54 protein-coding genes and 4 tRNA genes (2 of these 58 cut by a window edge) are annotated in these 55,918 nt (G+C 64.1%); 14 read left to right on the plus strand and 44 right to left on the minus strand.

Going from position 1 to position 55,918, the window contains the following annotated elements; all coding sequences use genetic code 11:
* Positions 1 to 396: the 5' portion of a sodium:solute symporter family protein gene (locus ACX12D_RS12810; protein WP_459371401.1), read on the minus strand. The gene continues 1,656 nt to the left of window position 1, outside the view; the window shows 396 of its 2,052 coding nt (coding positions 1–396); the start codon lies at positions 394 to 396; its stop codon lies beyond the left edge, outside the window.
* A gap of 125 nt (positions 397 to 521) precedes the next feature.
* Positions 522 to 2,504: an acetate--CoA ligase gene (gene acs, locus ACX12D_RS12815; protein WP_441640379.1), complete on the minus strand. Its 1,983-nt coding sequence runs from the start codon at positions 2,502 to 2,504 to the stop codon at positions 522 to 524.
* Between the two features lie 397 nt (positions 2,505 to 2,901).
* Between acs and ACX12D_RS12820 the strand changes: the two genes are divergently transcribed.
* Positions 2,902 to 3,837 (plus strand): DMT family transporter, encoded by a 936-nt coding sequence (locus tag ACX12D_RS12820; RefSeq protein ID WP_459371402.1) that lies wholly within the window; start codon positions 2,902 to 2,904, stop codon positions 3,835 to 3,837.
* 81 nt (positions 3,838 to 3,918) lie between these two features.
* Here the strand turns inward: ACX12D_RS12820 and ACX12D_RS12825 are convergent, their stop codons facing one another.
* From ACX12D_RS12825 to ACX12D_RS12835, 3 genes are all read right to left on the minus strand, one after another.
* A complete protein-coding gene (locus tag ACX12D_RS12825; protein ID WP_459371403.1) occupies positions 3,919 to 5,184 on the minus strand; it encodes a sensor histidine kinase in 1,266 nt (421 codons plus the stop codon).
* The gene (locus ACX12D_RS12830) at positions 5,181 to 5,933 is read right to left on the minus strand and encodes a response regulator (protein ID WP_459371404.1); all 753 of its coding nucleotides are present in this window, start codon (positions 5,931 to 5,933) and stop codon (positions 5,181 to 5,183) included. Before ACX12D_RS12830 ends, ACX12D_RS12825 begins: the two co-directional genes overlap by 4 nt.
* Positions 5,934 to 6,015: 82 nt before the next feature.
* The gene (locus tag ACX12D_RS12835; protein WP_459371405.1) at positions 6,016 to 6,828 is read right to left on the minus strand and encodes a hypothetical protein; all 813 of its coding nucleotides are present in this window, start codon (positions 6,826 to 6,828) and stop codon (positions 6,016 to 6,018) included.
* A gap of 286 nt (positions 6,829 to 7,114) precedes the next feature.
* On the opposite strand from ACX12D_RS12835, the gene ACX12D_RS12840 reads away from it, so the two are divergent.
* Together ACX12D_RS12840 and murI are read left to right on the plus strand one after the other, a co-directional pair.
* A complete protein-coding gene (locus tag ACX12D_RS12840) occupies positions 7,115 to 8,638 on the plus strand; it encodes a fumarate hydratase (RefSeq protein ID WP_183035092.1) in 1,524 nt (507 codons plus the stop codon).
* Positions 8,639 to 8,734: 96 nt separating this feature from the next.
* Positions 8,735 to 9,547 carry a glutamate racemase gene (gene murI / locus ACX12D_RS12845; RefSeq protein ID WP_459371406.1) on the plus strand — a complete coding sequence of 271 codons (813 nt, stop codon included), beginning with the start codon at positions 8,735 to 8,737 and terminating at the stop codon, positions 9,545 to 9,547.
* A 21-nt stretch (positions 9,548 to 9,568) separates the two neighbouring features.
* Here murI and ACX12D_RS12850 read toward each other — a convergent pair whose 3' ends face one another.
* Positions 9,569 to 11,869 carry an AAA family ATPase gene (locus ACX12D_RS12850; protein WP_441640376.1) on the minus strand — a complete coding sequence of 767 codons (2,301 nt, stop codon included), beginning with the start codon at positions 11,867 to 11,869 and terminating at the stop codon, positions 9,569 to 9,571.
* Positions 11,870 to 12,326: 457 nt separating this feature from the next.
* On the opposite strand from ACX12D_RS12850, the gene ACX12D_RS12855 reads away from it, so the two are divergent.
* The 4 genes from ACX12D_RS12855 to ACX12D_RS12870 all read left to right on the plus strand — a co-directional run bounded on the left by ACX12D_RS12855 (position 12,327) and on the right by ACX12D_RS12870 (position 14,742).
* A complete protein-coding gene (locus tag ACX12D_RS12855) occupies positions 12,327 to 12,983 on the plus strand; it encodes an energy transducer TonB (protein WP_441640375.1) in 657 nt (218 codons plus the stop codon).
* A 29-nt stretch (positions 12,984 to 13,012) separates the two neighbouring features.
* Positions 13,013 to 13,750 carry a MotA/TolQ/ExbB proton channel family protein gene (locus tag ACX12D_RS12860; RefSeq protein ID WP_150983190.1) on the plus strand — a complete coding sequence of 246 codons (738 nt, stop codon included), beginning with the start codon at positions 13,013 to 13,015 and terminating at the stop codon, positions 13,748 to 13,750.
* A gap of 29 nt (positions 13,751 to 13,779) precedes the next feature.
* Positions 13,780 to 14,193, plus strand: coding sequence for an ExbD/TolR family protein (locus tag ACX12D_RS12865; RefSeq protein WP_459371407.1), 414 nt, complete (start codon positions 13,780 to 13,782; stop codon positions 14,191 to 14,193).
* A 216-nt stretch (positions 14,194 to 14,409) separates the two neighbouring features.
* Positions 14,410 to 14,742, plus strand: coding sequence for a hemin uptake protein HemP (locus tag ACX12D_RS12870; RefSeq protein ID WP_459371408.1), 333 nt, complete (start codon positions 14,410 to 14,412; stop codon positions 14,740 to 14,742).
* 246 nt (positions 14,743 to 14,988) lie between these two features.
* Here the strand turns inward: ACX12D_RS12870 and ACX12D_RS12875 are convergent, their stop codons facing one another.
* The 3 genes from ACX12D_RS12875 to ACX12D_RS12885 all read right to left on the minus strand — a co-directional run bounded on the left by ACX12D_RS12875 (position 14,989) and on the right by ACX12D_RS12885 (position 16,459).
* A complete protein-coding gene (locus ACX12D_RS12875; protein WP_006158644.1) occupies positions 14,989 to 15,396 on the minus strand; it encodes a heme-binding protein in 408 nt (135 codons plus the stop codon).
* Between the two features lie 196 nt (positions 15,397 to 15,592).
* On the minus strand, positions 15,593 to 15,850 hold the full coding sequence (locus ACX12D_RS12880; RefSeq protein ID WP_459371409.1) for a hypothetical protein: 258 nt from the start codon (positions 15,848 to 15,850) through the stop codon (positions 15,593 to 15,595).
* A 282-nt stretch (positions 15,851 to 16,132) separates the two neighbouring features.
* On the minus strand, positions 16,133 to 16,459 hold the full coding sequence (locus ACX12D_RS12885; protein ID WP_459371410.1) for a hypothetical protein: 327 nt from the start codon (positions 16,457 to 16,459) through the stop codon (positions 16,133 to 16,135).
* A gap of 208 nt (positions 16,460 to 16,667) precedes the next feature.
* On the opposite strand from ACX12D_RS12885, the gene ACX12D_RS12890 reads away from it, so the two are divergent.
* Positions 16,668 to 16,754 (plus strand) — tRNA-Leu (locus ACX12D_RS12890).
* 51 nt (positions 16,755 to 16,805) lie between these two features.
* On the opposite strand, the gene ACX12D_RS12895 is transcribed toward ACX12D_RS12890, so the two are convergent.
* Positions 16,806 to 17,909: a YeiH family protein gene (locus tag ACX12D_RS12895; protein WP_441640370.1), complete on the minus strand. Its 1,104-nt coding sequence runs from the start codon at positions 17,907 to 17,909 to the stop codon at positions 16,806 to 16,808.
* A gap of 124 nt (positions 17,910 to 18,033) precedes the next feature.
* On the opposite strand from ACX12D_RS12895, the gene ACX12D_RS12900 reads away from it, so the two are divergent.
* Positions 18,034 to 18,939, plus strand: coding sequence for a LysR family transcriptional regulator (locus ACX12D_RS12900; protein WP_459371411.1), 906 nt, complete (start codon positions 18,034 to 18,036; stop codon positions 18,937 to 18,939).
* Positions 18,940 to 18,962: 23 nt separating this feature from the next.
* On the opposite strand, the gene ACX12D_RS12905 is transcribed toward ACX12D_RS12900, so the two are convergent.
* The 7 genes from ACX12D_RS12905 to uvrC all read right to left on the minus strand — a co-directional run bounded on the left by ACX12D_RS12905 (position 18,963) and on the right by uvrC (position 25,978).
* Positions 18,963 to 20,201 carry a cation:proton antiporter domain-containing protein gene (locus ACX12D_RS12905; protein WP_459371412.1) on the minus strand — a complete coding sequence of 413 codons (1,239 nt, stop codon included), beginning with the start codon at positions 20,199 to 20,201 and terminating at the stop codon, positions 18,963 to 18,965.
* Between the two features lie 385 nt (positions 20,202 to 20,586).
* Positions 20,587 to 22,131, minus strand: coding sequence for a methyl-accepting chemotaxis protein (locus tag ACX12D_RS12910; RefSeq protein WP_459371413.1), 1,545 nt, complete (start codon positions 22,129 to 22,131; stop codon positions 20,587 to 20,589).
* Positions 22,132 to 22,556: 425 nt separating this feature from the next.
* A tRNA-Cys gene (locus ACX12D_RS12915) sits at positions 22,557 to 22,630 on the minus strand.
* 104 nt (positions 22,631 to 22,734) lie between these two features.
* A tRNA-Gly gene (locus ACX12D_RS12920) sits at positions 22,735 to 22,810 on the minus strand.
* 77 nt (positions 22,811 to 22,887) lie between these two features.
* Positions 22,888 to 22,963, minus strand: a tRNA-Gly gene (locus ACX12D_RS12925).
* A gap of 167 nt (positions 22,964 to 23,130) precedes the next feature.
* Positions 23,131 to 23,733 (minus strand): CDP-diacylglycerol--glycerol-3-phosphate 3-phosphatidyltransferase, encoded by a 603-nt coding sequence (gene pgsA, locus ACX12D_RS12930; protein WP_150983177.1) that lies wholly within the window; start codon positions 23,731 to 23,733, stop codon positions 23,131 to 23,133.
* A gap of 103 nt (positions 23,734 to 23,836) precedes the next feature.
* On the minus strand, positions 23,837 to 25,978 hold the full coding sequence (gene uvrC, locus ACX12D_RS12935; protein ID WP_459374014.1) for an excinuclease ABC subunit UvrC: 2,142 nt from the start codon (positions 25,976 to 25,978) through the stop codon (positions 23,837 to 23,839).
* Between the two features lie 112 nt (positions 25,979 to 26,090).
* Here uvrC and earP point away from each other — a divergent pair, with 112 nt between their 5' ends.
* Positions 26,091 to 27,293: an elongation factor P maturation arginine rhamnosyltransferase EarP gene (gene earP, locus ACX12D_RS12940; protein ID WP_459371414.1), complete on the plus strand. Its 1,203-nt coding sequence runs from the start codon at positions 26,091 to 26,093 to the stop codon at positions 27,291 to 27,293.
* 126 nt (positions 27,294 to 27,419) lie between these two features.
* Positions 27,420 to 27,980: an elongation factor P gene (gene efp, locus ACX12D_RS12945; protein WP_043347839.1), complete on the plus strand. Its 561-nt coding sequence runs from the start codon at positions 27,420 to 27,422 to the stop codon at positions 27,978 to 27,980.
* A gap of 110 nt (positions 27,981 to 28,090) precedes the next feature.
* On the opposite strand, the gene nagZ is transcribed toward efp, so the two are convergent.
* The 23 genes from nagZ to ACX12D_RS13060 form a co-directional block, all read right to left on the minus strand.
* The gene (nagZ, locus tag ACX12D_RS12950) at positions 28,091 to 29,140 is read right to left on the minus strand and encodes a beta-N-acetylhexosaminidase (protein ID WP_043347842.1); all 1,050 of its coding nucleotides are present in this window, start codon (positions 29,138 to 29,140) and stop codon (positions 28,091 to 28,093) included.
* On the minus strand, positions 29,137 to 29,580 hold the full coding sequence (gene acpS, locus ACX12D_RS12955; RefSeq protein ID WP_150983172.1) for a holo-ACP synthase: 444 nt from the start codon (positions 29,578 to 29,580) through the stop codon (positions 29,137 to 29,139). Before acpS ends, nagZ begins: the two co-directional genes overlap by 4 nt.
* On the minus strand, positions 29,577 to 30,359 hold the full coding sequence (pdxJ, locus tag ACX12D_RS12960; protein WP_459371415.1) for a pyridoxine 5'-phosphate synthase: 783 nt from the start codon (positions 30,357 to 30,359) through the stop codon (positions 29,577 to 29,579). The genes acpS and pdxJ overlap by 4 nt, the downstream gene beginning before the upstream one ends.
* Before the next feature lie 30 nt (positions 30,360 to 30,389).
* Complete coding sequence (gene recO, locus ACX12D_RS12965; RefSeq protein WP_459371416.1) at positions 30,390 to 31,268, minus strand: DNA repair protein RecO; 879 nt, start codon at positions 31,266 to 31,268, stop codon at positions 30,390 to 30,392.
* Positions 31,261 to 32,196, minus strand: coding sequence for a GTPase Era (era, locus tag ACX12D_RS12970; protein WP_459371417.1), 936 nt, complete (start codon positions 32,194 to 32,196; stop codon positions 31,261 to 31,263). Before era ends, recO begins: the two co-directional genes overlap by 8 nt.
* The gene (rnc, locus tag ACX12D_RS12975; protein ID WP_020205117.1) at positions 32,193 to 32,963 is read right to left on the minus strand and encodes a ribonuclease III; all 771 of its coding nucleotides are present in this window, start codon (positions 32,961 to 32,963) and stop codon (positions 32,193 to 32,195) included. The genes era and rnc overlap by 4 nt, the downstream gene beginning before the upstream one ends.
* A gap of 1 nt (position 32,964) precedes the next feature.
* Positions 32,965 to 33,279 carry a DUF4845 domain-containing protein gene (locus tag ACX12D_RS12980; protein WP_459374015.1) on the minus strand — a complete coding sequence of 105 codons (315 nt, stop codon included), beginning with the start codon at positions 33,277 to 33,279 and terminating at the stop codon, positions 32,965 to 32,967.
* A gap of 222 nt (positions 33,280 to 33,501) precedes the next feature.
* Positions 33,502 to 34,401, minus strand: coding sequence for a signal peptidase I (gene lepB, locus ACX12D_RS12985; protein ID WP_174425133.1), 900 nt, complete (start codon positions 34,399 to 34,401; stop codon positions 33,502 to 33,504).
* Between the two features lie 87 nt (positions 34,402 to 34,488).
* Positions 34,489 to 36,282, minus strand: a complete 1,794-nt coding sequence (gene lepA / locus ACX12D_RS12990; protein WP_150983163.1) for a translation elongation factor 4 — start codon at positions 36,280 to 36,282, stop codon at positions 34,489 to 34,491.
* Between the two features lie 240 nt (positions 36,283 to 36,522).
* Positions 36,523 to 36,828 carry a glutaredoxin family protein gene (locus ACX12D_RS12995; protein ID WP_459371418.1) on the minus strand — a complete coding sequence of 102 codons (306 nt, stop codon included), beginning with the start codon at positions 36,826 to 36,828 and terminating at the stop codon, positions 36,523 to 36,525.
* A gap of 14 nt (positions 36,829 to 36,842) precedes the next feature.
* Positions 36,843 to 38,333 (minus strand): DegQ family serine endoprotease, encoded by a 1,491-nt coding sequence (locus tag ACX12D_RS13000; protein ID WP_459374016.1) that lies wholly within the window; start codon positions 38,331 to 38,333, stop codon positions 36,843 to 36,845.
* A gap of 112 nt (positions 38,334 to 38,445) precedes the next feature.
* Positions 38,446 to 39,519: a MucB/RseB C-terminal domain-containing protein gene (locus ACX12D_RS13005; RefSeq protein WP_441641064.1), complete on the minus strand. Its 1,074-nt coding sequence runs from the start codon at positions 39,517 to 39,519 to the stop codon at positions 38,446 to 38,448.
* A gap of 8 nt (positions 39,520 to 39,527) precedes the next feature.
* Entirely contained in the window at positions 39,528 to 40,157 is a 630-nt protein-coding gene (locus ACX12D_RS13010; RefSeq protein ID WP_150983159.1) for a sigma-E factor negative regulatory protein, read from the minus strand.
* Between the two features lie 134 nt (positions 40,158 to 40,291).
* Entirely contained in the window at positions 40,292 to 40,891 is a 600-nt protein-coding gene (rpoE, locus tag ACX12D_RS13015; protein WP_006158605.1) for an RNA polymerase sigma factor RpoE, read from the minus strand.
* A gap of 129 nt (positions 40,892 to 41,020) precedes the next feature.
* Positions 41,021 to 41,488, minus strand: a complete 468-nt coding sequence (locus ACX12D_RS13020; protein ID WP_459371419.1) for a hypothetical protein — start codon at positions 41,486 to 41,488, stop codon at positions 41,021 to 41,023.
* A gap of 49 nt (positions 41,489 to 41,537) precedes the next feature.
* Positions 41,538 to 42,770 (minus strand): beta-ketoacyl-ACP synthase II, encoded by a 1,233-nt coding sequence (fabF, locus tag ACX12D_RS13025; RefSeq protein WP_441641067.1) that lies wholly within the window; start codon positions 42,768 to 42,770, stop codon positions 41,538 to 41,540.
* Between the two features lie 199 nt (positions 42,771 to 42,969).
* On the minus strand, positions 42,970 to 43,209 hold the full coding sequence (acpP, locus tag ACX12D_RS13030; RefSeq protein WP_009522116.1) for an acyl carrier protein: 240 nt from the start codon (positions 43,207 to 43,209) through the stop codon (positions 42,970 to 42,972).
* A gap of 170 nt (positions 43,210 to 43,379) precedes the next feature.
* Complete coding sequence (gene fabG, locus ACX12D_RS13035; protein ID WP_459371420.1) at positions 43,380 to 44,129, minus strand: 3-oxoacyl-ACP reductase FabG; 750 nt, start codon at positions 44,127 to 44,129, stop codon at positions 43,380 to 43,382.
* 15 nt (positions 44,130 to 44,144) lie between these two features.
* Entirely contained in the window at positions 44,145 to 45,080 is a 936-nt protein-coding gene (gene fabD / locus ACX12D_RS13040; protein ID WP_459371421.1) for an ACP S-malonyltransferase, read from the minus strand.
* A gap of 72 nt (positions 45,081 to 45,152) precedes the next feature.
* Positions 45,153 to 46,133, minus strand: a complete 981-nt coding sequence (locus ACX12D_RS13045; RefSeq protein ID WP_150983156.1) for a beta-ketoacyl-ACP synthase III — start codon at positions 46,131 to 46,133, stop codon at positions 45,153 to 45,155.
* A gap of 59 nt (positions 46,134 to 46,192) precedes the next feature.
* Positions 46,193 to 47,269: a phosphate acyltransferase PlsX gene (gene plsX / locus ACX12D_RS13050; protein ID WP_459371422.1), complete on the minus strand. Its 1,077-nt coding sequence runs from the start codon at positions 47,267 to 47,269 to the stop codon at positions 46,193 to 46,195.
* Between the two features lie 323 nt (positions 47,270 to 47,592).
* Positions 47,593 to 47,772 carry a 50S ribosomal protein L32 gene (gene rpmF, locus ACX12D_RS13055; RefSeq protein ID WP_006158597.1) on the minus strand — a complete coding sequence of 60 codons (180 nt, stop codon included), beginning with the start codon at positions 47,770 to 47,772 and terminating at the stop codon, positions 47,593 to 47,595.
* A gap of 119 nt (positions 47,773 to 47,891) precedes the next feature.
* A complete protein-coding gene (locus ACX12D_RS13060; protein WP_459371424.1) occupies positions 47,892 to 48,488 on the minus strand; it encodes a YceD family protein in 597 nt (198 codons plus the stop codon).
* Positions 48,489 to 48,736: 248 nt separating this feature from the next.
* Between ACX12D_RS13060 and ACX12D_RS13065 the strand changes: the two genes are divergently transcribed.
* On the plus strand, positions 48,737 to 49,336 hold the full coding sequence (locus tag ACX12D_RS13065; RefSeq protein ID WP_441641073.1) for a Maf-like protein: 600 nt from the start codon (positions 48,737 to 48,739) through the stop codon (positions 49,334 to 49,336).
* 51 nt (positions 49,337 to 49,387) lie between these two features.
* Positions 49,388 to 50,119, plus strand: coding sequence for an SAM-dependent methyltransferase (locus tag ACX12D_RS13070; protein ID WP_174425087.1), 732 nt, complete (start codon positions 49,388 to 49,390; stop codon positions 50,117 to 50,119).
* An 82-nt stretch (positions 50,120 to 50,201) separates the two neighbouring features.
* On the opposite strand, the gene ACX12D_RS13075 is transcribed toward ACX12D_RS13070, so the two are convergent.
* The 4 genes from ACX12D_RS13075 to ACX12D_RS13090 all read right to left on the minus strand — a co-directional run bounded on the left by ACX12D_RS13075 (position 50,202) and on the right by ACX12D_RS13090 (position 53,499).
* Positions 50,202 to 51,371, minus strand: a complete 1,170-nt coding sequence (locus ACX12D_RS13075; RefSeq protein WP_459371426.1) for a S49 family peptidase — start codon at positions 51,369 to 51,371, stop codon at positions 50,202 to 50,204.
* Positions 51,372 to 51,433: 62 nt separating this feature from the next.
* Entirely contained in the window at positions 51,434 to 51,826 is a 393-nt protein-coding gene (locus ACX12D_RS13080) for a Rieske (2Fe-2S) protein (protein WP_174425085.1), read from the minus strand.
* Complete coding sequence (locus tag ACX12D_RS13085) at positions 51,819 to 52,478, minus strand: HAD-IA family hydrolase (protein ID WP_459371427.1); 660 nt, start codon at positions 52,476 to 52,478, stop codon at positions 51,819 to 51,821. The genes ACX12D_RS13080 and ACX12D_RS13085 overlap by 8 nt, the downstream gene beginning before the upstream one ends.
* Positions 52,479 to 52,497: 19 nt before the next feature.
* Positions 52,498 to 53,499: an RluA family pseudouridine synthase gene (locus tag ACX12D_RS13090; RefSeq protein ID WP_459371428.1), complete on the minus strand. Its 1,002-nt coding sequence runs from the start codon at positions 53,497 to 53,499 to the stop codon at positions 52,498 to 52,500.
* Between the two features lie 768 nt (positions 53,500 to 54,267).
* Here ACX12D_RS13090 and ACX12D_RS13095 point away from each other — a divergent pair.
* Positions 54,268 to 55,918 carry the 5' portion of an Rne/Rng family ribonuclease gene (locus ACX12D_RS13095; RefSeq protein WP_459371429.1) on the plus strand. Its footprint extends 1,496 nt past the window's final position, so only the first 1,651 of its 3,147 coding nucleotides appear in the window; it begins with the start codon at positions 54,268 to 54,270; its stop codon lies off the right edge, out of view.

The following is a 55,918-nucleotide window of genomic DNA, read 5'->3' on the forward strand; positions in this document are numbered from 1 at the left end:
CAGGTAGGGCGCGAGCAGGAACGCGACCAGGCAATAGCCGCCGGTCCAGCCCATCACGTAGGCCAGGCCTTCGTAGCCCGACGCGAACAGGATGCCGGCCAGGCCGATGAAGGATGCCGCGCTCATCCAGTCGGCCGCGATCGCCATGCCGTTGAACAGCGCGGGCACGCGCCGGCCAGCTACGTAATATTCGTTGAGGTCGGAGGTGCGGCAGATCAGCCCGATGCACGCATAGATGGCGATGGTGACGAACAGGAAGACGTAACCGAGCCAGAGGGCGTCGCCGCTGGAATGCTCCAGCAGGCCCATCATGCCGATAAAGACAAACAGGCCTATCGTGAACAAGCCGTAGTACAGCAGCAGCCGTCGGCGAAAGCGCGACTGTTCATCAGGCATGGGAGCAGTGGTTGGGCAGCCGGGTTGGGCGAGCAAGCTACCTGCCGGCACGCGCAAGGCGTGCCGGCAGGGGCGGATGACCGCGCTATCGCGCTATCGCGTTATCGCGTTATCGCGTTATCGCGTCATTGTGCCTGCTTCAACTGCTCCAGGATGGCGGGGTTTTCCAGGGTGGATGTGTCCTGCGTGATCTCTTCGTTCTTGGCCAGCGAGCGCAACAGGCGCCGCATGATCTTGCCGGAACGCGTCTTGGGCAGGTTGTCGCCGAAGCGAATGTCCTTGGGCTTGGCGATCGGGCCGATCTCCTTGCCCACCCAGTTGCGCAACTCGGCGGCGATCTGCTTGGCCTCTTCCTCGTTCGGGCGGGAGCGCTTGAGCACCACGAAGGCACAGATGGCCTCGCCGGTCATGTCGTCAGGGCGGCCCACCACGGCCGCTTCCGCCACCATTGGGTTGGAGACCAGCGCGGACTCGATTTCCATCGTGCCCATGCGGTGGCCCGAGACGTTGAGCACGTCATCGATACGGCCCATGATGGTGAAGTAGCCGGTCTCCTTGTCACGGATCGAACCGTCGCCGGCAAGGTACAGCTTGCCGCCGAGCTCTTCCGGGAAGTAGCTCTTCTTGAAGCGCTCCGGGTCGCCCCAGATGGTGCGGATCATCGAAGGCCAGGGCCGCTTGACCACCAGGATGCCACCGCTGCCATTCGGCACGTCCTGCCCTGTCTCATCGACGATGGCCGCGATGATGCCCGGCAGCGGCAAGGTGCACGAGCCCGGCACCAGCGGCGTGGCGCCCGGCAGCGGCGTGATCATGTGGCCGCCGGTCTCGGTCTGCCAGAAGGTGTCGACCACCGGGCAGCGCTCGCCGCCGATATTGCGGTGGTACCACATCCACGCTTCGGGGTTGATGGGCTCGCCCACCGTGCCCAGCAGGCGCAGGCTGGACAGGTCGTATTGCTTGGGATGGATCTTCTCGTCGGCCTCGGCCGCCTTGATCAGCGAGCGGATCGCGGTCGGCGCGGTGTAGAAGATGCTGACCTTGTGGCGCGCGATCATGTCCCAGAAGCGGCCGGCGTTGGGATAGGTGGGCACCCCTTCGAACACCACCTGCGTGGCGCCGGCGGCCAGCGGGCCGTAGGCGATATAGGTGTGCCCGGTGACCCAGCCGATATCGGCGGTACACCAGAACATGTCGTCGGGCTTGATGTCGAAGCTCCACTTCATCGTCATCAGCGCCCACAGCAGGTAGCCGCCGGTGCTGTGCTGCACGCCCTTGGGCTTGCCGGTTGAGCCCGAGGTGTAGAGCACGAACAGCGGATGCTCGGCGCTGACGGGCTCGGCTTCGCAGGTCAGCGGCTGGCCGGCGGCGACATCGTCCATCCAGCGGTCGCGGCCTTCGGCCCAGTTGACCTTGCCGCCCGTGCGGCGGTACACGATCACGCTCTTCACGGCTTCGCAGCCGCCCAGCGCCAGCGCTTCATCGGCGATGGCCTTGAGTGGCAGCGCCTTGCCGCCGCGCATCTGCTCGTCGGCGGTGATCAGCGCCACCGCGCCCACGTCGACCAGCCGCTCTTGCAGCGACTTGGCGGAGAAGCCGCCGAACACCACCGAGTGCGTGGCGCCAAGGCGCGCGCAGGCTTGCATGGCTACGACGCCCTCGACGGACATGGGCATGTAGATGACGACGCGGTCGCCCTTCCTGATGCCCAACGCCTTGAGGCCGTTGGCGAACTGGCACACCTGGGCATGCAGCTGGCGATAGGTGACCTTGGTAACAGTGCCGTCGTCGGCCTCGAAGACAATGGCCACCTTCTCGGCATTGCCGTTGTCCAGGTTGCGGTCCAGGCAGTTAAAGGAGGCATTGAGCTCGCCGTCCTCGAACCACTTGTAAAACGGCGCATTGCTCTCGTCCAGCACCTTGGTGAAGGGCTTGGTCCAATGCAGTTGCTCGCGGGCGTGGCGCGCCCAAAAACCCTCGTAGTCGCGCTCGGCCTCGTCGCACAAAGCCTGGTAAGCCTCCATGCTGGGGATCGCAGCTTGCTTGGCGAACGACTCCGGGGGATTGAAAATGCGATGCTCCTGCATCACGGACTCGATGGCGGACATTTGTTTGTCTCCTGATATAGCGTGGCTGCCTGGCTGCGAACTTACGCTCGACGGCTTACTTAAACCTGACGCTGCCAAACCCAACCCGCGCGCATGCCGGCACCGTGCGCCGGCTGCTGCAGTGCACCATGGATAACGGCCTGGCACGGGGATGGATGTGCAGACTTCTCCATTAGGCTAGCACAGCTATAATGCCGCGAGCCCTATCCCGAACGCGGCGCTGCGGCATTGCGGTCCTTCGCTGGCAGAAGTGCTCAGCGCAATGCGCCACCGCGAGCCACCGGCCATCACTCGCCAGGTCGTCGCCAAATCGTCGCCAAACCGCGGCCAGTACCGTGCCAAAACCACGCCAGAAGCCGGCCGGATCCCGACCAAACAGCGCCGCCACCCAGACCCCGTGCCCATCCACGCCCTCTTCCTGATTGCCTCAATGGCCCTCGTCGGCAGCAATGTCGGGCTGGGCAAGGCCATCGTCGCCTACGTACCCATCCTGCTGTTCGCGCTGCTGCGCTTCGCCATCGCCATTGTGTGCCTGGCGCCCTGGTACCGGCCCGCGCGCATGCGCGCCGTCTCGCGCGGCGAATGGTTCAACCTCTTCCTGCAAGCCTTTTTCGGCACGTTCCTGTTCACGCTGCTGATGCTGGGCGGCGTGCGGCTGACCAGCGCCATGGCCGCGGGCGTGATCACCAGCACCATCCCGGCGACCGTGGCCCTGCTCTCGTGGCTGATCCTGCGCGAACGGCTATCGCGGCGCACGGTATTCTCGGTCTTGCTGGCGGTGGCGGGCATCGCGGTGCTGAACGTGGCACGTGGCACGGACCATGGCGGCGGCAGCGCTGCCAGCATCGGCGGCGAGCATGCGCTGCTCGGCAACCTGATGATCATGGGCGCGGTGATCTGCGAATCAATCTACGTGATCCTCTCGCGGCGCCTGGCGCAAACCCTGGCGGCCATCGAGATCTGCGCCTATACGCACTTGATCGGCGGGCTGCTGATGCTGCCACTGGGCCTGATGCCGCTGCTGCAATTCGACATGGCATCGGTTCCGGCGAGCATATGGTGGATGGTGCTCTGGTATGCGCTGTCGGCCAGCATCTTCTCGTTCTGGCTGTGGATGAAAGGCGTGCGCCATGTGCCGGCACAGATGGCGGGCGTGTTCACTGCGGTGCTGCCGATCGCGGCCGCCACCTACGGCATTGTGTTCCTGGGGGAGACGCCGGGCTGGCCGCACGGCGTGGCACTCGCCTGCGTGCTGGCCGGCATCGCGCTGGCGAGCTGGCCCGGGCCGCTGGCCCGCCGCGCGTGGCGCGCCAGCAGGACAGGCAAGGGCTAGCCCATTGAGGGGCTTCGGCCCAATGCCGGCATCACGAAACCGCGGCCAAGGCTGCGGTTTTTTTCGCCGGAAGCCGGCGCTTCATGCCACCGGATGCGCTGGTGGTTGCGGCGCGGGCAGCACGAGGCAGACCTGGAAACCGCCCCCGGGCGCATTGCGAGCGAGGCATTTGCCCCCCATGCGTTCCACCAGGCGGCTGACGATCGCCAGCCCAAGGCCACAATGGCCGTCGCCGCCGCGCGAGGTGTCTAGCCGCACGAATGGACGCATCGCCACCTCGACCTGCGCATCCGGCATGCCCTCGCCATGGTCGCGTATCACGATATGCCAGTGCGCGCCGTCCAGCCGGGTCTCGATCTGGATCGGCGGCATGCCATACTCCAGCGCGTTGTCCACCAGGTTGGTGACCATCCGGTCCACCAGCGTGCGCGGCAACACGAACCGCGGCCCGGCGTCCAGGCGCAACTGAAACAACGCGCCGGAAAACTGCTGGCGCAGGAAAGCATCGACTTCGATGGCCGGGCCGGGATCGGGAGTCTCGTTCGCGTACTCCAGGAACTGGTTGACGATATGCGTGATCGAGTCGATGTCCTGCACAAAGCCACCGCGCTCTGCGGTGTCCGCGAGCACGTCGGCGCGCAGGCGCAGCCGGGTCAGCGGCGACTTCAGGTCGTGCGCCACGCCGGCGAGCATGACCGCCTGGTTCTCGCGGCTCTCCGCCTGCCTGCGCATCATGTCGTTGAAGGACTCGGCCAGATAGCGCAACTCGGACGGGCCCGTGACCGGAATCAGCGCCGCGCTCCCGCCATTGCCAAGCTCGCGAGCGGCACCGGCCACGCGGGCGATCGGGCGCTGCATCTGCCATGCCACGAACAGGGACAGCAGGATCGCCGCGACCAGCATGCCAGTGGTTTCAAAGACGAACGGCGGCAATGGCGGCGGCCGCATGTCCAATGCCATGACCGCCCAGCGGGACTGCCCGGGAAGGCGCGCCCAGAGATGCGGCGGCCACGCCTGGTCCACACGCAGCTCCGACCCCGCTGGAAGTCCTTGCCGAAGGTCACGCAGCAGATGGCGCAAGGGTCCATGCTCTGGCAACGGGCCGGCAGCGGGCTCGGTGCCAAGGGCGGCAAGCCGGATGGCGGCGGCCGGCTTGCGCTCCGCGCCCGCGCCCGGCCTCCCGTCGAGCGTGCCCAGCGCCAGCACGATGCCCCGTGCCATGCCGTCCGCCTGGCCATGCGGGCGCAGGTGAAACATCAGCGCGGTCCAGCCCAGATGGACAATGACGAGCACGGAGACGGATAGCACCGCCATGCGCCCAAACAGCGTATTGAACGGATTCCTCATGCGTCCGGCGCTTCGTCAAGGTCGTCGGCTTCGTCGGCGCAGAACGCGTCGAGCCCGGGGACAAAGACGTAGCCGCGGCCCCGCACGGTCTGGATGTAGCGGGGCTCGGATGGATCCTCCTCGATCACGCGGCGCAAGCGCCAGACCGGCACATCCAGGCTGCGGTCGCGGAAATGCATGTCAGAGCCATAGAGACGGTCGTGCAGCCGCGCGCGCGAAAGCACCTTCATCGGGTGGCCGGTGAAGACCTTGAGCATGGCGAATTCGGTATCGCGCAACGGCAGGCGCTCGCCGTCGCGCGTCAGGATGCGGGCGGAAAAATCGACGTCGAACGGGCCAAAGCTGTAAGAGAGGCGGTGCTCCGGCGCGCTCCCCGGGGCCTGCGGGCGGCGGCGCAGCACCGCGTGGATCCGCGCCAGCAATTCGCGCGAGCAAAATGGCTTGGGCAGGTAATCGTCGGCGCCAAGCTCCAGGCCCGCGGCGCGGTCGGCGGCCTCGCCGCGCGCCGACAGGAAAATCATGGGCACATCGTCACCGGCAGCGCGCACTTCCTGCAACGCGCTCAGCCCATCCTTGCGCGGCATCATGATGTCGAGCAACACCACCGATGGCCTCTCTTGCGTGAGGCGGCGCGACAAATCGTAGCCGTCATGCAGCACCGACACCGTCATGCCGCTGGATAGCAGGATGCGTGACAGCAGGTCACAGGCGACGGGGTCGTCGTCGACGAGAAGCACGTGAGGAGTCATGAATGTGAAGGCGCACGCACGCTGCCGGGGCAGCGTGCGCAGGGCGTGCCGGGAATAGCAGCACGCCTTTGCGGGTGGTTCTTTATGCCTGCGTGGTGACGAAGTTACCAACGGTGCTCATCGTACCCTTGCCGCTGCTCAGGTTAGCCGAGAGCGTCTGCAGGAACGACTGCAAGGATACCGTCGATCCCGAGCTACCGGATTGTTGAAGTGCGGAAAAATCCGTCTCAAGGGTCGCGAGCGTTGCTGAGGCCGGGTTGCTGGCGCTGTCCGAGCTGGTGCCGCTCGATGAAGTGCTGCTGGCGCCAGCTTCCTGCGCCAGGCTGGACAGATCCGCGCTGACGCTTTGGTAGTGATGGTGATGGTGGTGATGGCCGGTTGCGGCAGCCGGCGATTGGGTCGCCTGCGTCGCGTCGGTGCCGGTCGCGCTCGCTACGGTGCTATCGGTCGCGCCGGCGGCGGTGGTAGCGGAGGTAGCAGCGCTCGTGCCCTGGCTCGCGGTGGTGCCGGCAGCCTGGGCGGCAAGTGCCTGGAACAGCGCGCCGACGAACGCCTGCACCGCGTTGCCCGATGCATCCGCGCTGTCCGTTGCGCTGGACGCGGTGGTGGTGTTGCTGGCGGCGGCGTCCGCAGCGGTGCTGGCGGAAGTGGCGGATGTGGCAGAAGAGGCGGACGCCGCGGTCGTCGAGCTGTCCGTGCTGGACGACGAGGTCGTGATGCCCAACTGCGCCAGCGTTTGCTGAAGTGCCTGCATCAGCGCATCGGCCGGGTTGCTGACCGAATTGCTGGTGTCGCTGCCACTGGACGCATCCTGGCTACCGCAGCTTTTGCTGGCGGACTGCGTCTGGAAAAGGCTGGACAGCGCCGTGTTGCTGCCAATTGCGCTCAAGGTCATGGTCACATCTCCGTTATTGAGGAGATGCCAAGATAACCGCCGGCCCACCGGGAACATTCTCCAAGGAGAAAACGGAATCGGGGCCATTTCGCCTGCCCGTAAGGCCCTGTAAGGCAAGCGTGGCAGGCCGGGGAAGAACTCCGCGGCAGGCGGCGCGCATCGGCCAGCCGTGCGCAGCGAAGCGCACCTGCGCTCCTGTCGACAGCCGCATGCAGTCCGGCACCTCCCCCCTCGCTAGGTGTATGATTTCGGGCTGAATTTCCCCTCGACTGTCCTCCCCACAAAAATGACTGTCATCAAACAAGAAGACCTCATCCAGAGCGTCGCCGACTCCCTGCAATACATCAGCTATTACCACCCGATGGACTACATCACCAGCCTGGGCCGTGCCTATGAGCTGGAGCAGAGTCCCGCGGCCAAGGATGCGATCGCGCAGATCCTGACCAACAGCCGCATGTGCGCTGAAGGCAAGCGCCCGATCTGCCAGGACACCGGCATCGTGACGATCTTCGTCAAGGTCGGCATGGATGTGCGCTGGGATGGCGCCACCATGGGCCTGTCGGACATGATCAACGAAGGCGTGCGCCGCGGCTACACCAACCCGGACAACGTGCTGCGCGCATCCATCGTGAGCCCGCCCGAAGGCGGCCGCAAGAACACCAAGGACAACACCCCTGCCGTGATCCACTACGAAGTGGTGCCGGGCAATACCGTGGACATCCAGGTGGCGGCCAAGGGCGGCGGCTCGGAGAACAAGTCGAAGTTCGTCATGCTCAACCCGTCCGACTCCATCGTCGACTGGGTGCTCAAGACCGTGCCGACCATGGGCGCTGGCTGGTGCCCGCCGGGCATGCTGGGCATCGGCATCGGCGGCACCGCGGAGAAGGCCATGGTCATGGCCAAGGAATCGCTGATGGACCCGATCGACATCCAGGACGTGATCGCTCGCGGCCCGCAGGACTGGATCGAGGAAATGCGCGTCGAGCTGTACGAGAAGGTCAACGCGCTGGGCATCGGCGCGCAAGGCCTGGGCGGCCTGGCCACCGTGCTGGACGTCAAGATCATGGGCTACCCCACCCACGCGGCTTCCAAGCCGGTCGCGATGATCCCGAACTGCGCGGCCACCCGCCATGTGCACTTCACGCTGGACGGCAGCGGCCCGGCCAAGCTCGAAGCGCCCGACCTGTCGGCCTGGCCGAAGGTCGAGTGGGCACCGAACACCGAGACCTCCAAGCGCGTCGACCTGAACACGCTGACGCCGGCAGAAGTCGCCTCGTGGAAGCCGGGCCAGACCCTGCTGCTCAACGGCAAGATGCTGACCGGCCGCGACGCCGCGCACAAGCGCATCGCCGACATGCTGGCCAAGGGCGAGAAGCTGCCGGTGGACTTCACCAACCGCGTGATCTACTACGTGGGCCCGGTCGATCCGGTGCGCGACGAAGCCGTCGGCCCGGCAGGTCCCACCACCGCTACCCGCATGGACAAGTTCACCGAGATGATGCTGGCCGAAACCGGCCTGATCTCGATGATCGGCAAGGCCGAGCGCGGCCCGGTGGCGATCGAGGCCATCAAGAAGCACAAGTCGGCCTACCTGATGGCAGTCGGCGGCGCAGCCTACCTGGTGGCCAAGGCTATCCGGCACGCCAAGGTGGTCGGCTTCGAAGACCTGGGCATGGAAGCCATCTACGAGTTCGACGTCAAGGACATGCCCGTGACGGTCGCCGTGGACAGCGAAGGCACCTCGGTGCACAAGACCGGCCCCGCCGAATGGCAAGCCAAGATCGGCAAGATCCCGGTCGCTGCGCTGTAACGCGAGCCACGCCGTGACAGCGACGCTGTCTGCAAGAGCCGGGTCATCCGACCCGGCTTTTTGCTACCTAACCTCTTGATTGCCTCGATCCCTCCTGTGAACAACGCACCCATCGGCATCTTTGATTCCGGCCTCGGCGGCCTGTCCGTATTGCGCGAAATCCGTGCCCTGCTCCCGCAGGAATCGCTGATCTACGTGGCCGACTCGAAGTACGCGCCCTATGGCGAGAAGCCCGAGCATTTTGTCGAGGCGCGCACGCTGCAGGTTTGCGAATGGCTGGTGGCCCAGGGCTGCAAGGCCCTGGTGATCGCCTGCAACACGGCGACCATGCATGCGGTGCAGACGCTGCGCGAAAAGCTGGCGTTGCCGATCATCGGCGTCGAGCCCGGCCTGAAACCCGCCGCCGCCGCCAGCCGCAGCAAAGTGGTTGGCGTGCTGGCCACGGGTAACACATTGAAGAGCACAAAGTTCGGCCGCCTGCTTGCCTCCCTGGAAGGCGAGAGCCGCTTCCTCTGCGAGGCTGGCGTCGGGCTGGTGCCGCTGATCGAGCAAGGCGATGTGAATGGCCCGGCCGTACGCGAGAAACTCACCGCCTACCTGTCGCCCATGCTCGAGGCCGGCGCCGATACGCTGGTGCTTGGCTGCACCCACTACCCCTTCCTGTCGGACACCGTGCGTGAGCTGGTGGGCGACCGTTTGACGCTGGTCGATACCGGTGACGCGATCGCGCGGCAACTTCGGCGCAAGCTGGCCGAGCACGACATGGCTGCAAACGCGGACGCGGTGCCCAACGACCGCTACACCTCGACCAAGGACGCCGCCCATCTGCGCGCCATGGCCGCGGCGCTGCTGCATGTGGATGCGCCCGCGGAAACCCTCGTGATCGAGCCCGCGCCGGCATTCGAATGAGGCATCGGCTCCCGCTTCAGGTCATTGCAGGAACCCCAGCGGCCGGCGCTGCCGCACATCCGGCTTGACGGCATGCTCCTGGCGCAACTGCGCCAGGAACTCGTCCGGCGTCAGCGTCTCGCCAAGCAGCACGCACTGACGCTTGACCGTGGCGAAGTCGCCCGGCGTCAGGCAATCCATCTTCGCCAGTTCCTCGCGCATGGTTGCATCCATGCGCTGCGGATCGGCATCCAGCGCTTCCTCGACGAACATCGCCGTGCGTTGCTCGGGCTTGAGCGGCAGGAAACGGATCTTGAACGAAAAGCGGCGCAGCGCCGCCTCGTCGATCCGCTCGAACAGGTTGGTGGTGCAAACGAAGATGCCGTTGAAGCGCTCCATGCCCTGAAGCATCTCGTTGACCTCGGACACCTCGTAATTGCGCACGGCATTCTGCCGGCTTTGCATGAAGCTGTCGGCTTCGTCGAGCAGCAGGATGGCGCCGTCTTCCTCCGCGCGCGCGAACATCGCCGCGATCTGCTGCTCGGTTTCCCCCACGTACTTGCTCATCAGGTCGGAGGCGCGCCGGATCATCAGCGGTTGCTCGAGCGCGGCGGCGATGTGCTCGGCCAGCGCGGTCTTGCCGGTGCCGGGGGGGCCATAGAAACACAAGGTGCCGCGCTGCCGTGCCTTGAGCGCCTGCACGATCTTGCCGACCTCATAGCGTGTCTCCAGGTTCAGGTAATCCAGGCGGTAGTGCGTCACCACCGGGCGCCCCTCCACTTCCGGGCGCAACCCCATGGCGCGGTCGGCATGGTCAAGCTGCCGCAAGATCAGCGCCTCCACCGGCTCGGCCACGCCCGAGCCCGCCAGTTGCACGAAGCGCGCGGCCGATTGCACCTGCGCCGGCGTCAGGGTCTTGCGGGCGGCCAGCGACGCGATAAAGGCGTCGCTCACGTCCAGCGTGCCCAGGTGCTTGCGAATGATGTTCTCGCGCACCAGCGGGGGCGGGATCTTCAGCTCCAGGTGAAACTGGAAACGGCGCAGGTAGGCCGGATCGATCTGGCGAATCGAGTTGGAAATCCAGATCACCGGGACCGGGTTCTGCTCCAGCGTCTGGTTGACCCAGGCCTTGCCGTTCACCGAGCCGCGCGGGTCCTCCTGGCCGAACAGGCTGGTGAGTTCGCGCGCGCTGCCCGGGAACACATCCTCGACTTCATCGAATAGCAGAGCCGTGCGCGGGCGGCCACGCAGGAACGCCTGCGACACCTGCAGCGAGCGATAGCGATCCTTGCCTGACAAGCTGTTGCCGTCGCGGTCCAGGCAGTCCACTTCGTACAGCTCGCAGCCAGCCTCGCGCGCCAGCAGCCGCGCGAACTCGGTCTTGCCGGTGCCGGGTGGGCCGTAGATCAACACGTTGACGCCGCAGGCATGCTGCTGCGTGGCGTTGGCCAGCAACGCCGACAGGTAGCGCGCATCGGTCTCCACGTGCGGATAGTCGCCGGTGCCAAGCGTGGGGGCTGCCGCCGGGCGCGTGAACACCGCCATCATCTCGGCTTCGTTCGCGTAGTTGCCAAGCAGAACATGCAGCAGCCGATCCGACAGGCGCATCAGGTCGCCCAGATCGGTCACGCTGTTCTCGGGCAGCGGCTGCTCGATCAGGTTGAGGGTCTCCAGGCGCGAGCCGGGCCGCAGCGAGATCGCCACCGCGGCCGGACTTGCGCCGGTCAAGCCGGCGAGGATCTGGAAGGCTTCCTGGCTGTGCGCCACCTTGCAGTCCACCATCACCGCGCGCAGGTCCCGCTTGTACTTTGCGAGCGCCGCGTACAGCAACAGCTTGCGCTCATGCTCGGGCAAATCCAGCACATGGCTGAGCATGTCGATGTTACGCACCAGCAACACGCGCTCGCCATCCAGCCGCGCTGCCAGCGCCGCCGCCGACGCATCGAACACGGCGAACATATCCTTGGCGTGATGCTTGACGTACTCATCCAGGTAGTAGAACAGCGCGCTCTCGTCGAACGCGCTGTTCCATTGCCCGTGCCGCTCCAGGAATTCTTCGGGCGTGAGGCGGGCGGCGCCTTTCCAGGCCGGCATATCGGCGCAGCGCGCGGCAAGGAAGCGCTGGACGCGCAACACCACGCCGTACGGCCACACCATTTCCTGGGCGCTGACGGTCAGGATGTCGTTGATATTGCTGCGCAGGTTGAATCTGGGCCCCAGCGAGCACACGACCCGCAGGGCGAACTGGGCGCACATCCAGTCGAGCGCGGAGGTGCATGGCGAGCCGGTCGCGGCACGCAGGAGGGTCGAGCGGTCGTCGTCGGCGAAACGGGTGAAATCCATGGCCTGGTCCTCTCGCACGGGGGGCGCCGCGGCCAGCGCGGCAAAATGCTCGAATGGCTCGAATGGCTCGGTTGGTTCGTCTTTTTCCTATGCTAGCGCGCTTTGTGGCAGATCGGGCATTGCCGGCAACCCTGTGCCGTGCGAGAGCGCGCATTTTGTCGCAGCCACGGGAAGCCATCGCCAAATCGGCGTATAAAGACGGCTGCGCGGCAGCGATTCAATGCATTGCACAAAATGCCACCAAATAAGAATCATTATCGTTTATACTGGCGACCTGACACGCTGCCTCGAGAGCGGCGCTCCCACCGGCATCACTGTTGAAGGAGCGTTTATCATGGAATTGCTGCTTAGCTTGCTGGTCGGTTGTGGCATCTCGCTGATCCTGTTCTATCGCAAATAGGCCCTATCGCTAATAAAGCCGGCGCCGCGCCAATTCGCCGACATCTGCTGTTTTCTCATGTTCGATCAACGTTTTTTCAAGATCACGCTCGCCGTCCTGCTGTTCCACGCCGGCCTGCTTTACCTGATCCAGAGCGGGCTGGGGCGCAAGATCACGGAGGCCGTGATCTCGCCCGAAGTCGTCGCCCGCATCATCCCGCTTGAGCCACCCCAAAAACCCGCCGTAGAGACGCCAAAGCCCAAACCGGAAACCCCGCCCAAGCAGGTGAAGGTCACCACACCCAAGCCTGCACCGCCGCAACCGCGCCCCACGCCGACGCCGGTGGCATCGCTGCCGCCTACGCCCAATGCCGTGGAAGCGCCGCCCGCGCCGCCTGCCCCGCCGGCACCGCCTGCGCCCGCCCCCGAGCCAGCTGCTCCTGTGTCGGCAGCGCCACGCGCGGTCGGCATTGGCGAGATCCAGTGCAGCCCGCCGCAGCCCACCTATCCGTCGCAATCGCGCCGCATGGGTGAAACCGGCAAGGCCGTGGTGCGTCTGACTACAGACGATACCGGCAAGGTGGTCAAGACCGCGGTCGTGACCTCAAGCGGATCCTCCAGGCTGGACCAGGCCGCCGAGGACGCGGTGCGACGCATGCGCTGCAAGCCCTATCTGGACAACGGTCGTGCCGTGGCGGTTACCGCCCAGCAGCCGATCGGGTTCGAACTCAACTGATTTCAATACCGACCTCACCAGGAACCAACATGCAGGACCTCGGACTTTCTCACCTCTGGACGCAAGGCGATTTCGTCATGCGTGCCACCGCCATCATTCTGCTCATCATGTCGCTGGCTTCGTGGATCGTGATTCTCACGAAGGCGTGGGACCTCTTCCGGCTCAAGAAGATGGCGCATGGCGCCGAAAAGCAGTTCTGGCACTCCGACGATTTCGACCACGCCCTCGAAACCCTTGGCAGCAGCGAAGCCAACCCGTTCCGCACGCTCGCCATGACCGGCAAGGAAGCCGCGCAGCACCATCGCGCCAGCCAGCCGCAGCTGCACGACGTGATGGACATCTCGGACTGGATCACCCGCTCGCTCAAGAGCGCCATCGACGAGGCCGTTGCACGCATGCAATCGGGCCTGGCCGTGCTGGCATCCGTCGGCTCCACCGCGCCTTTCGTTGGCCTGTTCGGCACCGTATGGGGCATCTATCACGCGCTGATCAACATCGGCGCCTCCGGCGTGCCGACCATCGACAAGGTGGCAGGCCCGGTGGGCGAGGCGCTGATCATGACCGCCTTCGGCCTGGCCGTTGCGATCCCCGCCGTGCTCGGCTACAACGCGCTGACCCGCGGCAACAAGGGCGTGATCTCGAAACTCAACCGCTTCGCTCACGACCTGCACGCCTACTTCGTCACCGGCGCCCGTGTGCGCCCGACCAGCGCCAGCGCGCGTGCCACCGATGACAACGGTGTGCGCCTCGCAGTCAAGAATCAGTAAGGCCGCAGCAAGGCAACAAGGAAGTCATCATGGCATTCGGCACCCTCGACTCGGACGATGACGAAGTAATGAGCGAAATCAACATGACGCCGCTGGTCGACGTCATGCTGGTGCTGCTGATCATCTTCATCATCACCATTCCCGTGATCAACCACACGGTCAAGATCGACCTTCCGCGTGCAACCAACACGCCCAACGATCCCAAGCCGCAGAACATCAACCTGGCGATCGACGCCAGCGGCAAGATCTTCTGGAACCAGGCTGAGGTGGACGAGCCCACGCTCGAAGCCAACATCGCCCAGGCCGCGCAGCAGCAGCCGCAGCCTGAACTGCATCTGCGGGCCGATCGCGACGTGCGCTATGAGCGTGTGGCGGAAGTCATGGCAGCCGCGCAGCACGGCGGCTTGGGCAAGATCGGGTTCATCACGGAACCCAAGCATTAGCGTTGTTCGCGCCGTGCCCTTTGGGCCGGCGGCGCAGCATCGACAAAAGGGCACTCCATGGAGTGCCCTTTTTGTTTGCGCTAGCCCATCCTGCATGATTAAAAATCTCTATTGTAATGATAACAATTCTCATTTAAGATTGAGCCAACTTGAACCCGGTCGTGACCGCTCGCAGTCCCGCGTAGCCGCCACAGACCACCGGACCGGAGCCCGCCCATGAGCACCCTGACCCTGCCGCTGTCGCAACCGCATGAAGTCACCCGTCGCCGCCTTTCTCTGCGCCGGGTCGAAGTCAATCCCAACAAGTCTGCGCAGGCGCGGCGCGAAAGCCCAGCCAGCGCGGCGATCGAATCGATGAAGTCTGCCGTAGCTGCCCTGCCCGCCCGGCTCGAAGCCCTGGTGCGCGACAGCCTCCCCGCGGCGCCCGCAGGGGATGCGGTGCCCCTGGATTCGCTGATGCGCGGCGCCAACCTGTTGCCGATCCTGCATAACGGTGAGGTCTACACGCTACGCATCACGCGCTATGGCAAGCTGATCCTGACGAAGTAACCGTGCCCAGGCGCGCACGCGCCGGCACAAGCCATGCCGTGGGAAACCATCGTGGCAACCATGTAATGCTGTACGGGATTTCGATGCAAGAAGGGCTACCGGAACCGGCAGCCCGATGCCAAAGCCCGTCGACAGGCTTCAGCGTCATGTAGCACAAGCGATTCGCTCCGCAGTCGGCAGGAGGTGCCTGGACAGTGAGCCACGCTCACTGCCGGCACCACGGCCGCCGCTGTTTGCTGGCGAGTATCAGACGCCCAGGGCGGCAATGCCCGCACGGGCGATCTGTGCGTCTTCGGTCGACTTCACGCCCGACACGCCAACTGCACCCACTACCTGGTCATTGACCACGATAGGCACACCACCTTCCAGCATGCCTTGCAGCACCGGCGCGGTCATGAAAGAGTGACGGCCGTTGTTGATCATGTCTTCGTAAACCTTGGACTCGCGACGGCCCAGCGACGACGTGCGTGCCTTTTCGGTGGCGATGTAGCTCGAAATCGGTGCAGCGCCGTCCAGGCGTTGCAATGCCAGCAGGTGACCGCCGTCGTCCACGATGGCAATCGAAACCGCCCATTGGTGATTCTTGGCTTCCAGCTCGGCTGCGGCCAGTACCTTCTTCACATCATCTGCCGTCAGCACGGTTTTTTGCTGCATACCACTCTCCTCGAAGATCATTTCAGTGAGCCGGAAGTATAGCGCCACGGCCCTTGGCATGACCATGCCGCCACCGTCCTGGCACCTGCCCGCAAAAAGCAAAAGACCCGCTCGTGGCGGGTCTTTCGATGATTCACGGCGTTGCCGGATGCGGACCGCCGAAGCCCTCAGGGCTGCAGGCTAGTGTCCGGCAAACTCAGGCTCCGTCGCTGAACTGGTCGCGGCGATCGCCAACCTTGGCGCCGTCGGTGTACGGATCCACCTTGCGTGCGCCGTCGGTGTACGGGTCAACCTTGCCGATCTTGGCACCATCGGTGTAGGGATCAACCTTGCCGATCTTGGCGCCATCGGTGTAAGGGTCTGCCTTGGCAATACCGGCTGCAAAGGCGGAGGCGGAGAGTGCGGAGAGGGCGGTCAGGGCTGCGATCGCCACCAGGCTGTTTTTGATCTTCATGGGCGGATCCTCTTGGGAATTAGGTCGTGCTGGAGGGGCGCCGGATGATGAAACATTGCGGAATCTTGTCATCACGGCGTCACAGCAGCAGTATAGGTGGAAACCCTAATAAGAATATGAGAGACGGTTTGACCTGTCTCTTCAAATTTTTTGACCCTACCGCTAACAATGGAACCATGTCCGGATTGCCGCCTACAGTTTGCCTCCCAAGGCTGCGCCTGAAAAACGAAAGGGCCCCGCAGGGCCCCTTTTACCAACCTGCGCGAGGCAGGTCGTTCATGCTTATCGCCAATGGCGGCCATGTCCCGGGCCGTAGTAGCCCCGCCCATAGTAGCCGCGACCGTAGTAGCCACGGCCGTAGTAGCGCGGGCCGTAATAGCCCGGCCCCGGACCGTAACCGTAGTAGACCGGAGCCGGCTGCACGATGACCGGCGGCGGTCCGTAGTAGACAGGGGCAGGTGCCATGACCACGGGCGGCGGATAGTACGCCGGGCCGCCGACCACAACGCCAGGCACCCCAATCGCCACACCAACGCTCACATGGGCCATTGCCGCACCGGATGCCAGCGCCCCAAGCAAAGCGAGTCCTGCGAGCCACCAACGTTTCATGATCCTTGCCTCTTGCAAATGCGTTATTCGATAAGAGTATTGTAGGTTCCTGAAAAAATGCAGGTGAAACCGAGAACGTTACATTGTTACCAGGAGTAACAAACGACACATATACACGCGGCCTCCACCCACCTGACTGCCCACGGTGCAAATCCCGCGCGGAGCTTGCATCACCGCGCCCAACCGACCACAATATCGGGCTTGCCGTGCGGCCGTGGAGAAATTGGTAGACTCAGCAGACTTAAAATCTGCCGCCTTTACGGGCTTACGGGTTCGACCCCCGTCGGCCGCACCAGCATCCACCCCCCTCCCCGGCAGCACCCTCCCCTGTCCCGGTTTTGCGCGCTCAGGCCACCGCCGCACACAACAGCGCGCCACCGCACACCAGGAACACAAACAGCAGGCCTGCCAGCACCAGGGGCTTGCGCCCAGCGCGCAGCAAGGTGCCGATGCGGGTGTGCAAGCCGATTGCCAGCATCGCGCAGGCAAGCAGCCAATTGTCGAAGGCCAGCAGGGCAGGCTTCCAGTCCTGGGGCACAAGGCCCGCGGAATGCACGGCCATCACCGCCACAAACCCCACCGCAAACCACGGGATCGCCTTCAGGATGGCACCCCACGGACGCCCGCCCGCCGCCTTTTCGCCTTTGCCTTCTTCCTCGAGCCCGATGCCAGCCTTCGGCCACAGCGCCAGCACCAGCAAGAGCGGGCCCAGCGCCAACACGCGCACCATCTTGGTCACCACAGCGGCATCCGCGGTGGCATCGCTGACCATCTTGCCCGAGGCGATGACCTGTGCCACTTCGTGCAGCGTGGCGCCAGTGTAGATGCCGAATGTGCGCTCGCTGATGGCAAGGTGCCAGTGCTGCGTGGCCAGCTCGAACAGATAGGGATACAGCAGCATGCCAGCCGTGCCGAACAGCACTACCGTGGCCACGGCAACGGCCGTCTGGCGGTCGTCGGTGCGCACCACCGAAGCCACCGCGATGGCCGCCGCGGCGCCACATACGGCGCTGCCCGCGCTGACAAGGATGGCTTCCCGGCGGCTTAGTCCCAGCAAAGAAGAACCGATCCAGATGCCTAGCAGCATGGTCGAGACCAGCATGGCCAGCGGCACCAGCACGCCTGCCAGGCCCAGGTCGGCAATCGCGCCAAAGGTGAGACGCAGGCCATACAACGCCACGCCGAGGCGCAGCAGTTGCTGGCGCGCCAGTTGCATGCCCGGCGCAAGCGGGGTGAGCCAGCGTTGCGGCAGCGTATTGCCCGCCACCATGCCGGCGAACATGGCCAGCGTCAGCGCGCTCATGCCGAGATGCGAGACCGCCGGGTGCGCCGAGAGCACCATGGCCAGCCAGGCGATGAAGCCCAGCGGCACCAGCGTCAAGACCCGGGTCGGCCACGAGGGAGGTTCGGCGCCGAGATTGGCAACTGCGGACGATTGAATGGAAGACATGGCGGGGGTCCTGCCCGTAACGCCGGAGGGCTTCGGGGCGCATATTGAATATGTCCGAAGCGTACTTAGCAGGTGGAAATCTGTAAAACAGGTAATATCGCTATACATTACCTGTTTTGTAGATATGACTCATCGCCCGCTCCGCCTGACCCTGCGCCAACTCTCCGTTTTCGTCGCGGTGGCGCAGCACGGCAGCACCGTGGCTGCGGCCGATGCGCTGGCCATGTCGCAATCCGCGGTCAGCGCCGCGCTGGCGGATCTGGAGGCCGCGCTGGGCGGCGCCCTCTTTGACCGGGTCGCGCGTCGCCTGAGCATCAATGAGACCGGCCGGCTGTTTTTCCCGCGCGCGCTGTCGCTGCTGGACCAGGCACAGGAACTCGAGCGCTTCACCGTGCAACCCGGGGTGCAACTGCGCATTGCCGCCAGCAACACCATCGGCAGCTATATCCTGCCGGGCCTGCTCGCGGGCTTTCGACATGCGCAGAGCGGGCCCTGCGCGCTCGACATGCGCATCGGCAACACGCGCGAGGTCCTGCAGGCGTTGCTGCATTTCGAGGCGGACATCGGGCTGATCGAGGGCACATGCCACGAGCGCGACCTGCGCAGCGCCCACTGGCGGGACGATGTGATGGTGGTGGTGGTCAGCCCGTCACACCCGCTCGCAAGCTACCCTGGCAATCTGGCCGCCTTGCGCGACGCCGACTGGGTCGTGCGCGAACCCGGCTCGGGCACGCGCGAGATCATCGAACAGCGGCTGGCACCACTGCTGGGCGAGTTGCGCTTCGCGCTGGAGCTGGGCAACTCCGAAGCGATCAAGCGTGCCGTGATGAGCGGCTATGGCGTGAGTTGCCTGTCGCTGCAGGTGGTGGAAGACGAATTGCAGCGCGGCACGCTGGTGGCGCTGCGCGATGGCCTGCCCGACGTGGTGAGGCCGCTGCATCTCGTGGTTCACCAGGACAAGTACCCTACGCAGGGCCTGCTAGCCTTTACGGAGTATCTTCGCCGCGATGCCGCGGCGACCAGCCAGTGAGCTGCACGGGCCGCCGCATGCGCTCATGCGGGGCGGGGATCCGCTTCGCCTGCCTGCTTGGCGGTATAGCGATCGAGCAGGTGGAACAGCAGCGGGTTTAGCACGATGGACAGCAATGCGCCTGCCAGGATCAGGGCGTGGCCCCGCTCAGGCAGGATCTTCAGATAGACGCCGAGGCCCGCGAGGATGAAGGAGAACTCGCCGATCTGGGCCAGGCTGACCGCGATGGTCATGCCGGTACGGGTGGAATGCCCGAACACCCGAACGATGCAAAGCGCAGCGAGCGATTTGCCCACCACGATGATGAACAGCGTGGCCAGCACGCCCCAGGGGTCGTTGATCAGCACCATCGGGTTGAACAGCATGCCGACCGAAACAAAGAACAACACGGCGAACGCGTCACGCAGGGGCAGCGACTCCTCCGCCGCGCGGTGACTGAACTCCGACTCCGCCAGCACCATGCCGGCAAAGAATGCACCAAGCGCAAACGACACGCCGAACAGCGAGTACGCGCCAAAGGCCACGCCGAGCGCCGTTGCCAACACCGCCAGACGGAACAGTTCGCGGCTCCCGGTCCAGACGATGCGCTCCAGCATCCAGGGAATAAAGCGACGGCCGATCACCAGCATCACCGCGACGAAGGCGGCCACCTTGCCCAGGGTAGCGAACACGGCGAACACGATGTCACCCGAGCCCGGTGCGGCCGCGCCTGACGCCGGCGAGTCCGCGGACGGCGTGAGCAGGCCCGCCAGCGCCGGCAGCAGCACCAGCGTCAGCACCATGGCCAGGTCTTCCACGATCAGCCAGCCCACCGCGATCCGGCCCTGCGGCGACTCCACCAGCTCGCGCTCCTGCAAAGCCTTGAGCAACACCACGGTGCTCGCCACCGATAGTGCCAGCCCGAAGACCAGGCCTGGCCCCCAGTCCCAGCCAAAGCCCCAGGCCGCGCCCATCCCGAGCAAGGTAGCAATGCCGATCTGTACCACCGCCCCCGGAATGGCGATCGTTTTCACCGCCATCAGGTCTTTGAGCGAGAAATGCAAGCCGACCCCGAACATCAGCAGAATCACGCCAAGCTCCGCCAGTTCCGGCGCCAGCGCCTGGTCCGCGGTGTAGCCCGGCGTATACGGGCCGACCACGATGCCCGCGCACAAGTATCCGATCAGCGGCGGGAGCTTTAGCCGGTTGGCCAGCGCGCCCAATATAAACGCCAGGACGAGACCGCCGACGATGGTGCTGATGAGCGGGGTAGCGTGATGCATGCGTTCTGGGTTCCTCGTGCTTGGCCATGGCGGCGGTGACTGGACAACCCGCCCGCCCCCAGCGGCCGTATGGCGGGGACCACAAAGCGACCTCTGGGCAGCGCTGCGGCGTTGAACGCCGGGCACAGGCCGAGAGGTACCGCACTGATTGAGGGAAAACGGGAACGGGAGTTTTACGGCAGCCTGGAGGCGAAAAGCGCGGCATGAGTCCAAGCGGACGACGATGGCACGCCGTTCAGGTCGGATATCCCCTGAACGCCTCGTGAAGACTACAACATGGAATGTAACACGATCACCACAATGGCAAAGCGCGGAATCGGGGCAGGATGTGCCCCCATCCCCGCAGAAGTGCGCCGCCGCCCGGCCATCCCGCCGCCCTGAAGCCCTACCGTCCGGCCAGCTGGAACGTCGCCACGGTATCGCGCAGCTTGTCGGCCTGCTCTTCCAACGATTGCGCAGCCGCTGCCGCCTGCTCCACCAACGCGGCGTTCTGCTGCGTGACCTGGTCCATCTGGCCCACGGCCTGGTTGATCTGCTCGATCCCGGTGCTCTGCTCGCTCGAGGCCGCGGCAATCTCCCCGATGATGTCGGACACGCGCCGCACGGCCTGGCGAATCTCGCTCATGGTCTTGCCCGCACCCTCGGCCTGCGTCGAGCCCTGGCGAACCGTGTCCACCGAGGTGTCGATCAAATCCTTGATTTCCTTCGCCGCGCTGGACGAACGCTGGGCCAGGCTGCGTACTTCGCCGGCCACGACCGCAAAGCCGCGGCCCTGCTCGCCGGCGCGCGCCGCCTCGACCGCCGCATTGAGCGCGAGGATATTGGTCTGGAAGGCGATGCCTTCGATCAGCGTGGTGATTTCAGCAATACGGGTGGAACTGGTGCTGATTGCACCCATGGTTTCCACCATCTGCTGCACGGCCGTGCTGCCCTGCTCCGCCACCTCGGCGGCATTGTCCGCCAGGCCGCTGGCCTGGCGCGCGTTGTCGGCATTCTGGCGCACGGTCGTGGTCAACTCTTCCATGCTGGCGGCGGACTGCTCCAGCGATGCCGCCTGCTGCTCGGTACGCGTGGACAGATCTGCGTTGCCCGCCGCAATCTGGTGGGCGGCCGTACTGACCGAGTCGGTCGACGAGCGGACTTCACGCAGTGCCAAAGCCACACGCTCTATCAACTGGTTGAAGGCAATCGCCGTGCGCCCGATCTCATCCTCATGGCGCACCGAAGCGCGGCGATCTAGGTCAAGCGACTCGCTCACATAGCGCAGGGTCTGCTCGATCTCGGCCAGGCTGTTGTGAATGCGGCGGTAGAGCGAATAGCCAAGCGCACCGGTGACCAGAAAGCCGCAGGCAATGATCGCCGAGAAGACCATCAAGGCCAGTCCGTACGCCCTGCCGTTGCTCGCCACCACTTGCTCGCCCAGTCCCGCGTTGTACGCCACGTGCTCGTTGATGGCAGTGTGCAACGCCGAGACCGCGACAAAGAGCGAGCCCCCCATCAGCATGCCACGCGCACCTTCATCGTCGTTGGCGGCGAAGCGCGCCAGGAAGCGCTCCCGCTCCGCGCGATATTGCCTCACCGCGGCGCGGTCCGCCTCCAGCATCTGGCGGTCGGTCTCGTCGGAAATATCGCTGCGCTCGTAGGTTGCGACCGTGCTGTCGAAGCTCTCGTCCGCCTTCGCCAAATTCTTCACGGCGTCCGAGCGGCTGCTTGCATCCGGCGACAAGGCATAGCGGTAGAGCGACACGCGCATGGTGCTGACGGTATCGCGCAGGTCGCTCAGCATGCGAACGCTGGTGAGCGTGTTGTCGTTGAAGTAGGTAAAACGCTCCTGCGACTCGCGGAGTTGCCAGAGTCCGCCAACTCCGACGGCAAGCAGCGCCAGCAGGGCCAGCGACAAGGTGGCTAAGAGACGTTGAGTGATGTTCATGACGCAATGTCGGCGCGCGCGCGAGCGCGGCACCGATTCTCCAATAAAGGTGGACGATGAAATGACGCCCGTGGGCAACGGGAACGGGGTCAGGCAGTCTGTTTTGGAAGCGCGCTTGCAACAATCTCGGAATCCGGCGAGCCGTCTTTTGGACGACCCTCACATCCGCCTTTACGGCAGCCGCGTGAATAGCTGAAGCAAAATTGGGAAATACAACAAAAATAAGCGACGATATTAGGACTTGTCCTAAAAATCGAAGAGGATAAACGACAAAAAAGAGCCGAGACGCGTGAGCGGGCGGAAAATTGAGGGGAAAAAAGAGGGGGAAGGAGGAGGGAGTTGCCGGTACGGATAGCACCGGCGATCGGATCGCCAGAAAGCAAAAAGCGCCACCGGTTAGGGTAGCGCTCTGTGCTTGACTATCTTGGAGGCGGGGGTCGGAATCGAACCGGCGTACACGGCTTTGCAGGCCGCTGCATGACCACTCTGCCACCCCGCCGGGTGACGGCTGCTGGATTGTAGCCGCATTCGCCAGACCCTGCCGGGTTGCGCTTGCGCACTACCATCACAAACAAAAAGGGAAGCGGTGCTTCCCTTTGGGATTGGAGCGGGAGACGAGGCTCGAACTCGCGACCTCAACCTTGGCAAGGTTGCGCTCTACCAACTGAGCTACTCCCGCATTTACTACTTTGACTACTCTGCGTGCCAACCTGGAACCACAAAAACACACCGTGGATTCCAAATTTAACCGAAACCTGGAGCGGGAGACGAGGCTCGAACTCGCGACCTCAACCTTGGCAAGGTTGCGCTCTACCAACTGAGCTACTCCCGCAGGATCCTGCTAACTTCTTACTCAAAACACAGCTTCTGTGCCGATACTGCTCACATCTCGCTACATTCTTGCTGCTTTTCGCTTCGTTCGGTTTGTTTCGTCAGAAGCGAGAACAGGATTATTGCAAATCAGCGGCGTGGTCGTCAAGCATATTTTTCATCGAATCATCACTTTTGTGCGGTGGCCTCGCCACTTAGGCCACTGCGCTCGCGAATCTGCGGCCACGCCAGCTTCATGTAATAGAACATCGACCACAGGGTCAGCACCGCCGCCACATAGATCAGCCATGCGCCCAGCACGGAAGCATCGACGATGCCGAGCAGGCTATCGTTGAAGAGCAGCAGAGGGATCGCGATCATCTGGAAGGTGGTCTTGAGCTTGCCGAGGAAATTCACCGCGACGCTCTTCGACGCCCCGATCTGCGCCATCCACTCACGCAGCGCGGAGATGGTGATCTCCCGCCCAATGATCACCAGCGCGATCAGGTCCGCCACCCGGCCCAGCGCCAGCAACGACAGCAGCGCGGCCGCCACCATCAGCTTGTCGGCCACCGGATCGAGGAAGGCGCCGAAGGACGAAGTCTGGTTCCAGCGCCTGGCCAGGAAACCGTCCAGCCAGTCGGTGACCGCGGCCACGATGAAAAAGCCGGCTGCCGTCATGTTCTTGGCATGCATGGGCAGCCATGCTTCGGGCAGGTAGTACACGCCCACCACGAGGGGAATCATGGCAACACGGAGCCAGGTCAGCAGGATCGGTATATTCAGCGGCATGGGGGCTCGGAACGAGACGACGGCAATGGGCAACGCCGAGATTGTCGCCTATTTCAACGATGGCCGAGCATTTCCTGCCACATGGGCGTCGGATTTGGCCGGATCAATGTAGCTGGCGATAGATTTCCTCGGCCAGCGCGTGCGAGATGCCATCGACGCTGGCCAGTTCGTCGATGCTGGCCGCGACCACCCCGCGCAAGCCGCCAAAGCGCGTGAGCAGCTTCTGCCGGCGACGGGCGCCGACGCCCTCGATCTCCTCCAGCCGCGAGGTGTTGCGCACCTTGGCGCGGCGCGCGCGCATGCCGGTAATGGCAAAGCGGTGCGCCTCGTCGCGGATCTGCGCCACCAGCATCAGCGCCGCACTGCCCTGCCCCAGCTCCAGCGAAGGACGGCCATCGGCGAAGATCAGCGTCTCCAGCCCGACCTTGCGGCCCTCGCCCTTGGCCACGCCGACCAACAGCCCGATATCGAGGCCAAGCTCCTCGAACACCTGGCGCGCAACCTCCACCTGGCCCTTGCCGCCATCGATCAGCACCACGTTCGGCACCAGCGCCAGCGCACTGGACGCCCCCGCCTCGCCGCCCTGCTCGCCCCCCTCGGGGACGGGCTCCTGCCCCTGCGCCTGCTCCAGCATCTCCACCAGCTTCTGGTAGCGGCGGGTCAGCACCTGACGCATGGCGGCGTAGTCGTCGCCGGGCGTGATGTCCTGGATGTTGTAGCGGCGGTACTCCGCGTTCTGCATCTCGTGATGGTGGAAGACCACGCAAGACGCTTGCGTGGCCTCGCCAGCGGTGTGACTGATGTCGAAGCATTCGACCCGCAGCAACGCGAGGTCTTCCATGTCGATGCCGATCGTCTCGGCCAACGCCCGCGTACGGGCCTGCTGGCTGCCTTGCTCAGCCAGGCGGCGTGACAGCGCCAGCTCGGCGCCTTTCTGCGCCATCTCGAGCCAGGACCGGCGCTGCCCCTGCGGCTGGCGCACCAGCGTGACCTTGCGCCCCGCCTGCATCGTCAATGCCTCCAACAGCGCCTTGTCTGGCGGCAGGTGGCTCACTACCAGGATCGGCGGCACGGCCTGGTCAAGATAGTGCTGCGCCATGAAGGCGGACAACACCTCGGCGGCGATGCGCTCGACCGGTATGCCGGCCGGACCGCCGGGCGCTGCCGCGCCTTCGCCAGCCGCAACGCCCGGCTCGATCGCCGCGCTGGCACCGGCATCGTCGTCCTGGTGCCCGACAATCATCGCGCCCTCCTCGACGTGCGCCGGGAAGTAAGCCTTGTCGCCGAGATGGCGGCCGCCGCGCACCATCGCCAGGTTGACGCACGCACGCCCCCCCTCCACCGCCACTGCAAGCACGTCGATGTCGCTGGACTGCCCAACCTCCTCCACGGCCTGCCGCTTGAGCACGGTGGACAGCGCGCCAATCTGGTCGCGCACCGCCGCCGCCTGCTCGAACTCCAGCCGCCCGGCGTGCTCTTCCATCTTCGCCTGCAAGCCTTCGAGCACCTCGTTCTGACGGCCTTGCAGGAAGCGCGCCGCGTTGCTGACGTCGCGCGTGTAATCCGCCTCGCTGATGGCGCCCACGCAAGGCCCGGTGCAGCGGTGGATCTGATGCAGCAGGCAAGGCCGCGTGCGATTGGCAAATACAGTGTCCTCGCAGGTACGCAGCTGGAACACGCGCTGAAGGATCTGCATGCTTTCCCGCACAGCGCCAGCGCTGGGGAAAGGCCCGAAATACTGATGCTTGCGGTCAGTGGCGCCGCGGTAATACGCCATGCGCGGGAAGCGATGGCTGGTCAGCTTGACGAACGGATACGACTTGTCGTCGCGGAACAGGATGTTGTAGCGCGGCGCCAGCGCCTTGATCAGGTTGTTCTCCAGCAGCAGCGCCTCGGCCTCGGTGGGCACCACCGTGGTATCGATGCGCACGATCTTGGCCACCATCATGGCAATGCGCGGCGACAGCAGCGTCTTGTTGAAGTAGCTGGAGACGCGCTTTTTCAGGTCGCGCGCCTTGCCCACGTAAAGGACATTGCCCTGGGCATCGAAGTAGCGGTAGACCCCGGGCAGGCCGGGCAATTGCGCAATCACGGCCTTGGCGTCGAACGGCGCATCCGGCACGGGTTCGGCAGGTGCCGCGCAAGGGGCCGCCGAGGACGCTTTGGTCGGCTGCTCGGGCAGCCCATCCGGCTGGGCGGAGGCGGGCGCGCCCTGATCGTGGGGTTCAGGTTCCTGCTGGGACATCGGTAGCGAATTGACCGTGGGTTGGCTGGTGGCGCGCATGCCCGGCGGGGCCATGGCGCAACAAGCTCTAAAATCGCAAGTTTAGAGCAAATCCTCGCGGAGTCCCGCCACCATGCCCACTCAGCCCGATCGCGCCATCCGCTCCTGGGACATCTTCTGCACCGTCATCGACAACTATGGCGATATCGGCGTCTGCTGGCGGCTGGCACGCCAGCTGGCCCAGGAACACGGCCACGCCGTGCGCCTGTGGGTGGACGACCTGGCCAGCTTCGAGCGCCTTGCGCCTGGCCTCGACATCGCCGCCCCAGAGCAAGTGCTTGCCGGCGTGACGATTCGCCCGTGGCAGCGCACGGACCAGGAAAGCGCCCAGGAGAGCGCCGCGCGCTTCGCGGGGGTCACGCCGCACGACGCGGTGATCGAGTCCTTCGCCTGCGACCTGCCGGCCGTATTCCTGGCCGCCATGGCCGCATGCGAGCCCAAGCCGGCCTGGATCAATCTCGAATACATGAGCGCCGAGCCCTGGGTCAGGGAACACCACGGCATGGCCTCGCCCCACCCGCACCTGCCGCTGGTCAAGTATTTCTTCTTCCCCGGCTTCGAGCCCGGCACGGGCGGCCTGCTGCGCGAAGCCATGCTCGGCATGCAGCGCGAGCACCTGCGCACCAGCCCCGCGGCCCAAGCGGCACTCTGGCATCGCCTTGGCTTCCAGCCCATCGACGGCGCGCTGAAAGTCAGCCTGTTCGCATATGCCAACGCCGCGTTGCCGGCGCTGCTCGCGCAATGGCGGGATGGCCCGGAGCCCGTCCAGTGCCTGGTCCCGGCCGGCCTGGCGGCGCAACAGGCAAGCGAATGGTTCGGGGCGGCAGGTTGCATGCCCGGCAGCGCCTTCGAGCGCGGCAACCTGACCGTACAGGTGGTGCCCTTTGTGCGCCAGGAGCACTACGATGAACTGCTCTGGCTATGTGACCTGAACTTCGTGCGTGGCGAGGATTCGTTCGTGCGCGCGCAGTGGGCCGGCCGGCCCTTTGTCTGGCATATCTACCCGCAATCCGACGCGGCGCACATGGTCAAGCTCGATGCCTTCCTGGCTTTGTTCCTGCAGCGGCTGGAGCGAAGCGGTCATACTGAGGTTGCCAATGCACTTTCCACCTTCTGGCACAGCTGGAATAAGGATGGTGAATCACCTGACTGGTCGCGCCTGCGTGCCCATCTGCCCGTGCTGGGTGCGGCCACCGAGCAGTGGCAGCGCAGCCTGCAGCACCTTGGCGACCTGGCCGCAAATCTCGCGGCCTTCTGCGAAAATCGGGTAAAATAACGGGTTATTTTGATGGTGACCAGGCCGGAAGACGGAAACGCCCCGCGCAAGCTTGCGTGCAGTGTGTCGGCAGAGCGCCTTCGCCATACCGAATTCCGAGACATTCTTTTTCAGGAAATAGTTCAGATGAAAACCGCACAAGAACTCCGCGTCGGCAACGTATTCATGATCGGTACCGACCCGATGGTCGTGCAGAAGGCTGAGTACAACAAGTCGGGCCGCAACTCCGCCGTGGTCAAGATGAAGTACAAGAACCTGCTGACGGAAGCCCCGGGTGAATCCGTCTTCAAGGCTGACGACAAGTTTGAAGTCGTGATGCTGGAACGCCGCGAATGCACCTACTCGTACTTCGCCGACCCGATGTACGTGTTCATGGATACCGACTTCAACCAATACGAAGTCGAGCAAGACAGCATGGGTGACTCGCTGAACTACCTCGAAGACGGCATGACCGTCGAAGTGGTGTTCTACAACGACAAGGCCATCTCGGTGGATATGCCGACCACGCTGGTCCGCGAGATCACCTACACCGAGCCGGCCGTCAAGGGCGACACCTCGTCGGGCAAGGTACTCAAGGGCGCCAAGATCAACACCGGCTTCGAGCTGCAAGTGCCGCTGTTCTGCAGCATCGGCGACAAGATCGAAATCGACACCCGTACCGGCGAATACCGCAGCCGCGCAAACTAAGCGCAGCCGATTCGCCGCCATCCGCAGCGCGGGTGGCGCAACGGAAAAAGGGCAGCTTCGGCTGCCCTTTTCTTTTCCCTGCGACTTGCCGGCCCTCGGCGAATGCAGCGTCAGGCTATCAGGCCGTGGCGCTTGAGCACGCCCATGGCGGCGGCGTACTCCGCCTCTTGCATCAGCTTGTTCCAGTCCAGCGGCTTGCGGCGCCCGAACAGTCGGCGGATACGGCGTTGCGAGGTCTTGCCGATACGCACATCGAGCTCATCCAGCAACTGGTCGGCCCGCTCCGGATGGTTGCAGATCAGCACCATGTCGCATCCGGCGCCCAAGGCAGCACGCGCGGCCTCGGTCACCGTGCCTGCCACGCTGGCCCCTTCCATGCTCAGGTCATCGCTGAAGATCACGCCCTCAAAGCCCAGCTGGGTACGCAGCACGTCCTGCAGCCAGTAGCGCGAGAAGCCGGCCGGGTGCGGGTCGACCTTGGGGTAGATCACGTGCGCCGGCATCACCGACGACAGCGTCATCCCCATCCACTCGTAGGGGCGCGCATCCTGCGAGAGGATCTCGTCGAGGCCGCGCTCGTCCACCGGCACGGCCACGTGCGAATCCGCGGCCACAAAGCCGTGCCCCGGGAAGTGCTTGCCGCAATTGGCCATGCCGGCAAGCAGCAGGCCGTGGGTCAGGTGGTTGGCGAGCATGGTCACCACACGCGGGTCTGCGTGGAAGGCACGGTCGCCGATCACGGCGCTGAGCCCGTAGTCCAGATCGAGCACGGGGGTGAAGCTCAGGTCGATATCGCAGGCGCGCAACTCGGCCGCCAGCACGTAGCCGCAGGCAACGGCCGCCTTGGTTGCCGCCAGCACATCCTGGTCCCACAACGCGCCAAGCCGGGCCATCGCCGGCAGGTGCGTGAAGCCATCGGTCTTGGCGCGCTGCACCCGGCCACCCTCGTGATCGATGCAGATCAGCACATCGTCGCGCACGGTGCGGATTTCGTGCGTCAGTGCCTGCAATTGCGCGCGCGACTCGAAGTTGCGCGCGAACAGGATCACGCCGCCGGTCAGCGGGTGAGAGATGCGGCGGACATCGTCCGCATCGAGCTGCTTGCCTTTGACATCGAGTACAACCGGACCCGGCCGTTTACCGGAAATCTTCTTGATCATTTGGATTCTTCACTAGGCTGGGAGGCGAGCGGCGGGCTGACGCCAGCGCCGCCCGGCTCGGCAATCGCAAAAGCGACCGCATAATCGTGTTCGTCGCTGACACTGACCCGCACCACGAGGCCGCGTTCCCGCAGCCAGGCGTCGAGCTCGCCGTGGCAATGCGGATACGGCTCGCCGGAGGGCAGGTTCAGCAGCTCCATCGCGCGCCAGGTCATCGGCCAGCGCATGCCCAGGCCGATCGCCTTGGAGAAGGCCTCCTTGGCAGCGAAACGCGTGGCCAGGAAAGCGAGCCCGCGTTTTTCCGAGCGCGCCTTGCGGGCGTGGTACTTCTGGAGTTCCTGCGGACCGAGCACCTTCTCGGCAAACCGGCCGCGCGTGCGCTCCATCACGCCCTGCACGCGATCGATCTGGATAATGTCGGTGCCGATGCCGTAGATCACGCTGCGGCGTCCGGGCGCGGATAGGTGGTGCCCAGACGCGCGGCAACCATGATGGCCTTCATCTCGCGCACGGCGTTCTGCCAGCCGACAAAGACCGCATGCGCGACGATGGCGTGGCCGATATTCAGTTCCTTGATGCCATGCAGCGCGGCCACCGGCTGCACATTGGTGTAGTGCAGGCCGTGGCCGGCGTTGACCACCAGGCCAAGCCGCACGCCGGCATCGACGCCTTCGGCGACGCGGCGCAGCTCGGCGGCCTGCTCCTCGGCCGAATGCGCATCGGCGTAGCGCCCGGTGTGCAGTTCCACCACCGGCGCGCCGCAAGCGGCAGCGGCTTCGATCTGTTCGACCTGCGCATCGATGAACAGCGAGACGCGAATGCCCGCGTCGGCCAGTTGGCGGCAGGCGGCCTTGACCTGCTCGAAGCGCCCGGCTACGTCCAGGCCGCCTTCGGTGGTGACCTCCTCGCGCCGCTCGGGCACCAGGCAGACATCCTGCGGACGGATCCCGCAGGCGATGTCGAGCATTTCCTGGGTGATCGCGCACTCCAGGTTCATGCGCGTGGCCAGCAGCGGGCGCAGCGCGTGCACGTCGGCGTCGCGGATATGACGACGGTCTTCGCGCAGGTGCAGCGTGATCAGGTCGGCGCCGGCCTGCTCGGCCTGCAGCGCTGCCTGGATCGGATCGGGATAGGCCGTGCCGCGCGCATTGCGCAGCGTGGCCACGTGGTCGATATTGACGCCAAGGTCGATGACGCCGGGATGCGCGTGGAAAATCATGCGGGTGGGCTCTAAAGGCTCAGAAATAAATCAGAGATAGTGCAGGTCGATCAAGATCTGGCGCGTCTTCAGCGGCGCGCCTTGCAAATAATAATGCAGCAGGAAGCGCATCAGGGCGCGACTTTGCGTGACAGTTTGTGTACGGCTATAGTCGTCCTGCGACATGTCGAGCAGCGTCTGCCCCGAAACCACCGGCCAGGATGATGGATCGCTGGCCTGCGCGCGACGCACGCCCCGCTCGGGCTGGTAGACATAGTCCAGCGCCGGCTCGACCGTCTCGCCGGAATTGGCGCACTCATCGAAAGCCACCGCAAAGCCGGTTTCCTGCAGCAGCACACGCTCGAAGCCGCGCAGCACCAGTCCGGCCGGCTCGCCGTGCGAGAGCTGGGTCAGCGTGGCCATGTACTGGCGGAACAGGGTAACGTGGGCGTCTTCGCGGGCGCAAAAGCGCAGCAGCAATTCGTTGAGATAAAAACCCGAGAGCAACGCGTCGCTTGCCAGCGGCAGCATGCCGCCAACCCACTCCGCGCGCGTGAGCGTCTTGACCTCGCCGCGGCCGCTCCATGACAGGGAGATCGGCTGGAAATGCTGGAGTACCGGGCGCAGCGCCGAATGCGGCCGCTTGGCGCCCTTGGCCACCATGGCGACGCGCCCGTGGTCACGCGTGAACACGTCGAGGATCAGGCTGGTTTCACGGTAAGGCCAGGCATGCAGCACGAAGCCGGGCTGGTTGGCGACGCGCAGCTCGGTGCGCGCCGGCACAATGCGCAACGCGCGATCCATCATCGCGCGTTGCTCCGCCACTGCCATGCCAGGCACGGCATGGCTGCCCAGCAGTTCGGCGGCTTCTTCCACTACCGGGTCAATGCGGCGGGCCTTCAGGGCAGGCCCGCCCGCTCTATCACTCATAGCCGTAGGCGCGCAATCCAGCTTCGTTGTCGGCCCAGCCGCTCTTGACCTTGATGAACATCTCCAGGTAAACCTTGCCGTCGAACAGCTTCTCCATGTCGATGCGGGCTTCCGTGGAAATGGTCTTGAGCTTGGCGCCCTTGTTGCCGATGATCATGGCCTTGTGCCCGTCACGCTCGACCAGGATGGTGGCAAAGATGCGCCGCAGCCGGCCTTCGGTCTCGAATTTCTCGATGATGACCGTGCTGGTGTAGGGCAACTCGTCGCCGGTCCAGCGGAACACCTTCTCGCGGATGATCTCCGAGGCCATGAAGCGCTCGCTGCGATCGGTCATGGAGTCGGCGTCGTACATTGGCTCGCCTTCCGGCAGGTAAGGCCGGATGATGGTGAGCAGGCGTTCGATGTGATCGTGCGTCTTGGCCGACATCGGCACCACTTCCGCGAACTGGAACTGGTGCCCCATCTTTTCCAGGAAGGGCATCATCACCTCAGCCCGGTCCGCGCCAAGGCGATCCAGCTTGTTGGTGACCAGCAGCACCGGCACTTTCTTGGGCAGCAGCGACAGCACCTTCTCGTCGTCGGCGCCGTAGTAGCCGGCCTCGACCACGAACAGCACCAGGTCCACCGAGGATAGGGTCGAGGTGACGGCACGGTTCAGCGAGCGGTTCAGCGCGCTGGCATGGCGGGTCTGGAAACCCGGCGTATCGACGAAGACGAACTGGGCGTCCTCGGTGGTCTGGATGCCAACGATGCGGTGGCGCGTGGTCTGCGCCTTGCGGGAGGTAATGCTGACCTTCTGGCCAACCAGCGCGTTCATCAGCGTGGACTTGCCGACGTTGGGACGCCCGACGATAGCCACGGTGCCGCAACGAAAGGCTGCGCTTGGGGTACCCGCGGCGTCTTGCTGCGGATTGGTAGATTCGGTCATTCCTTCAACCTGAGAGACAACTGGGGATCGGGCGGCACCGGCTGCTTGCGCGTCTTGCCGGTGCGCTCGGCCCGGCTGCGCTTGAGCAACTGGGGCACGAGCTTTTGCACCTCGTCGAGCGCCAGCTTGGCAGCGGCTTGCTCGGCGGCACGGCGCGACGCGCCGGTACCGAACACCCGCACTTCCAGTTTAGGCACGGTGCACTCGACTTCAAACTGCTGATTATGCGCGGCGCCATGGGTGGCGATCACGTTATATTGCGGCAGGGCTATCTTGTGGCCTTGCAGGTACTCCTGCAACAGCGTCTTGGCATCCTTGCCCAGCGTGCGCGGATCCACCTGCTCGAGGATGGGGATGTAGAGCTTGCGGATCAGTGTGCGCGCACCTTCGAAGCCGGCATCGAGGAATACGGCGCCGACGATGGCTTCCAGCGCATCGGCAAGAATCGAAGGGCGGCGGAAACCGCCGCTCTTCAGTTCGCCCTCGCCCAGGCGCAGCGCCTCGGACAACTGCAGCATCTGGGCAATTTCATACAGCGCCTGCTGCTTGACAAGGTTGGCGCGCACGCGGGAGAGATCGCCTTCGTCGAGTTTGCTGAACATGCCGTACAGCATATCGGCCACGGCGCAGTTCAGCACCGAATCGCCCAGGAATTCCAGGCGCTCGTTGTGCAAGGCACTGTGGCTGCGGTGCGTCAGCGCCTGCTGCAGCAATTCTGGCTTGCTGAAGCGGTAGCCGAGGCGTTGCTGCAAGGCATCGAGGTTCATGTCAGTACTGCGTTCCCGAATAGGTAATCATAAGGCTCAGAGGGCCGTATAACGGCACCTCGTTACGGTAGGAAAAGCCCACCGAGCGGATCGTGCCATTGTCGTCCTCCTGAATGTCCAGATCGTCGCTGCGCACAGCGGTGATACGGTCAATCTGTGCCTGCTTGGCGAAATAATCGGCCACTTCGCGCTTGTTGGATGCCTGTTGCTTGGCATAACTGATGGCGCGCTTGACCGAAAAGTACTCCAGCAAGCTTGGGATCGCCCTGACCGCCGGGATCACGATGCCTCCGACAATCAAGATGACGATCAGCAAGCTGCCAAGGGAGAATCCGCGCGCCTTGTACCGCCCCGCCAGACGCGCCCCCCCCCTCTTTGAACCAACCTCCCGACACGATTGATCCGATTGCTCTGCTTGTTCTGCCTGTTTTGCCAGTGCCGTGTGACCAGCCTGGCCCTTCTGACCTTTCTGACCCTGTTGACCCATGTTGCGCTTTCCCTCGCTTGACTGGAGTGATTTATTCGCGCCGCGGAAGGCTTACTTGAACGCCCCCACGCGTCCGATATTGCCGAGGTTCATCCAGATCAGGAATGCCCGGCCGACAATATTCTGATCGGGCACGAAGCCCCAATAACGTGAATCCAGGCTGTTGTCGCGGTTGTCGCCCATCACAAAATAGTGACCTTGCGGCACCTTGCAGGTCAGCCCTTGCTGATTGTAAGTGCAGTTTTCGCGGAACGGAAAATCGGGGTCCGCGCCGGAGACAAACGGCGGCCGGTCGGCGTCGTTGAGGATACCGTGCTCCGGGCCGTCGGGCAGCTTCTCGCGGAAATGCTTCGAATACGAAAGCCGTTCTTCATCCAGGTAGTCGGGCAGCGGGCTGTAGTCTGCGGCCTTGCCGTTGATGGTCAGGCGCTTGTTCTGGTAGCTCACCACATCGCCCGGCACTCCGATCACACGCTTGATGTAGTCGAGGGACTGATCCTTCGGGTAGCGGAACACCATCACGTCGCCGCGCTTCGGGTCGCCGACCGAGAGGATCTTCTTGTTCACCACCGGCAGCCTGATGCCGTAGTCGTACTTGTTGACCAGGATGAAGTCGCCGATCAGCAGCGTCGGGATCATTGAGCCGGACGGGATCTTGAACGGCTCGACCACGAAGGAGCGCAGCACGAACACGGCCAGGATCACCGGGAAGAAGCTTGCCGAATACTCCAGCCACCAAGGCTGGCGCAGCTTTTCCTCGGCGAGGCGGCTACGCGACGTGTCGATCTCGCCGACGCCGTAGCGTCCCTGGAGATCAGCCTTGCGCGCATCGAACTCGGCCAGCGCGGACTGGGCGGAAAGCCGCCGCTGCTTCTCGAACACCAGTTTGTCAGCCACCCAGGCAATGCCCGTAATAACCACAAGCACAAAAAGGATCAGTGCAAAATTCATGTCGGCTAGATCGTCGTGTTGTTTTGATAGAGTCCGCGTCAACCACTGCCAGAAGCCTGCCGGCAGTGCCGGCGCGGGCCAGCCGGCTTACTTGTCGCCCACCTGCAGGATCGCGAGGAAGGCCTCCTGGGGAATCTCGACCGAACCCACTTGCTTCATGCGCTTCTTGCCCGCCTTCTGCTTCTCCAGCAGCTTCTTCTTGCGCGAGATATCGCCGCCGTAGCACTTGGCAAGCACGTTCTTGCGCAGCGCCTTAACGTTCTCGCGCGCGATGATGTTGACGCCGATGGTGGCCTGGATGGCTACGTCGTACATCTGGCGCGGGATGATCTCGCGCATCTTGGACACGACTTCGCGGCCACGGTACTGCGAGTTGGAACGGTGCACGATCACGGACAAGGCATCGACCTTGTCGCCGTTGATCAGGATGTCCACCTTGACCACGTCGGCAGCGCGATACTCCTTGAACTCATAGTCCATCGAGGCGTAGCCGCGCGACACGGACTTCAGCCGGTCGAAGAAATCCATGACGATTTCCGCCATCGGAATCTCATACGTAAGCTGCACCTGCTTGCCGTGATAGCTCATGTTGATCTGCGTGCCGCGCTTCTGCGTGCACAGCGTGATCACCGAGCCGACGTAGGCCTGCGGCATGTACAGGTTGACCGTGACGATGGGCTCGAGGATGTTCTCGATGCGGCTCGGGTCCGGCATCTTGGCCGGGTTCTCCACGATCAGCTTGGTCTTGTCACGCATGTCGACCTCGTACACCACCGTCGGTGCGGTGGTGATGAGGTCCATGTCGAATTCGCGTTCCAGGCGCTCCTGCACGATCTCCATGTGCAGCAGGCCCAGGAAGCCGCAACGGAAGCCGAAGCCAAGCGCCTGCGACACCTCGGGCTCGTACTGCAATGACGCGTCGTTGAGCTTGAGCTTTTCCAGCGATTCGCGCAGCGCTTCGTACTGGTTGGCTTCCACCGGGTACAGGCCGGCGAACACCTGCGGCTTGACTTCCTTGAACCCAGGCAGCGGCTCGGCTGCCTTGCGCGCCATGGTGGTGATGGTGTCACCCACCTTGGCGGCCTTCAGTTCCTTGATGCCGGCGATCACGAAGCCCACCTGCCCTGCCTGCAGCGACTCGCGCGGCAGCGACTTGGGCGAGAACACGCCGACCTGTTCGACCAGGTGCTGCGAACCCGTGGCCATCAGCAGGACCTTGTCCTTGGGCTTGAGGGTGCCGTTGACCACGCGCACCAGCATCACCACGCCCACGTAGTTGTCGAACCACGAGTCGATGATCAGGGCCTGCAGCGGGGCGGCGGGATCGCCCTTGGGCGGCGGCACGCGTGCGATCATCGCCTCAATGACGTCCTGCACGCCGAGGCCGGTCTTGGCCGAGCAAGGCGTGGCGTCATGCGCGTCGATGCCGATCACTTCCTCGATCTCGCGGATCGCGTTTTCGGGATCGGCCGACGGCAGGTCGATCTTGTTCAATACCGGCACCACTTCCACACCGAGCTCGATCGCGGTGTAGCAGTTGGCGACGGTCTGCGCTTCCACGCCCTGCGATGCATCGACCACCAGCAGCGCGCCTTCGCAGGCGGACAACGAGCGGCTCACTTCATAGCTGAAGTCGACGTGTCCCGGGGTATCGATGAGGTTGAGGTTGTAGATCTTGCCGTCACGCGCCTTGTAGCTCAGCGCGGCGGTCTGCGCCTTGATGGTAATGCCGCGCTCCTTCTCGATGTCCATCGAGTCAAGCACCTGCGCTTCCATCTCGCGATCGGACAGGCCTCCGCAAAGTTGGATGATGCGGTCGGCCAGGGTCGATTTACCGTGGTCGATGTGGGCGATGATCGAGAAATTGCGGATATGGTCCATCTGATGCTCAGGGGTGCGCCGTTTCAGGCCACGAAGTGCCCGCGTGGGCACGCCGGGCGGCGCAGCAATTATGAACGGCCTGGAACTGGCGCCCTGCGGGGCGCACGCCGATCCCGGCCGCAGGTTGGTGACGCAGACTTTACGCCAAACTGCGATTTTACCGTATTTTCAAGGACTTCCGTATTGCGAAATGGACCACGGCGCTAGCCCCGCAGCCAAACCAGGCTTCGCCGGGCGCACTTATGTGCCATCTGGCGCCCCATGACCCACCCGTTCACGCGCCCGCGGCCCCGCATGTGCGGCCAACCACGCCCTCACCCGCTTTTCGTCAAGAAAGTAATGGCAAAGCTCCGCGTCCGAGGTGGCCGGAGAACCGGCCATCAGCACAGGCACCAGCTCGTCGAAACGGGCCATGGCCGCCGGATCGGCATCCACGTCCACCTCGTGCAAGACAAAGGAAAAATCGCGCCGGAGCAGCTCCAGCGCGATTTTCATGTCCTCGCACAGATGGCAGTAGCTCCTGCCATACAGTGTGAGATCGGCCATGATGGCAGCGCCGGTCAGCGCGAGGACATCGTGCCCGGCCGCAAGGTCAGCACCTGGGTGGCATCCCCGCGGCGCACGAACACCGCGGCGATCTTGGCTTTGTCGAGTGCCTTGACCAGTTCGTTGAACTGCTTAGGGCTGGTCACATCGCTGTCGCCCAACCGCAGGATGATGTCGCCCTGCCGAATGCCGGCGCGCATCGCCGGACCATCCGCCTGCTCGACCTCGACCCCCGACTTGATCTTGAGCTCCTTGAGCTTTGCGTCGGGAATCTCATTGACGATCAATCCAAGCGCATTGGGCTTGGCCGCCGGCGGGGTGCTATCGTCGCGCGGGCCAGTGCCGCGGGCCTTCACCTTCGCATCCGCATCCAGCTCGGCCACGGTGATGGACACCTCGCGCGTCGCGCCCTTGCGCCAGAGCTGCAACGGAACGCGCGTGCCCGGCTTGATGTCGCCAACCATGCGCGGCAGATCCGACGCCTTCTCGATGTCGCGACCGTTAAACTTGAGGATGATGTCACCGGCCTCGATCCCCGCCTTCTCGGCAGGGCCACCGGGCTCGACGCTGCCGACCAGCGCGCCCCGGGCACGGCCCAGGCCGAGAGAATCGGCAACTTCCTTGGTCACATCCCCGATCGCCACCGCGATGCGTCCGCGCGTGACCTTGCCGGTCGCCTTGAGCTGCTCGGTGACCCGCATGGCTTCGTCAATCGGGATGGCGAAGGAGATACCCATATAGCCGCCGCTGCGGCTGTAGATCTGCGAGTTGATGCCGATCACCTCGCCACGCAGGTTGATCAGCGGACCGCCGGAATTGCCGGGGTTGACCGCCACATCGGTCTGGATGAACGGCAGGTAGTCACCGGTATCGCGCCCCTTGGCGGAGACGATGCCTGCGGTCACGGTGTTATCGAGACCAAAGGGAGAACCGATGGCCAGCACCCATTCGCCCGCGCGAACCTTGTCCGAATCGCCGAGCGTCAGCTTTGGCAGGCCGGTCGCGTCGACCTTGAGCAAGGCGACATCGGTGCGCTTGTCCGAGCCGATCAGCTTGGCCTTGAATTCACGCTTGTCGGGCAGCGTGACGTAGATGGTTTCCGCATCGGCAACCACGTGGGCATTGGTCATCACATAGCCATCCTGGCTAATGACGAAACCCGATCCCACGCCACGACTCTGCTCCTCGCCTTGCGGCGGCTGGCCACGGCGCGGGGCGCCCGGCGGCGTGGGTGCACCTGGCATGGGCACGCCAAAGAAACGGCGGAAGAACTCTGCCATTTCGTCATCTTCCGTCCCCCCCGGCGTGCCGCGCGCGCGCACGCGCTCGGTGGTGCGGATGTTCACGACAGCCGGACCGGCCTTTTCCACCAGCTCGGTGAAGTCGGGTAGGTTATAGGACGGCGCGGCGGCCTGGGCGTGACTCAGCTCAGCGGCAAAGGGTGCAAAGGCGAGAATGGCAGCCATGAGCACGGTCCGAGCCAAGGCTGGAGATCTTGGTGACATCGTCGACTCCCGGGAAATCAGCGAAAAGAGGAAGAAAGCACAGGCGGCAGGGTTGCCGATCAGCGGCGGCCCGCAGGCGGTGTTCACGCCCGCGGCGGCGCCGCGATCCGGCCTAGTGGGCCTTCGGTGGTTTGTATTCTACCGCCGAGGCAAACTGCCTCACTGTGGCCGGCGGGACTTCACCCACCACGGTGATCCAGAAATCGGCTACGCGGCGTACCACGACCTGCGTGGCACCCAGCGAGGCGACGCCCTCGCGGCGCACGCGCTGCTCGGAAACCGGCTCGATAAACACCGACAGGCCGGTCAAGCCATCGCTGTAGACGATCTGGAGCACTTCGAAGACATTGCCGCGCGGGTTGGCCTGCGGTGCGCGCAACTCTCCCAGCGGGCGGCGAACCTCACGGATCTTCAGGAACCCCTTGACCGGAACCGCGATGCTCCAGCCTTCGTCGGCAATATTGGCCGGATGGTTGGTCACCTCATAGTGAGTCCAGGAGCCGGAGTTCTTGATGGCCGTGAGAATGCGCTGCTTTTCCGATGGCACGCCGATATCGACTTGCGAGAAAGCAACCTGTTCCAGCACCTTGCCGGCCTCGCCCAGGGTCTGTGCACGCATCAGCAAGCCGGAATTCTTCTCCGCCCACAGCCGCACGGCGTAGCGCGCTGCGTCATGCGGTTCGAGCGAAAAGACCTCGCACTCGACGCCGGCCACGCGCTCGCCCGGAAGCTTGCGCATATCGTAGATATCGAGCACATCGCTCTTGTTGGTGGCCAGCAGCGCCGGGAAACGATCCTTGGCCTCCTGCTTCTCCACCACCACCAGCTTGGCCTCGGGAATCAGGCTGTGGACGATGTCGTTCTGGCGCAGCACCTCGCGCGGCTTGCCGTCGAGGGTCTCAAGCCGTTCATACTCGTTGTTGACGAGATCGCTGTAGTGCTGGATACGCGATGCATGCATCACGCTGCCACGCTGATAAATCAGCGTACCGACATAATTCTCGCGCTGGGCCGCGCGATGGATCTTGTTGAGCCAGGCCGTTGCGTCGCGACGGGCCAGCGTATTGTCCGGCGGCTGCGCAGTTGCCGCAGCCGCAGTCAGACACAAGGCCAGAAAAAAGGACCTGCGAAGGGCCCTAATTCTGTGTGCGCCCGCTACGTTGGCGGGCGACCATCCTTTATGCATGTCCGGCATTATTCCTGCGAATTGTCCTGAGAGAAGTTTGCGCTGTTAGCCACTTGGCGCATGGTCGGCACTACCGCATCGGTGGCAACCGAGACGCGGTGAGCGCGGAGATATTCATCCAGACGGGGATCGCGGATCATCTGCGCGTTATCGGCGGAGACAGTCACGATGCCACCAGCCTTGGGCGCTGCAGGTTGCTCGACACGCGCCACTACCGCATCCGGCGTGCCGAGGTCGGCGGCGCCGCGCATTTGCGGCACGGCCACCCAGCTGACGGCGGCCACTGCGGCGGCAATCGCGGTGCTGGGCATGACGCGGCGCACCCACGACGGCTTGAACAGCAGGCGATGAGCCGACGACGCCTTGGCGACGGCAGGCACCAGCACATGCGGCTCACTGTCCAGACGAGCGGAAAACCGGGAAAGAAAATCATCGGTCGAGCCGGCATGCGTCAGTTCTTCCGAACGCAGGGCATCGCCAATCAATTGATATGAGGCCCAACTCGCCATGCCTGCCTCGCTTTTCGCGAGATCCAGCACTGCGTTTACTTCGTGCGGCGCCAGCTCGCCATCCATCAGCACGGAGATTTGCTCCGCTGCTTCCACTTCATGAACCGACTGCTTATGAGCCTGACCCATTTCCCACCCCTAGAAAAACCATTGAACAACCGACAATCCCGTCTACTGCTTTGTCGTTTTTCGATGCAGGAATAGGCTGCAACGCTGGCCGCACGACATTTTATTTACTGCTTACCACCAAGCATCACTACCTGCTACCACCGCTTGCCCTCTGCTGTTCCCAGCAGCGGGCGCAATTTATCGGCAATCGCCTCGCGCGCCCGGAAGATGCGTGACCGGACCGTGCCGATCGGGCAACCCATGGCTTCCGCGATCTCCTCATAACTGAGGCCCTCGATCTCGCGAAGGGTGATGGCGGTGCGCAATTCCTCGGGCAGTGCTTCCATCGCGCGGTTGACCGTCTCGGCCACCTGGCGGGTATGGAGCATCGACTCCGGTGTATTGATATCTCTTAGTTGCTCACCGTCCGCAAAAGTTTCAGCCTCTTCGGCATCGATATCACTGGAGGCTTCCGGCCGGCGTCCCTGGGTCGCCAGGTAGTTCTTCGCCGTGTTCACCGCGATCCGGTACAACCAAGTGTAGAACGCCGACTCACCGCGAAATTGCGGCAATGCTCGATACGCCTTGATGAAGGCGTCTTGTGCCACATCCTCCACTTCCGCGGAATCCCGCACCAAACGCGAAATGAGCCTGATGATCTTGCGGTGGTATTTCACCACCAACAATTCAAAGGCCCGCTTATCGCCCTGCTGGACGCGTTCAACGAGGAGCTGATCGGCTTCGCGTTCGCTCACGAATATTTCACCTGCAGTGTATCTCTTGGTATCGTCTTCACGACAAACGTTGTATTTTACCTACGTTGCGGGCCGCACGGTCAGTGCGTTGCAACGCATATTGTGAAGAATGGTTGAAATAGCCGCGCATCAGCCGGCCTCGCCGGCCGCCGGGCCTTCGCGGCGCGCAACCCGAATCGTGCGCCTCAGGGCACGCAATGCGCTGGCACCGGCAAATACGCGATTGACCACCAGCAAACGTGGCGGCCGTCCGGTCACCGGCTCCAGGGCCAGCACGAGCGCCAGCTCACCGAGTTCCCAGCTGGATTCCACCCTCGCTATCGCGCGGCTGCCGCCCGGCGTGTCGACCAGGATGCCAGGCCGGCCGGTACGGTCCCGCCCTGGCGCAAGGCCGCCGTAGGTACAGGCGGCGCCGTGCCAGAGCTTGGGCCAATGCCAGGCCAGCCAGCCGCATAGCCCGGCCAGGCCGCCTACCAACAGCCACTGCGTCAGATCCCAGCTTTGCGCCGAGCGCCCCAGTTCCTGCACGCCTTGCCGGGCCAGCAACGCGAACGTTGCCAGCTCGCAGGTCAGGAACAGCGCCAGGGCCCACCGCAAGGGATGGGCCCTGGAACGCAAAGGGGAAGCCACCCGGCGGCCGCCGGGTTCAGGCGCGACGGAAGACAAGCGTGCCGTTGGTGCCGCCGAAGCCGAAGTTGTTTTTCACCGCCACGTCCATCTTCAGGTCACGTGCCGTATTGGCCACGTAATCCAGGTCGCACTCGGGATCCTGGTTGAAGATATTGATGGTCGGAGGCGACACCTGGTGGTGCAGCGCCAGCACGGTAAAGACCGACTCAAGCCCGCCCGCGCCACCCAGCAAGTGGCCGGTCATCGACTTGGTCGAGTTGACAGCCAGCTTGTAGGCGTGATCGCCAAAGGCCAGCTTGATCGCCTCGGTCTCGTTCTTGTCACCAAGCGGAGTCGAGGTGCCGTGCGCGTTCAGATAGCCGACTTCGTCCGCATTGATGCCAGCATCCCTGAGGGCGTTGGCCATGCAGCGGCGGGGGCCGTCCATATTGGGCGCGGTCATGTGGTAAGCATCGCCGCTCATGCCGAAGCCGATCAGCTCCGCATAGATCCTGGCGCCACGCGCCTTGGCCGACTCGTACTCCTCGAGCATGACCACACCGGCGCCCTCGCCCAGCACGAAGCCATCGCGATCCTTGTCCCAGGGGCGGGAGGCGGCTGCGGGGTCATCGTTACGGGTCGACAGCGCACGCGCTGCGGCGAAACCGCCGATGCCCAGCGGCGAGACGGTGGATTCAGCGCCACCGGCCAGCATCACGTCGGCATCCCCCGCCTGGATCAGGCGGGCTGCCAGGCCAATGCTGTGCAGGCCGGTGGTGCAAGCCGTGACCGCGGCCAGGTTGGGGCCCTTGAGTCCATGGATGATGGACAGGTGGCCCGAGATCATGTTGATGATCGAGCCAGGCACGAAGAACGGGGAGATCCGGCGCGGGCCGCGATTGGTCAGCTCCGCGTGGGTATCCTCGATCATCGGCAGGCCGCCGATGCCCGATCCGACCAGCACGCCAATGCGATCGGCATTGGCTTCGGTCACTTCGTAGCCGCTATCCTTCAGCGCCTGCGAACCCGCTGCAATGCCATAGTGGATAAAGGTATCCATATGGCGGGCTTCCTTGGCCGGGATGTAGTCCTCGGCGTTGAACCCCTTGACCTCGCCAGCAAAGTGCACGGCAAGCGCGGAATGATCGAATTTGGTGACGGTGGCAATGCCAGACTTGCCGGCAACCAGGTTGGCCCAGCCTTCGGCAACCGTGTTTCCGACCGGAGACACAAGGCCAAGCCCAGTGACGACGACGCGACGACGGCTCACTATGATTTCCTACGGGTACGTGAAACAAAACCGGATTGGGAATCGATGCAGGCCAACGGCCAGCAACTGGCTGCACCGACACCGGCGCAACGCATCCAATTGTGCTTCTTCGAACAGACGAAAGCCACAGAAAACAACGCGGCGGACCCATGGGCCCACGCGCCTGCCTTCTGTGGCTCGGAATTCAGATACGACAGGCTTAGGCCTTGACGTGTGCAGTGGCGTAATCGATTGCCTGTTGCACGGTCGTGATCTTCTCGGCTTCCTCATCAGGAATTTCCATGCCGAATTCATCTTCCAACGCCATCACCAGTTCAACCGTGTCGAGCGAGTCAGCGCCCAGGTCGTTCACAAACGACGATTCGGTCTTGATGTCTGCCTCGGCCACGCCGAGTTGCTCTGCCACGATTTTCTTGACGCGTTGTTCGATATTGTCCATGTAACCCTCCAGGGAAGTTCGACAAAAAGTGGGCGCATTTTAGCAGGTTTGGGCCATAAAAATGCCCCCCGCCATCTATTGCAAGAACTGCGCCCGATCAGTTTTAAAAATAACCACTTCGTACAGCTTCTGCCGGCTTCTCCCTCGAATCCGGCCACCGCACAAGGTGATCAATTCATGTACATGCCACCATTCACATGGAGCGTTGTACCAGTGATGTAGGCCGCCTGCGGACCTGCCAGGAAGGCCACCGCATGTGCGATGTCCTCCGGCTGGCCGAGCCGGCCCAACGGGATCTGCGTCTTCAGTGCCGCATGCTGCTCATCCGACAGAACCTTGGTCATGTCGGTATCGATGAAGCCCGGCGCCACACAATTGACGGTGACGTTGCGGCTGCCGATCTCGCGTGCAAGCGCGCGGCTCATGCCTTCCACGCCGGCCTTGGCCGCCGCGTAGTTCATCTGGCCCGGGTTGCCGGTCGAGCCGACCACCGAGGTGATGTTGATGATACGGCCACCGCGGGCCTTCATCATCGGGCGCAGCACGGCGCGCGACAGGCGGAACACCGCCGTCATATTGGTCTCGATCACCGCGCCCCAGTCCTCGTCCTTCATGCGCATGGCGAGCTGGTCCTGGGTAATGCCGGCATTGTTCACCAGCACGCCCAGGCTGCCATGTGCCTTGACCAGTTCGTCGATCAGCGCTTCCGACGCCGCTGCATCATTGACGTTGAGCACGGCGCCGCGGCCCTTGCCGCCGGCTGCCGCCAGGTACTCGCTGATGGCAGCTGCACCCGCCTCGCTGGTGGCGGTACCCACCACCGTGGCGCCCTGGGCGGCCAGTTCCAGTGCGATGGCGCGGCCAATGCCGCGCGATGCGCCGGTTACCAGCGCGACCTGGTTTTCCAGAAATTTTGTCATTGCGTTGGTCCTTGTTTACTTCAGCAGCGCCAGCGTGTCCTGCAGCGAGGCCGGATCGAAGATCGCCCCGCCCACCAGGCTGCCGTCGATGCGCTTGGTCATGCCGGCCAGCACCTTGCCGGGGCCGCACTCGATCACATGGGTCACGCCTTCCGCAGCGATCTTCTGCACGCACTCGACCCAGCGCACCGGGGCTGCGGCCTGGCGGACCAGCGCGTCCTTGATGGCTTGCGGGTCATTGACGATGGCCACATCGACGTTGTTCACCAGCGGAATCGACGGCGCGGTAAACACCATGCCAGCCATGCGCTCGCGCAGGCGGTCCGATGCGGGCTTGAGCAGCGACGAGTGGAACGGTGCCGACACCGGCAGCGGCAGCGCGCGCTTGGCGCCACGTGCCTTGGCCATTTCGCAGGCCTTCTCCACGGCACCCTTGTTGCCGGCGATCACCACCTGCAACGGGGCGTTGAAGTTCACGGCCTCCACCACGCCGGCACCGGTCGCCGAGGCTTCGGCGCAAGCGGCGCGCACGTCATCGTCGGACAGGCCCAGGATGGCCGCCATGCCGCCCTCGCCAACCGGCACGGCTTCCTGCATGGCTTGTGCGCGGAAGCGCACCAGCGGCACCGCGTCAGCGAAGGGGATCACGCCGGCTGCCACCAGCGCGGAATATTCGCCCAGGCTGTGCCCTGCCACCACGGCCGGAGCCGTGCCGCCCGCGTCGAGCCAGGCGCGGTAGATGGCCACGGCGGCGGTCAGCATCACCGGTTGCGTGTTGGTGGTGAGGTTCAGGTCCTCGGCCGGGCCTTCGGCGATCAGTCGGCCCAGGTCCTGCCCAAGTGCGGCGGATGCCTCATCCAGCGTGGCACGGACTACCGCATTGCCGGCAAAGGCGTTGAGCATGCCAACTGCCTGCGAGCCTTGCCCTGGGAATACAAAGGAGAATTTCATCGCAATCGAATCGTAAAGATGAATGGCGCCAGGTCGGTGCAGCGGCATGACACCGCCGCGCCGGCCCGAATATTACATGCGCAGCAGTACCGCGCCCCAGGTGAATCCGCCGCCCACGCCTTCCATCAGCACGTGATGCCCCGCACCGATGCGGCCATCGCGCACCGCCACGTCGAGCGCCAGGGGGATCGAGGCAGCCGAGGTGTTGCCGTGCTCATGCACCGTAGCCACCATGCGCTCGGCGGGCAGGCCAAGCTTCCTGGCCGTGCTTTGCATAATGCGGATATTGGCCTGGTGCGGAATCAGCCAGTCGACCTTTTCCGCCGGGAACTGCGCGCCCGCGAGTGCTTCGCGCGCTACCTTGTCGAGCACGGTGACCGCCAGCTTGAACACAGCCTGGCCATCCATGTGCAAGAAGGGGTTGCCAGTGATATTGCCGCCCGAGACGTTGCCCGGCACGCACAGGATATCCACATGGCTGCCGTCGGAGTGCATCGCCGACGACAGGATGCCGGGCTCCTCGGAGGCCGACAGCACGACTGCGCCGGCACCGTCGCCGAACAGCACGCAGGTGGTGCGGTCGTTGAAATCCAGGATGCGGGAAAACACTTCCGAGCCAATCACCAGCGCATTGCGGTGTGAACCGCTGCGGATGAATTTCTCGGCGGTGGCCAGCGCATAGACAAAGCCGGAGCACACGGCCTGCAGGTCGAACGCCGCGCAGTTGTTGGTGATGCCAAGCTTCTGCTGCACCAGGCAGGCGGTGCTGGGGAAGACGAAATCGGGCGTGGAAGTGGCAACGATGATCAGGTCGATGCTCTGGCGATCGATGCCGGCAGCCTCCAGCGCGCGCTCCGCCGCCTTGACGGCGAGGTCGCTGCTGGTGACATCCGGTTCGGCCCAATGGCGGGCCGAGATACCACTGCGCGAAAAGATCCATTCGTCGCTGGTCTCGATGCCCTTCTCAGCCAGTTGCGCCGCGATATCTTGGTTGGTGACGCGCCGCGGAGGCAAATAGCTCCCGGTCCCGATGATTTTTGCGTAGCTTGTCATGTAATGTCGGATCGATCGTCTGGCCACGGGTCGTCGCCCGCGGCATCTACATCAAGACCTCAGGCGGCGTGCGGGCTTGGACTGGAATCCTCGGCGCCTGACTGCGGGCCGGTAGCCGGAGTGCTGTTACCTGACTTGTTGGCGAAGGCCTGAATGGTGCGTTCGATCACACCATTCCTGGCCGCATCATACCCGCGTTTGATAGCCCACTCAAAAGCGTGCGCGTCGGCGGAACCATGACTTTTGACGACCAGCCCGCGCAGGCCGAGCAGGGAAGCGCCGTTGTAGCGCGCCGGGTCCAGGCGCCGGGACAATCGCTTGAGTACCGGCAAAGCCAGGACCGCCAGCAGCTTGGTAAACCACGAACGCGTGAATTCTTCCTTGATCATGTTGGCGATCATCTTGGCCAGCCCTTCGCTGCTCTTTAGCGCGACGTTGCCGACAAAGCCATCGCACACCACGATATCGGTAGTGCCCTTGAAGATGTCGTTGCCTTCCACGTTGCCGTAGAAGTTGAGTTCCGAAGCACGCAGCAGCTCACCCGCGCGCTTCACCACATCGTTGCCCTTGATCACTTCCTCGCCGATGTTGAGCAGGCCGACGCTCGGGCGTGCCTTGTGATCCACCACGGCGACCATGGCCTCCGCCATGCGCGCGAACTGCAGCAGGTGCTCGGGCTCGCAGTCGGCATTGGCACCGAGGTCGAGCACCGTGGTACCCCAGCCCTGCTCGTTGGGAATGGTGGTGGCGATAGCCGGCCGCTCGATGCCTTCGAGCGTTTTCAGCACATAGCGCGACACCGCCATCAGGGCGCCGGTATTGCCTGCCGAGATGCACGCGCCAGCCAGCCCCTCCTTCACCTGGGTCACCGCCACGCGCATCGAGGAATCCTTCTTCCTGCGCAGCGCCACTTCAACGGGGTCATCCATGGTGATGACTTCGGACGCGGTGACAATGCGCACGCGCGGATGGTCGAGCGCGTGCAGCTTCTTGAGCTGCGGCTCGATGCTGTCCCGCAAGCCGACCAGCACCACTTCGGCGTCGCTATGGCTGGAGAGAAAACTGATCGCCGCCGGTACGGTCACGGAGACACCGTGATCGCCACCCATGCAGTCGATAGCTAGTTTGATCGTCATTGTTTCCTGGTGCAGAAGCGCTGGTCGGCGTGACTTGAAATCCTGGCTCCCAAGCCGGGCAGGCATGACCCTGACCAGCCGGTGGCAACCCGACGGCACTCCCGGAGCGCTCCACGGCGAGATCTGGCGCCGCCCTCGCCGCCGCGCACGGCATCTAGCCATGCACTCAGCTTGAGCCGGCGGCGCAAATCGGCCCGGTGGAAGCCTGCGCTACGGTTTGCGCTGCGAGCGCGCAACAAAAAAGCGGCAACGATTTTGCCGCTTTTTTGTTTTTGACCTACCAACGTGCGCGTACGAGACGCAAAGTCACGCCGAACGATCTGTCAGTCGTTCTTGGTCTTGATGACCTTGCGGCCACGATAGTAGCCGTTCGGGCTCACGTGGTGACGCAGGTGGGTTTCGCCCGTGGTCGGCTCCACTGCCAGCGCTGCCGTGGTCAGGTGGTCGTGCGAGCGATGCATGCCGCGCTTGGAGGGCGACTTCTTGTTCTGTTGAACTGCCATGATGACTCCTTCGAGAATTTTTCAATGGTAACACACGCATCCCGCACGAGGCGTAGCCGGGCCCGGCCGGATGCTGATCCTGGTGCCTTGGAACGTTGCCAGATGCCGGCGAACCGGCTTCAGTGCTTCGTTTTCAGGCCGGCCAGCGCCGCAAAGGGCGAAGGCCGTTTTTCTTCTTCCGGCAGAACCTCTGGTTCAGGTTCCGCCTGTCCGTCCACCCCGGTCACGAGGCTTTCGTGCACCGTGGGGCAAACGTCATGCTTGGGCGCCACCGGCAAAGCCAGCAGCACTTCATCTTCAATCAGCGTCAGCAGGTCGAAGCGCTTGGAGCCAACGATGACATCGAGCTCGTCGTCGTCCATGGGCGCCGCATCGGCATCCGCCTCGCTGGCGACCACCTCGAAACACATGTCCGTGGCGATCGGCTGCTCGTAGACCCGCAGGCAGCGCTGGCAATCCAGCCAGACCCGGCCATTCACGGCCAGTTCGACGAACAGGCGCTCCACCGCGGGCTTGCCGGGCTCGCTCGCCTCTTCCTCGACAAAGCCGGAAAGCGCGTAGCTGAACACCTCGTCCGGTGCCGATGCTGGCGCTTGCGCCGCAGTCTCGGCTATGATGCGCGGCAAATCGCGAGCAGCAACTTCGCCGGTGGCGTCGTCGCCAGCGCGGCAAAACGCAAAGAGATCGAGCGCGCGCAGGTCAATCGGCTGGGTCATGTCTTATCGTGCCGTCATGCCGGGAGGCCTCCCGGAGGATCGCGGCTTCGACGCATTTTTACGTATACCTGACATATACCTGTATACGCACCGTCGAAACGTGACTCGGAAGCTACACAACACCGGAAAAAACACGGTATTGCGCCGGACTTGCTTGGCTAAACGCGAGATTATACGTCGATTCTGCTGCCGCGGTCAAAATTTTGGAAGACGGTCATTCGCCGCTTTCCCTTTTCGCTCAATTACTTATGTCGCAAACTTCCCGCCCCACCCTGATCCTGGGTTCCAGCTCACGTTATCGCCGCGAACTGCTGGAACGCCTGCGCATTCCTTTCGAGGTGGCGATCCCCGACATCGACGAAACCCCGCAGCCCGGCGAAAGCCCCGAGGCCACCGCGCTGCGGCTCTCCCACGCCAAGGCACAGGCCATTGCCGAGCGGCATCCAGGCACCCTGGTCATCGGCTCTGACCAGGTCGCCACGCTGGACGGCAGGCAGATCGGCAAGCCCGGATCCCACGAGAAGGCCCTGGCACAATTGCAATGGATGCGCGGCCGCACCGTCACTTTTCACTCGGCGTTGTGCCTGCTTGACAGCCGTAACGGCGAGGCGCAGTTGGCGGACGTCCAGACGCGCGCGACTTTCCGCGATCTTCCCGACCAGGAACTGGATGCCTACCTGCGCATCGAGCGCCCTTATGATGTCGCTGGCAGCGCCAAATCCGAAGGACTGGGCATCGCCCTGCTCTCACATATGGAATCCGACGATCCCACCGCGCTGGTAGGCCTGCCCCTGATCGCGCTGACCAATATGCTGCGCCAGGCCGGCTACCCTTTCTTCCAGGATTAAGGGCTTCGCCCACCCTGCGCCAAGCCACAGAAGACAAATGAGAATCCAAGCATGAGCGGCACCCTGTACCTGATCCCCAACACCTTGGGCAAACGCGACGAGTTCGACCCGCTCGCGGATGTCATTCCGGCTGGCGTGCAGCAAATCACGGCCAGCCTGGACTACCTGGTGGCGGAAAATGCCAAGACGGCACGCGCCTTCCTGAAGAAGCTCAGCGAAACCTGCCCGCTGGCCAAGCCAATCCAGCAGATCGAAATCCGCGAGCTCAACGTCAATACGCGGGAAGGCGAACTGGCCGCACTGCTGGCACCGATCCGCGAAGGGCGCGACGGCGGCCTGCTGTCGGAAGCGGGCGTACCGGCAGTGGCCGATCCCGGCGCCAACCTGGTGCGCCTGGCTCACACCAAGGGCGTGCGCGTGCGCCCGCTGGTGGGCCCGAGCTCGATTCTGCTGGCCGTGATGGCGTCCGGCCTCAATGGCCAGAGCTTTGCTTTCAACGGCTACCTGCCGGTGGATGCCGGCGAGCGCGCCAAGCGCCTGCGCGAGCTGGAGCAGCTATCGCGCAAGGCACGCCAGACCCAGGTCTGGATCGAGACACCGTACCGCAATGGCCCCTTGCTGGAAGCCATGCGCCAGCATTGCGCAGGCACCAGCCTGCTGTCGATCGCGGTAGACCTGACCTTGCCAAGCGAGACGATCGTCACGCTGCCCATCTCCGATTGGCGCCCGGAGCGGCTGGCACTGAACAAGCGCCCGGCCATTTTCTCCTTGCTGGCAGCCTGAGCGACGGTCGGCCAACGAAGCAACAAACGAAAAATGGGGCGTTTTCGCCCCATTTTTTTACTCCGTGCCCAGCTCGGCCGACTTAATGCATGGCCTGCACGCGCGTGCCGAACAGCATGGTCTTCATCGCCGCCGTGCCCATCGCCGCGCCGAAACGCTTGGCTACCCGCTCCGCAATATTCTCCTTGACGGTGTAGTCGACGATGTCCTCGGCCTTGAAGAGATCCCGCGCCACGTAGTCCGCGTTGCCCAGGCCGTCGGCCAAGCCCAGCTCCACGCTGCGCTCGCCGGACCAGAACAAGCCGGAGAACAGGTCCGGATCGTCCTTCAGGCGATCGCCCCGGCCTTCCTTGACCACGTCGATGAACTGCTGGTGGATCTGCTTGAGCATGGTTTCGGCGTATTGCTTCTGCCTCGGCACCTGCGGCGAGAACGGGTCGAGCATGCCCTTATTGGCGCCGGAGGTATAAAGCCGGCGCTCGACGCCCAGCTTGTCCATGAGCCCGGTGAAGCCAAAGCCGTCCATCAGCACGCCGATCGAGCCGACAATGCTAGCCTTGTCGACATAGATCTTGTCGGCCGCCGCCGCCACGTAATAGCCGCCCGAGGCGCAGATCTCCTCCACCACCACGTAGAACGGCTTGGCGGGATAAAGCGTCCGCAGGCGCCGGATCTCGTCATTGATCATGCCGGCCTGTACCGGCGAGCCACCCGGCGAATTGATCTTGAGGATAATCCCGGCGGCATTGGTGTCGGCAAATGCGGCTTGCAGTGCTGCGTTGATCGATTCGGCGCTGGCCGGCGTCCCGGCGGCGATCTCGCCGTCGAGCGATACCATCGCCGTATGGCGACCGCTCGTGGCAATGGTGCCGTCGCCCTTGAAGTCGAAAACAGCAAGGAAAATCAGTACTAGCAGAGCGAGCCCGGCGAAGCGGAAGAAAATTCGCCAGCGGCGTGCCGCGCGCTGCTCGCGCAGCGTCGCCATCAGCACCCTTTCCAGCACATCCCGCTCCCAGCCTGTGCCCGTGGGGACGGGACCGACGTCACGACCTGCCATGCGCGCCTGGCGCTGGCCGGCTTCTTTCTGCGAAGCAGCATCTCCGGCGCGCAACTCTTGCTCCAGCGGGTAATCCGCCTGCGAGACGGTTTCCAGCCGTTCATCCCCCGCCCCGGGCGCCCCGGCGCTGGCCGAAGCCACCGGTTCCTGCGCCTTGCCGGATTCGTCCTGCGGCGGCTTTTGCTCTTCAGTCATGCAGTTGGCTCTTGATTATGAATAGATAGGCGGGCCTGGGCACCGGGCCTCCCGGCTGCCCGCTAGCCCGCGGGTGCTTCGTATGGACTTTCCGGCAGCCAGTACACATTGCCGTCGCGCTCTTCGACGCGCAGCTTGGACAATGAAGCGCCCCGGCAGGGGCCGCCCACGCACAAGCCGCTGTCCGGCGCATAAACCGCGCCATGTGTCGCGCACATCAAGTATAGGCCCGAGGACTCGAAAAACTGTCCCTCCTGCCAATCGAGCTCCATCGGCACATGCGCGCACTGGTTCAGGTAGCCATGGACGGCCCCCTCGAAGCGCACGACGAACGCGCTTACGGGACGCCCACCCACTTCGACCACAAAACGCACCCCGGCGCCGCCGTCAGCCAGGTCCTCGGCCGCGCACAGGTGCCGCTCTCCGGTCATCCCCTGGCCCGTTGCGTCAAGCATGCGCCAGCAGCCAGTCTTTCAGGTCGGCGATGGATGTCGCGCAATGCAGCGGCGCCATCGCGCGCAGGGCGTCCGCGGGATGCGCGCCGTAGCCTACGCCGATGCCCGCAGCGCCGGCATTGGCCGCCATCTGCAGGTCATGGGTGGTATCGCCGATCATCACCGTGCGCTCCATGTCCTGCCCCAGTTCGCGGGTCAGCTCCTGCAGCATGGCCGGGTGGGGCTTGGAAAAGGTCTCGTCGGCGCAACGCGTGCCGTCGAACAGGCGCACGAGGCCGGTCGCTTCCAGGGCGCGCTGCAGGCCGACGCGGGTCTTGCCCGTCGCCACGCCAAGGAAATAGTGCTCGGCGCGCAAGGCTTCCAGCATCTCGCGCACCCCGTCGAACAGCACCAGTTCGGCGTCGCGGGTCAGGAAGTGGAAACGGTAGCGCTCGGCCAGCCGGGGATAGTCGGCGGGATCGAGCGTCGGCACGGCGTACGACAGCGCATCCTTGAGTCCCAGCCCGATCACGTGGCTGGCGGCGCGGTCGTCGGGCACCGGCAAGCCGAGGTCGCGGCTGGCCAACTGGATGCATTTGGCGATGGTCGGGGTGGAATCCATCAGGGTTCCATCCCAGTCGAACACGATCAGGTCGAAGCGTTGCCTGGCCATGAATATCCTTGTTAGCGCCTTAGTCAGCGGCGCGCTGGTTACGGGCTTGCTGCAGGAACGCTTCGCACTCCGGCGGCATGGGTGCAACGACAGTGGTGATTTCTCCACTTATCGGATGCGTAAATGTCAGGCTGTGCGCGTGCAGGAACATGCGCTTGAGCCCGGGATTCGCGCCGCTACGGGCCAGCGCCTTGTTGAGGGCGTAATCGCCGTATTTTTCGTCGCCCAGGATCGGGAAGCCGGAATGCGCCAGATGGACCCGGATCTGGTGGGTCCGCCCGGTCTTCAACTCGGCCTCGAGCAAGGTGTAGCCCGGCATGACCTCGAGCCGGTTGAACACGGTATGCGACGCAATGCCATCTTCCTGCACCCGCACGCGGCGCTCGCCTTCCGGGGTGGTGTACTTATATAGCGGGAATCTCACGTGCTGCCGGGCATTCTCGAAATGTCCCGCCACGCAGGCGAAGTAGCGCTTGTCCAGCGCACTGCCGCGCATCTGCTCGTGCAGGTTCACCAGCGCCGTACGCTTTTTCGCCAGCACCAGCAGGCCGGAGGTTTCGCGGTCGAGACGGTGCACAAGCTCAAGGAACCTGGCCTGCGGGCGGGCGCGCCGCAATTGCTCGATCACGCCGAATGCCACGCCGGAGCCGCCATGCACGGCCACGCCGGCAGGCTTGTTGATCACCAGCAGGTATTCATCCTCGAAGACCACAGGAAAGCTGGCCGGCGGCACGAACTTGCCGGCATCAGGTGCCGAAGCCGCCACACGCATAGGCGGAATCCGTACCACGTCGCCCAACTGCAGGCGATAGGTGGCGTCGACCCGCCCCTTGTTCACACGCACTTCGCCCGACCTCAGGATGCGGTAGACATGGCTCTTGGGCACCCCTTTCGAGAGCTTCAGGAGGAAGTTGTCGATACGCTGGCCATCGGCTTCGTCGCCAATCGTTACGTACGCCACCTGGGGCCCGGCCGCGGCGGCCCGCACCTCTTTTTCAATTTGATGGCGTAACTCATTCATTTTCAATATAATTTCCTCGCTGTTCCGGCCAAAGACCGGCAGCGCAAGTCAGGTGTAGGCGATTCGTCGTATTTTACACTTCGGGTTGCCGCCAACCCTGCCAGCCTCCCGCTTCTTTGCGTACCACGCGAGCCCGGGGCTGGTAAATGGCAGCAAAAACGCAGCACGCACGGTATCGCCCGCGCAGGAAGTCGCCCAAAGGCAACTTCGGCGCTGACGGCGGTCACGTGGGAGTAGTGTTCAGGTAGAACAGAATTTGATAGTGGATGCCCACCCGGCATCCACTCTGGTGAGAGAAGTCCCGCCCGCACCGGGAAACGGTGCCGCCGGCATGCTTCCAACGCCGCCTGACTGGTTATACCGGCGCCCGGTCGCAGAACTCCAAGAAGCAGTAGGTGCGCCCGCCAGGAGATGTCAGGAAGCGAAGCAGCATTGCCGTGACGACAAACTTGCTCTTTGACGCGTCTAGCCCTTCCGCGGCCGGCCGCGGTGCGATGGCGCCTCTTTGCGCCCGCGCCGCCGCCATGCCAGCCGGAAACCCGCTGGGTCGCTGCGCAAAGCAGCACACCGGCGTTCTCTCCGACCATGCGGACGGCGCTTTCGACGTCGTTACCTCTCTTTCACCCGTGCCCAGCCGGCCGCGCTCATTTGCGCGACGGCGCTTTCGGCAATTCTCGCGCCCTCACTCGCTCCCTCGCGTGCTCCACGGAACGAACGCCGCGGGCACCGCATGCCGGTGCAATCCGCGGCATTGAGTGAGGTAATGCGATGAAACGCATGCTTTTCAACGCGACGCAGCAAGAGGAACTGCGCGTCGCCATCGTCGACGGTCAGAAGCTGATCGACATCGACATCGAAGCCGCCGGGCGCGAACAGCGCAAGGGCAACATCTACAAGGGTGTCATCACCCGGATCGAGCCCTCGCTGGAAGCCTGCTTCGTCAACTACGGCGAAGAACGCCACGGCTTCCTGCCCTTCAAGGAAGTCGCACGCGCCTTTTTCAAGGAAGGCGTGGACGTGCGCAACGCGCGCATCCAGGACGCGTTGCATGAAGGCCAGGAACTGATCGTCCAGGTGGAAAAGGAAGAGCGCGGCAACAAGGGCGCGGCGCTGACCACCTTTATCTCGCTGGCCGGCCGTTACCTGGTGCTGATGCCCAACAACCCGCGCGGCGGCGGCGTATCGCGCCGCATCGAGGGCGAGGACCGCCAGGAACTGCGCGAGACCATGGGCCAGCTGGCCGTGCCCGAGGGCATGAGCATCATCGCCCGCACCGCGGGTATCGGCCGCTCGGCCGAAGAGCTCCAGTGGGACCTGAACTACCTGCTGCAACTGTGGAAGGCCATCGACGGCGCCGCCGGCGACAACAAGGCCCCGCTGCTGATCTATCTCGAGTCCAGCCTGGTGATTCGCGCCATCCGCGATTACTTCCAGCCGGATATCGGCGAGATCCTGATCGACACCGACGAAATCTACGAGCAGGCCCGCGCCTTCATGAGCGTGGTCATGCCCGACAACATGAACCGCGTGAAGAAGTACCGGGACGACGTCCCCCTCTTCTCGCGCTTCCAGATCGAGCACCAGATCGAGTCGGCTTATTCGCGCATGGTGATGCTGCCCTCGGGCGGCGCCATCGTGATCGACCACACCGAAGCCCTGGTCTCGGTGGACGTGAACTCGGCCCGCGCCACCAAGGGCGCCGACATCGAGGAAACCGCGCTGCGCACCAACCTCGAAGCCGCCGACGAAATCGCCCGCCAGCTGCGCCTGCGCGACCTGGGCGGCCTGATCGTGATCGACTTCATCGACATGGAAGCCAGCAAGGCCCAGAAGGACGTGGAAACGCGCCTGAAGGATGCCCTGCGCCATGACCGTGCCCGCGTGCAGATGGGCAAGATCAGCCGCTTCGGCCTGATGGAGCTGTCGCGCCAGCGCCTGCGCCCGTCGCTGTCGGAAGGCTCGCACATCACTTGCCCGCGCTGCAACGGCACCGGCCATATCCGGGATACCGAATCCTCCGCCCTGCAGGTCCTGCGCATCATCCAGGAAGAAGGGATGAAGGAAAACACCGCCGCCATCCACTGCCAGGTGCCGGTGGAAGTGGCTGCGTTCCTGCTCAACGAGAAGCGCCAGGACATCAACCTGATCGAGATGCGCTTCAAGGTCAACGTGCTGCTGATCCCCAACAAGCACCTGGAGACCCCGCACTACAAGCTGGAGCGCCTGCGCCACGACGACCCGCGCCTGGAAGACAGCATGGCCAGCTACAAGATGGCCGAGGCTGCCGCCAAGGAACTGGAAGCCGACACCAGCTACAGCAGCCGCAAGAAGGAAGACGCCAAGCCGCGCCAGGAAGCTGCCGTCAAGGGCATCACCCCGGAACAGCCGGCACCCGTCTCGGTGCCGCGCGCCGAGCGCG

The organism is Cupriavidus sp. PET2-C1 (genome assembly GCF_054515855.1).

Excerpts from the sequence above, each read along its gene's own strand:
- ACX12D_RS12855 (WP_441640375.1), top strand. The coding sequence starts at position 12,327 with ATGTTCGATCAACGTTTTTTCAAGATCACGCTCGCCGTCCTGCTGTTC.
- ACX12D_RS12910 (WP_459371413.1), bottom strand. The coding sequence starts at position 22,131 with ATGAACATCACTCAACGTCTCTTAGCCACCTTGTCGCTGGCCCTGCTG.
- ACX12D_RS13070 (WP_174425087.1), top strand. The coding sequence starts at position 49,388 with ATGAGCGGCACCCTGTACCTGATCCCCAACACCTTGGGCAAACGCGAC.
- earP (WP_459371414.1), top strand. The coding sequence starts at position 26,091 with ATGCCCACTCAGCCCGATCGCGCCATCCGCTCCTGGGACATCTTCTGC.
- ACX12D_RS13085 (WP_459371427.1), bottom strand. The coding sequence starts at position 52,478 with ATGGCCAGGCAACGCTTCGACCTGATCGTGTTCGACTGGGATGGAACC.
- ACX12D_RS12885 (WP_459371410.1), bottom strand. The coding sequence starts at position 16,459 with ATGAAACGTTGGTGGCTCGCAGGACTCGCTTTGCTTGGGGCGCTGGCA.
- efp (WP_043347839.1), top strand. The coding sequence starts at position 27,420 with ATGAAAACCGCACAAGAACTCCGCGTCGGCAACGTATTCATGATCGGT.
- ACX12D_RS13010 (WP_150983159.1), bottom strand. The coding sequence starts at position 40,157 with ATGGGTCAGGCTCATAAGCAGTCGGTTCATGAAGTGGAAGCAGCGGAG.
- ACX12D_RS12870 (WP_459371408.1), top strand. The coding sequence starts at position 14,410 with ATGAGCACCCTGACCCTGCCGCTGTCGCAACCGCATGAAGTCACCCGT.
- acs (WP_441640379.1), bottom strand. The coding sequence starts at position 2,504 with ATGTCCGCCATCGAGTCCGTGATGCAGGAGCATCGCATTTTCAATCCC.
- recO (WP_459371416.1), bottom strand. The coding sequence starts at position 31,268 with ATGAGTGATAGAGCGGGCGGGCCTGCCCTGAAGGCCCGCCGCATTGAC.
- rpmF (WP_006158597.1), bottom strand. The coding sequence starts at position 47,772 with ATGGCAGTTCAACAGAACAAGAAGTCGCCCTCCAAGCGCGGCATGCAT.
- fabD (WP_459371421.1), bottom strand. The coding sequence starts at position 45,080 with ATGAAATTCTCCTTTGTATTCCCAGGGCAAGGCTCGCAGGCAGTTGGC.
- fabG (WP_459371420.1), bottom strand. The coding sequence starts at position 44,129 with ATGACAAAATTTCTGGAAAACCAGGTCGCGCTGGTAACCGGCGCATCG.
- ACX12D_RS12880 (WP_459371409.1), bottom strand. The coding sequence starts at position 15,850 with ATGAAGATCAAAAACAGCCTGGTGGCGATCGCAGCCCTGACCGCCCTC.
- ACX12D_RS12905 (WP_459371412.1), bottom strand. The coding sequence starts at position 20,201 with ATGCATCACGCTACCCCGCTCATCAGCACCATCGTCGGCGGTCTCGTC.
- pgsA (WP_150983177.1), bottom strand. The coding sequence starts at position 23,733 with ATGCCGCTGAATATACCGATCCTGCTGACCTGGCTCCGTGTTGCCATG.
- uvrC (WP_459374014.1), bottom strand. The coding sequence starts at position 25,978 with ATGTCCCAGCAGGAACCTGAACCCCACGATCAGGGCGCGCCCGCCTCC.
- ACX12D_RS12875 (WP_006158644.1), bottom strand. The coding sequence starts at position 15,396 with ATGCAGCAAAAAACCGTGCTGACGGCAGATGATGTGAAGAAGGTACTG.
- ACX12D_RS12860 (WP_150983190.1), top strand. The coding sequence starts at position 13,013 with ATGCAGGACCTCGGACTTTCTCACCTCTGGACGCAAGGCGATTTCGTC.
- ACX12D_RS13065 (WP_441641073.1), top strand. The coding sequence starts at position 48,737 with ATGTCGCAAACTTCCCGCCCCACCCTGATCCTGGGTTCCAGCTCACGT.
- plsX (WP_459371422.1), bottom strand. The coding sequence starts at position 47,269 with ATGACGATCAAACTAGCTATCGACTGCATGGGTGGCGATCACGGTGTC.
- era (WP_459371417.1), bottom strand. The coding sequence starts at position 32,196 with ATGACCGAATCTACCAATCCGCAGCAAGACGCCGCGGGTACCCCAAGC.
- ACX12D_RS13075 (WP_459371426.1), bottom strand. The coding sequence starts at position 51,371 with ATGACTGAAGAGCAAAAGCCGCCGCAGGACGAATCCGGCAAGGCGCAG.
- ACX12D_RS12895 (WP_441640370.1), bottom strand. The coding sequence starts at position 17,909 with ATGTCTTCCATTCAATCGTCCGCAGTTGCCAATCTCGGCGCCGAACCT.
- ACX12D_RS12830 (WP_459371404.1), bottom strand. The coding sequence starts at position 5,933 with ATGACTCCTCACGTGCTTCTCGTCGACGACGACCCCGTCGCCTGTGAC.
- ACX12D_RS12840 (WP_183035092.1), top strand. The coding sequence starts at position 7,115 with ATGACTGTCATCAAACAAGAAGACCTCATCCAGAGCGTCGCCGACTCC.
- nagZ (WP_043347842.1), bottom strand. The coding sequence starts at position 29,140 with ATGATCAAGAAGATTTCCGGTAAACGGCCGGGTCCGGTTGTACTCGAT.
- lepB (WP_174425133.1), bottom strand. The coding sequence starts at position 34,401 with ATGAATTTTGCACTGATCCTTTTTGTGCTTGTGGTTATTACGGGCATT.
- ACX12D_RS12835 (WP_459371405.1), bottom strand. The coding sequence starts at position 6,828 with ATGACCTTGAGCGCAATTGGCAGCAACACGGCGCTGTCCAGCCTTTTC.
- ACX12D_RS12865 (WP_459371407.1), top strand. The coding sequence starts at position 13,780 with ATGGCATTCGGCACCCTCGACTCGGACGATGACGAAGTAATGAGCGAA.
- pdxJ (WP_459371415.1), bottom strand. The coding sequence starts at position 30,359 with ATGATTTTCCACGCGCATCCCGGCGTCATCGACCTTGGCGTCAATATC.
- ACX12D_RS13005 (WP_441641064.1), bottom strand. The coding sequence starts at position 39,519 with ATGCATAAAGGATGGTCGCCCGCCAACGTAGCGGGCGCACACAGAATT.
- ACX12D_RS12825 (WP_459371403.1), bottom strand. The coding sequence starts at position 5,184 with ATGAGGAATCCGTTCAATACGCTGTTTGGGCGCATGGCGGTGCTATCC.
- ACX12D_RS12995 (WP_459371418.1), bottom strand. The coding sequence starts at position 36,828 with ATGGCCGATCTCACACTGTATGGCAGGAGCTACTGCCATCTGTGCGAG.
- lepA (WP_150983163.1), bottom strand. The coding sequence starts at position 36,282 with ATGGACCATATCCGCAATTTCTCGATCATCGCCCACATCGACCACGGT.
- ACX12D_RS12850 (WP_441640376.1), bottom strand. The coding sequence starts at position 11,869 with ATGGATTTCACCCGTTTCGCCGACGACGACCGCTCGACCCTCCTGCGT.
- ACX12D_RS13090 (WP_459371428.1), bottom strand. The coding sequence starts at position 53,499 with ATGAATGAGTTACGCCATCAAATTGAAAAAGAGGTGCGGGCCGCCGCG.
- ACX12D_RS13045 (WP_150983156.1), bottom strand. The coding sequence starts at position 46,133 with ATGACAAGCTACGCAAAAATCATCGGGACCGGGAGCTATTTGCCTCCG.
- ACX12D_RS13000 (WP_459374016.1), bottom strand. The coding sequence starts at position 38,333 with ATGTCACCAAGATCTCCAGCCTTGGCTCGGACCGTGCTCATGGCTGCC.
- ACX12D_RS12900 (WP_459371411.1), top strand. The coding sequence starts at position 18,034 with ATGACTCATCGCCCGCTCCGCCTGACCCTGCGCCAACTCTCCGTTTTC.
- acpP (WP_009522116.1), bottom strand. The coding sequence starts at position 43,209 with ATGGACAATATCGAACAACGCGTCAAGAAAATCGTGGCAGAGCAACTC.
- ACX12D_RS13060 (WP_459371424.1), bottom strand. The coding sequence starts at position 48,488 with ATGACCCAGCCGATTGACCTGCGCGCGCTCGATCTCTTTGCGTTTTGC.
- ACX12D_RS13080 (WP_174425085.1), bottom strand. The coding sequence starts at position 51,826 with ATGCTTGACGCAACGGGCCAGGGGATGACCGGAGAGCGGCACCTGTGC.
- rnc (WP_020205117.1), bottom strand. The coding sequence starts at position 32,963 with ATGAACCTCGATGCCTTGCAGCAACGCCTCGGCTACCGCTTCAGCAAG.